Origin of the sequence: Streptomyces sp. NPDC052236 (assembly GCF_044548015.1) — a bacterium.
Lineage (GTDB): Bacteria > Actinomycetota > Actinomycetes > Streptomycetales > Streptomycetaceae > Streptomyces.
Genome location: NZ_JBIUBL010000006.1, coordinates 284,798 through 340,675, shown reverse-complemented (window position 1 = coordinate 340,675; position 55,878 = coordinate 284,798). Strand labels below are relative to the sequence as shown.

The following is a 55,878-nucleotide window of genomic DNA, read 5'->3' as shown; positions in this document are numbered from 1 at the left end:
GCGCGAAGGTCTCGGTCTTCGTGGAGCTGTACATGAAGAACTGCCAACTGCGGGAGCAGGCCGCGCTTCTCAGGCTTCAGCTGGAGGGCGGCGGCGGGCAGTCCCGGCCCGGCGACAAGGAGCCCGCGGGCCTTCTCGCCGAGCTGTCGGCGCGGCTCGCGGCGGTTGAGGAGCAGGCGGAAGCGCTGTCCAAGCAGCTCGACGACGACTCCGCGGACGCCGCGGCCGTCGCCACCGCGGCCCATCTCGAACGCAAACTGACCGGTTTGCGCCGGGCGCTCGACGCGCTGGAGCCGGGTGCGGGCGGCAATACGCCGACACTGCCCTCGCAGAGTTGACCAGAGGCTGAGCGGATCCGTACGTCTGTCCGTCGCTTGAGTGTCCGTCAGTCTTACGCCTCCGACAGGTGCGACACGTACGAGTGAAGCGGTAGGCACACGTGTCCACCGCCGTCGACACCGGTAACCTCACCACCATGGCCTCAAGTACGTCCGGCAAAGGTTCCCAGGGCGCGGCGGGCACCGCGAAACCGCGCGCCGGCCGTACGACCGGCGCCGCGAAGCAGGCGGTGCCCGTCAAGAAAGCCCCCGTCGGCAAGCCCGCCGCCAAACCCGGGGCGAAGAAGAGCGCGCCCGCGAAGAAGGCACCCGCCAAGAAGCCCGCGGGGAAGAAGAGCGCGGGGAAGAAGGCTGCCGGGCCGCCGCCCCCGAAGCCCGCGCCGTCCCCCACGGCGGGCGTGTACCGCGTCGTACGCGCCCTGTGGCTCGGCCTCGCGCACGCCGTGGGGGCGATGTTCCGCTCCATAGGGCGGGGCGCGAAGGGACTCGACCCAGCGCACCGCAAGGACGGCCTGGCCCTGCTCCTCATCGGTCTGGCGCTGATCATCGCCGCGGGCACCTGGTCCCAGCTGCGCGGCCCCGTCGGCGATCTGGTCGAGATGCTGGTGACCGGCGCCTTCGGCCGGCTCGATCTGCTGGTGCCGATACTGCTGGGCACGATCGCCGTACGCCTGATCCTCTATCCCGAGAAGCCCGAGGCCAACGGCCGGATCGTGATCGGTCTGTCCGCGCTCGTCATCGGGGTGCTGGGCCAGGTCCACATCGCCTGTGGCTCGCCGGGCCGCGGGGAGGGCACCGAGGCGATGCAGGACGCGGGCGGGCTGATCGGCTGGGGCGCCTCCAAGCCGCTGATCTTCACCATGGGCGAGGTCCTGGCCGTACCGCTGCTCGTCCTGCTCACCGTCTTCGGCCTGCTCGTCGTCACCGCGACGCCGGTCAACGCCATTCCGCAGCGGCTGTGGCTGCTCGGCTCCAAGCTCGGCCTCGTCCAACGGCCGTACGAGCCCGGGGCCGAGGGCGAGGCCACGGACGACGCCATGGACGACGACGAGCGGTACGACGACCAGTGGCGCGAGGCGCTGCCCGCCCGCGGGCGCCGCTCGTCCGCGCGCCGCGGCGCTGCGTCGGCGGAATTCGACCCGGACGATCCGGACGACGTGGAGCAGGTCGCGCGGGCCGAGCAGGAGGCTCTCGCCAAGCGGCGGCGGTCGCGCAGGGGCTCCGCGCTGCCCGCCATGGACAGGCCCATGGGCCGGCCGATGGATGCCGTGGACGTGGCCGCGGCCGCCGCCGCGGCGCTGGACGGGGCCGTACTGCACGGCATGCCGCCCTCGCCGCTGGTCGCCGGGCTCACCCGGGACCTCACCGAGGACCGGCAACGGGCGGTCAGCGCCGTACCGACAGCGCGCGAGCCCGAGCAGCCCGAGCCGAAACAGCGCGAGGCGGGGGCGCTCGTACCGGATCTCACCAAGCCCGCGCCCAGCGATGCGCAGTCCCAGTCGCAGTCCCAGCCCCTGCCGCCGCGCGCCGAACAGCTCCAGCTCGCCGGGGACATCACGTACTCCCTGCCCTCCCTCGACCTGCTGGAGCGCGGCGGCCCCGGCAAGACGCGCAGCGCCGCCAACGACGTGATCGTCGCCTCGCTCACCAATGTCTTCATGGAGTTCAAGGTCGACGCGGCCGTCACCGGCTTCACCCGCGGTCCGACCGTCACCCGGTACGAGGTCGAGCTCGGCCCGGCCGTGAAGGTCGAGCGGATCACCGCGCTCACCAAGAACATCGCGTACGCCGTCGCCAGCCCGGACGTACGGATCATCTCCCCCATCCCCGGCAAGTCCGCGGTCGGCATCGAGATCCCCAACACCGACCGCGAGATGGTCAACCTCGGCGATGTACTGCGCCTCGCCGACGCGGCCGAGGACGATCACCCCATGCTGGTCGCGCTCGGCAAGGACGTCGAGGGCGGCTATGTGATGGCCAACCTCGCGAAGATGCCCCACATGCTGGTCGCGGGCGCGACCGGATCCGGAAAGTCCTCCTGCATCAACTGCCTGATCACGTCGGTGATGGTGCGCGCGACACCGGAGGACGTACGGATGGTGCTGGTCGACCCCAAGCGGGTCGAACTCACCGCGTACGAAGGCATTCCGCACCTGATCACGCCGATCATCACCAACCCCAAGCGGGCAGCCGAGGCCCTGCAGTGGGTCGTGCGGGAGATGGATCTGCGCTACGACGATCTTGCCGCCTTCGGCTTCCGCCATATCGACGACTTCAACCAGGCCATCAGGAACGGCAAGGTCAAGCTGCCCGAAGGCAGCGAGCGCGAGCTCACCCCGTATCCGTATCTGCTGGTGATCGTGGACGAGCTCGCCGACCTGATGATGGTCGCGCCGCGCGACGTCGAGGACGCCATCGTCCGTATCACGCAACTGGCGCGTGCCGCGGGCATCCATCTGGTGCTGGCCACCCAGCGGCCCTCGGTCGATGTCGTCACCGGCCTGATCAAGGCGAACGTGCCCTCGCGGCTCGCCTTCGCGACCTCCTCGCTCGCCGACAGCCGGGTCATCCTCGACCAGGTGGGCGCCGAGAAGCTGATCGGCAAGGGAGACGGCCTGTTCCTGCCGATGGGCGCGAACAAACCGACGCGTATGCAGGGCGCGTTTGTGACCGAGGAAGAGGTCGCGGCGGTCGTCCAGCACTGCAAGGATCAGATGGCGCCCGTCTTCCGTGACGACGTGGTGGTCGGGACGAAGCAGAAAAAGGAGATCGACGAGGACATCGGCGACGATCTGGATCTGCTCTGCCAGGCCGCCGAGCTGGTGGTGTCCACTCAGTTCGGCTCCACATCGATGCTCCAGCGCAAGCTGCGCGTCGGCTTCGCCAAGGCCGGCCGGCTGATGGATCTGATGGAGTCACGCGGCATCGTCGGGCCGAGCGAGGGCTCCAAGGCACGCGATGTTCTGGTGAAACCGGATGAACTCGATGGAGTGCTGGCCGTGATCCGCGGGGAGTCTCACTCGTGAGGGATTCGAGAGCAACCGTTTCCCTTGGTCAGACGTCAAGTTGGTGGAAAGAGAGAATGTTGCCCCACCATCACGATGACAGCCTGTTTTCAGCCATTCCGCGCCATTCCGATGGCGTACAAAGCACCTCCGCCCAGTTGCCCCACCCTTTCGTACCACCCCTAGACTGAACCTCCAGCAGGTGGCTACACGCTTGAAAGGCACCCCCGTGTCCATCGGCAACTCCCCCGAAGACGACCGGCCTTCCCTCGAGGACGACCGGCCTTCGATCGGTCGCGCGCTCCAGCAGGCCCGTATCGACGCAGGCCTGACCGTCGACGAGGTCAGCTCCTCCACCAGGGTGCGCATCCCCATCGTGCACGCGATCGAGCAGGACGACTTCTCCCGCTGCGGCGGAGCCGTCTATGCCCGCGGACATATCCGCACTGTCGCGCGCGCCATCGGGCTCGACCCCGAACCGCTCGTCGAGCAGTACGACGCGGAACACGGCGGCCGGCCCGCGCCGACTCCTGCCGCGCCGCTCTTCGAGGCCGAGCGCATCCGTCCCGAACGCCGCCGCCCCAACTGGACCGCCGCCATGGTCGCCGCGATTGTCGCCGTGGTCGGTTTTGTCGGCTTCACGCTCGTCAATGGCGCCGACAGCGGCGATGACAGCAACGTCGCGGAGGGTCCGGGTGCCGGGCAGACGGCGACCCCGACGAAGACCGCCACCACCAAGCCCACCGAGGTCAAGCCCGACCCGACGGACGCCATCGCGGCGGTCCCGAAGGACAAGGTGACGGTGAAGCTCACCGTCGTGGGCGCCAAGAGCTGGATCTCCGCCAAGTCGCACAACGGCAAGCTGCTCTTCGACGGGACGCTGCGCAAGGGCGATTCCAAGACCTTCCAGGACGACGAGCGGGTCGACCTGATCCTCGGGAGCGCCGGAGCGATCGAGCTGTACGTGAACGGCAAGAAGATCGAGGACAAGTTCGAGAGCGGCCAGGTCGAGCGGCTTTCGTACACAAAGGGTGACCCCGAAGTCGGTTAACCGCCTCGTGATCACCTCGCGGCGGGGGCGTGGGCCGGGACAAAGTAGTCTTGAGCCCATGCCCGAACGCCGTACCGTCGCCCTTGTCACTCTTGGCTGCGCCCGTAACGAGGTGGACTCGGAGGAGCTCGCAGGCCGCTTGGCAGCGGACGGCTGGGAGCTCGTCGAGGAAGCCGCCGACGCGGATGTCGCAGTCGTCAACACCTGTGGATTCGTCGAAGCCGCCAAGAAGGACTCCGTCGACGCTCTGCTGGAAGCCAATGATCTGAAGGACCACGGCAAGACCCGCGCCGTGGTCGCCGTCGGCTGTATGGCCGAGCGGTACGGCAAGGAGCTCGCCCAGGCGCTGCCCGAGGCGGACGGTGTGCTCGGCTTCGACGACTACGCCGACATCTCCGAACGCCTGGGGACCATCCTCAACGGCGGCATCCACGCCTCCCACACCCCGCGCGACCGGCGCAAGCTGCTGCCGCTGAGCCCTGTCGAGCGGCAGGGGGCCACCGGTGTGGCGCTGCCCGGGCACGGCGATAACGCGGCGTCCGCAGTCGCGACGGCCCTGGACCCGGCGCTGGACCAGGCCCCGGCTCCGGAGGACCTGCCGGAAGGCGTCGCTCCGGTCTCCGGGCCGCGTGCGCCCCTGCGGCGCCGCCTGGGCACCAGCCCCGTCGCCTCGGTCAAGCTCGCCTCCGGCTGCGACCGGCGCTGCTCCTTCTGTGCCATTCCGTCCTTCCGCGGCTCCTTCATCTCGCGCCGGCCCAGCGATGTGCTGAACGAGACCCGCTGGCTCGCCGAGCAGGGCGTGAAGGAGGTCATGCTGGTCTCCGAGAACAACACCTCGTACGGCAAGGACCTCGGCGACATCCGTCTCCTGGAGACGCTGCTGCCGGAACTGGCCGAGGTGGACGGTATCGAGCGGGTGCGGGTCAGCTATCTGCAGCCCGCGGAGATGCGGCCGGGGCTGATCGAGGTCCTCACATCGACGCCGAAGGTCGCGCCGTACTTCGATCTCTCCTTCCAGCACTCCGCCCCGGGCGTGCTGCGCGCCATGAGGCGCTTCGGTGACACCGAGCGCTTCCTGGAGCTGCTGGCGACAATCCGCTCCAAGGCCCCGCTCGCGGGTGTGCGGTCCAACTTCATCGTCGGCTTCCCCGGCGAGAGCGAGGCCGACTTCGCCGAGCTGGAACGCTTCCTCACCGGGGCGCGGCTGGATGCCATCGGCATCTTCGGGTACTCCGACGAGGACGGCACCGAGGCCGTCACGTACGACGGGAAGCTGGACGCCGACGTCATCGCGGAGCGGCTGGAGCACCTCTCGCGGCTCGCGGAGGAGCTGACCGCGCAGCGCGCCGAGGAGCGGCTGGGCGAGAGCCTCACGGTGCTGGTGGAGTCCAGCGGCGGCGAGGATGGCGAAGAGCGCGCGGTGGGTCGGGCGGCGCACCAGGCGCCGGAGACGGACGGCCAGGTGATCTTCACCTCGGCCCGTGGGCTGGTTCCCGGCCGTATGGTCGAGGCGAAGGTCGTGGGCACGGAAGGCGTCGACCTGGTGGCCGAGTGTCTTGATGAGGAGGCGTGCGGATGACCGGAGTGCCTGCGTCCGCGGGCGGCGCCGGTAGGCCTGCGCCCGGTGGCAAGCTGGGCGCTGCGGCCGTCAATCAGGCCAGCGTGTGGAACATCGCCAATATCCTGACCATGGTGCGGCTGGTGCTGGTGCCGGGTTTCGTCATGCTGTTGCTGCACGACGGCGGGGAGGACCCCGTCTGGCGGGCGTGGGCGTGGGCGGCGTTCGCCGTCGCCATGATCACCGACATCTTCGACGGCCATCTGGCTCGTACGTACAACCTGGTCACGGACTTCGGCAAGATCGCCGACCCGATCGCCGACAAGGCGATCATGGCCGCCGGGCTGATCTGTCTGTCGTCGCTGGGCGATCTTCCGTGGTGGGTGACCGGCGTCATTCTCAGCCGTGAGCTGGGGATCACGCTGATGCGGTTCTGGGTGATCCGGCACGGGGTCATTCCGGCCAGTCGCGGCGGGAAGATCAAGACGCTCGCGCAGGGCACGGCGGTGGCGATGTACGTTCTCGCACTGACGGGTCCGCTGGCGACGCTGAGGTTCTGGGTGATGGCGCTCGCGGTCGTACTGACCGTGGTCTCCGGCCTGGACTATGTGCGGGAGGCGATCGTGCTGAGGCGGCGGGGGCTCGCGGAGGCGCGTGCGGCGACAGCGGGCGATGCGGTTACGGGCGATGCGACTGCGGGAGACGACGTACGGGAAGGGCCGGGCGCGCGGTGAAGAGCGCGGCTGAGGCGACTCCGGCTGCTGTGGGTGCTGTGGCGGCTCAGGTGCTGGCGCTGCTCGCGGAGCGTGGCGAGACGCTGGCCGTCGCCGAGTCGCTGACCGGCGGTCTGGTGGCCGCCGAGCTCACTGCCGTACCAGGCGCCTCGAAGTCTTTCCGCGGCTCCGTCACGGCGTACGCGACCACCCTGAAGAAGGAACTGCTGGGGGTCGACGGCACCCTCCTGGCGGAGCGTGGCGCGGTGGATCCCGAGGTCGCACGGCAGATGGCTGCGGGGGTGCGGGTGGCGCTGGGCGCCGACTGGGGACTCGCGACCACCGGTGTCGCCGGGCCCGAAGGGCAGGACGGGCAGCCGGTCGGGACGGTTTTTGTGGCTGTCGCGGGACCGGTCGGTAAAGGGAAAGTGGCCGCGTTGCGATTGAACGGGGGCCGGGAGGACATCCGTAGAGAGAGTGTACGGAGCGTGCTTGAGCTGCTCTCCGGCGAACTGCGCGGAAATGCGCGAACACAGGAAGACACCAGGATACGGAACAGAACGGGGGGACTTGATGTTTGCAGCCCTAAGTGAACACGACATCGCTCCCCGCACGGCCGCGGCGCGAGGCGGTACGGTGGGGCGTGAAGGATGCGGCTACGCGGTCCGAGGAGGGAGCCACCGATGATTCTGCTCCGTCGCCTACTGGGTGACGTGCTGCGTCGGCAGCGCCAGCGCCAGGGCCGTACTCTGCGCGAGGTCTCCTCGTCCGCCCGAGTATCGCTCGGCTATCTCTCCGAGGTTGAGCGGGGGCAGAAGGAGGCATCCTCCGAGTTGCTCTCTGCGATCTGCGTCGCACTCGACGTACGGATGTCCGAGCTCATGCGAGAAGTGAGCGACGAGCTGTCATTGGCCGAGCTGGCCGAGTCGGCAGCGGCGAGTGGGTCGGTACCTGCGCCAGTACGCCCGATGCTCAATTCCGTCTCCGTGACGTCGGTGGCGGGTGGGCCGACGGAGCGGGTGACCATCAAGGCGCCTGCGGAGGCGGTCGACGTCGTCGCTGCCTGATCCGTACGGTCAGCCCCGGTCGGGCCCTAGTGGCCGACCGGGGTTTTTCCTTGTCCGGACAACTGTCCGGACGACCGCGGCTCGGGGCTCGGACTGCGGATGCCGGGTCCTCGTCGCACCCTGGAAGAGGGCCGGAGGACCGGTGCCCCGCGCGCCGGGTGTGAACCGGTGCGCTCTCCCTGCGGGCGATCGCGCCGGTCTAGCGTGGGCCGGAGGAGGCAGCCATGGCACTTCGCGGGGTGGTCCTCGTGCCGGTGGCCGTCGCTCTCGGGCTTGTGGCCGGTGGGCTGTGGTGGTGGGCCGCGCTGCGGCTGGTGGTCGCGCCGGAGCGGGCGGGGCTGGTCGAGGGCGCGATGGTGGCGGGCGGGTGGGGGCTGAGTCTGCTGCCGGTGCATGTGACGGCTTCCCGTTCTCGCTGGGTCACCAGGGCATCGCGACGCCACCGTTGGGGCGCACGATCTGGCCCGTCGTGAACGAGGACGCGTCGGACGCCAGGTGAAGGACCGCGTGCGCGATGTCCTCGGGCTCGCCGACACGGCCGAGTGGCGATCGCCGGACCATCGCCGCCTCGATCTGCTGCTGGAGTGACTCGTCGTGGCGGTCGGTCATGGGGGTGCGGACCCAGCCGGGGGCGATGGCGTTGACCCGGATGGCGTGCGGCCCGAGCTCGGTCGCGAGGGTCTTGGTGAGCTGGACCACCGCTGCCTTGGCCGCGCTGTAGCAGAGCAGACCGGCTTGGGCGGAGTCGACGGCGCCCGAGGCCATGGTGACGATGGAGCCCGGGGTGCCCGCGGCGATCATCGCCCGGGCTGCCTCCTGGCAGGCGTAGAGGATTCCCTTGAAGTTGACGGCGAGGACGCGGTCGAGATCCTCGTCGCGCGTCTCCAGGACCGGGCTGTTGTGCATGATGCCCGCGATGGCGGCCAATACGTGGAGCTGGTCCACGCTCTCGATCGCCGCCTTGAGCGCGCCGCGGTCGGTGACGTCGAGGGTGTGGGTGCGGGCGGCGCCGCCCACGTTGGTGATCAGGGTCTGGGTCCCGTGGAGGCCCTTTTCGTCGAGGTCGGCGCAGTGGACGGTGGCTCCCGCCTCGGCGAGCAGGACGGCGGAGGCACGGCCGATGCCGCCGGCCGCGCCCGTGACGAACGCGGTGCGGCCGGTGAGGTCGTACGCCTTGAGGGGCATGCGGGGACCGTACGACCGCATCTGACGGTACGTCAACTAGTCAACTGCCGGCTGGTCAGCCGGTCGGCCGGTTGGCCCCGCTTGGCAGCGAGGGCACCAGTAGGTGGGGCGTTCGCGGCCGTCGCCCTTGTCGGACTGGTCGGCCTTGCGGATAGGTGTGCCGCAGCGCAGGCACGGCTGACCCTCGCGGCCGTACACATACAGGCGCTGGTCCGTGCGTGTGGCTGTGGTGCGGCGGGCGGGTCGGTCCTTGTTGGCTTCGAGGAGCCGGTGGGCGGTGCTGACCAGCCGCTCCGGGATACCGGAGGGCAACTCGCCGATCGGAAGCCATGGGGTCGCGCGGGCCATGAAGGCCAGCTCCGACTTGTAGATATTGCCGATGCCCGCGAGGTTGCGCTGATCGAGGAGTGCCTCGCCGAGGGGGCGGGCGGGGTCGGCGAGCAGATTGGCCAGGGCGGCGTCCGGATCCCAGCCGGGGCCGAGCAGGTCCGGGCCGAGGTGTCCCACGACCTGCTGCTCGTCGGCCGTGCGCAGCACTTCCAGGACGGGCAGGCGGTAGCCGACGGCGGTGTGGGCGGCGTTCGAGAGGACGGCACGAATCTGGTGCCCTGGCCCACCGCGCCAGCGCTCCCCGGAGCCGTACACCTGCCAGGAGCCGTCCATGCGGAGGTGGGAGTGGAGGGTGAGACCGCCTTCGACGCGGGTGAGGAGATGCTTGCCGCGCGGAGTGACGTCCAGGACGATCCGCCCGGTGAGATCGACGGTGGCGAACCGCGGGACGCGCAGGTCGAACCGGGTCAGGATCTGCCCGGCGAGGGCGTCGTGCAGCCGCCGGGCGGTCAGCCAGACGTTGTCTCCTTCGGGCATGACTCCATGATGCGGGACACGGTGATGCGGAACACGGTGATGCGCGGACGGGCCGGGACGTGCCGACTCGGCTGCTGGTTACGGCTCCGGCGGGTACGGGGCCGGGCTGCCGCGAAATGCGGCGAGTTACGGCTGCGGGCTCGGCCCGGACCCGCAGCCGGAGGCAGGACGCGGTCGGACTCCGGCTGCGAGGGCGGTCAGAAGCGCTACGCGGCTGACTGCCTGCGGGCGCGGGTGCGGGGCGGTGCCCCTCCCGTGCGGGACGCGACGGCGCGGGCTCCGTAGACCGCCCTGGTGCCCGCTCTGGTCGCCCCGGGGTGCGGCAGAGGGCCCGCAGGGCCGGCTCGGGCCCGGACCCCTGTGCGGGACGCGGCTGTGGTGGGCCGCACAGGGTACTCAGCAGCGCAGTAGTTGGCTTCAGGAGGCTCAGTGAGGCTGGGGCAGGGCCAGGGCGTAGCCCTGTGAGCCGCCTGTCGTTCTACCTGGCGTACCCGCCGCGTGCTTGAAATGCGCGCGGTCCCGTCACCGGTGCGACGGCTTCGCCGAGGTGGTCGGCCCAGCGTCCGCTGGGGCGGTAATCCCAGGGTGCTTCTGACCCGGAAGGCCAGGAGTGGTCCAGATACCGGCAATGCGTCACAACCAGTGACGCCGCATGCGGGCTCTGCCCAAGGATCGGCCCGGACTCGTCCGCGCTCGTTGGGCTTCCACCCGTCGGGGCCACGCGATAACCCAAAATCCTTAAGAGTTCCAGAGAGGCTCGGTCGCCTGCCCCTGGTCCCGGCGCGCTGCCGTTGAGGGCCGGCAGGCCTGACCCGGACCCGGTTCCGAGGGGGCAAGTACCGGGCCCGGGTGCGAGCCCGGCGCGGGGTCCGGGCAGGGCGCGGCCCACCCTTGTGGTCACCGCCCCGCGCGGCGTCAGGGGCGCAGGCGCAGGCCCCTCGGTGTGGCGTGGAAGCCCGCAGTTTCCAGGGCGCGGGACAGTGGGGAGGTCAGGGCCGACGTGCCGTTGGCGCGTTCCACCGTGACCGTGCCGAGCGCACCCGCCCTAGCGGCGTTGGCCAGGGCTTCCGCTGCCGCGTGGAGCGCGGGGGTCTCCGGGTCGGTCACCCAGGCGAGCAGGGTCTTGCCGCCGCGCTCCATGTACAGGGTCAGTTCGCCGTCGACCAGGACGACCAGCGAGCCCGCCTTCCGGCCCGGCTTGTGACCGGCGCCGGTCGGCGGCTCCGGCCAGGGCAGGGCCGCCCCGTACGCATTGGCCGGATCGGCGGCGGCCAGCACCACCGCGCGCGGCGCCGCGTGTTCGTCGGCGCGGTCCCTCGCCGTGGCCGCCGCGCGGAGGCGGTCGACCGCGCCCTCCATCGCGAACTGGGCCGCGCCCAACCCCTCCACCACATAGCCCCGGCGCGCCTGCCCGCTGTCCTCGAAGGCCGCCAGGATCCGGTACGTCGCGGAGAAGCCCCCCTCGACCCCTTCGGCCGCCACCGCGCCCCGGGTCACCACCCCATGGCGGTCGAGGAGCGTACGGGCCAGGGCGTGCGCCCGGTGGGTCGGGTCGGGCTCGGCGGCCGGGAGCAGCGACCAGCGGCCACTCACCGTCGGCGGGCCCGTACGGGACGCGGGCCGGGCGGCAGCGGCCGTGAGGCTGCCGTAGCGCCCGCGCGGCACGGTGCGCTTGGCGCGGTGAGCCGTGGAACCGGCCGTACGGCCCGAACCGAGCAGCGAACGCAGCGGAGCCAGGGTGTCGTTGGTGAGCCGGCCGGACCAGGCCAGGTCCCAGACGGCGTCGGCCAGTTGCGGATCGGTGGCGTCGGGATGGGTGGTGGCCCGGACCTGGTCGGTTATCTGACGGAAGAACAGCCCGTAGCCGGGGGCGAGGGCGTTGAGGACCGATTCGTGCAGTGCGGTGAGCTCCAGGGGATGGGGCGGCGGCAGGAGCAGTGGCGCGGCATCGGCGAGGTAGAGGGAGACCCAGCCGTCCTTGCCGGGCAGCGAACCGGCTCCGGCCCACAGGACCTCGCCCGTGGTGGTCAGTTCGTCGAGGAGCGCCGGGGTGTAGCCCTGCACGCGGGACGGGAGGATGAGCTTCTCCAGGGCGGAGGCGGGGACCGCGGCCCCCTGGAGCTGCTCGACCGCGCGCGCCAGACCGTCGATGCCGCGCAGGCTGTTGCTGCCCATGTGCTGCCACTGCGGCAGGAACGTGGCGAGCGCGGGCGGCGGGACCGGCTCCAGCTCCTGGCGCAGGGCGGCCAGCGAGCGGCGGCGCAGCCGGCGCAGCACGGTCGCGTCGCACCACTCCTGGCCGATGCCGGAGGGATGGAACTCGCCCTCCACCACCCGCCCATTGGCGGCGAGACGGCGCAGGGTGCCGTCCGTGACCGCCGTGCCCAGTCCGAAGCGGGCCGCAGCCTCGGTCGAGGTGAACGGGCCGTGCGTACGCGCGAACCGGGCCAGGAGGTCGCCCAGCGGGTCCTTGACCGGCTCGGTGAACGCCTCGGGCACACCCACCGGCAGCGCCGTGCCCAGCGCGTCGCGCAGCCGCCCGGCGTCCTCGATCGCCGCCCAGTGGTCGGCGCCCGCGAGCCGGACCTGGATCGCCCGGCGCGCGGCGGCCAGCTCCCGCGGCCACCGCGGATCGCCGCCGCGCTCGGCCAGCTCCGCGTCGGTGAGCGGGCCCAGCATCCGCAGCAGGTCCGCGACGCTCTCCGCGTCCTTGATCCGGCGGTCCTCGGTGAGCCACTGCAACTCCCGCTCCAGCTCGGCAAGGACCTCCGGGTCGAGCAGCTCGCGCAGCTCGGCCTGGCCGAGGAGCTCGGCCAGCAGCCGCGAGTCCAGGGAGAGCGCGGCGGCGCGCCGCTCGGCGAGGGGCGAGTCCCCCTCGTACAGGAACTGGGCCACATAGCCGAACAGGAGCGATCGCGCGAAGGGTGAGGGCTCGGTGGTGGTGACCTCGACCAGCCTGACCCGGCGGGACTCGATGTCGCCCATGAGTTCGGTGAGTCCGGGGACGTCGAACACGTCCTGGAGGCATTCTCGTACCGCTTCGAGGACGATCGGGAAGGACCCGAACTCGCTGGCCACCTGGAGCAGCTGGGACGCGCGCTGGCGCTGCTGCCAGAGTGGGGTGCGCTTGCCGGGGGAGCGCCGGGGGAGCAGCAGCGCACGCGCGGCGCACTCACGGAACCGGGAGGCGAAGAGCGCGGAGCCGCCCACCTGGTCGGTGACGATCTGCTGGATCTCGCCCTTGTCGAAGACGGCGTCGGCCGCGCCGATCGGGGCCTGCTCGCTGTCGAAGGTCGTGTCGAGGTGGACCGGGTCCTGGTCGAGGAGGTCCAGGCCCATCAGATCAGCGTCGGGCAGCCGCAGCACAATCCCGTCGTCGGCATGCATCACCTGCGCGTCCATGCCGTACCGCTCGGCCAGCCGGGCGCCGAGCGCGAGTGCCCACGGCGCGTGCACCTGCGCTCCGAAGGGAGAGTGGATCACGACCCGCCAGTCGCCCAGCTCGTCGCGGAAACGCTCGACGAGGATCGTCCGGTCGTCGGGCACATGGCCGCAGGCCCGGCGCTGCTCATCGACGTAGGACAGGAGGTTCTCGGCGGCCCAGGTGTCCAGACCGGCCGCCATCAGCCGCAGCCGGGCGTCCTCGGCGGCCAGCCCGCCGATCTCGCGCAGGAACGCGCCCACCGCGCGGCCCAGTTCGAGCGGGCGGCCCAGCTGGTCGCCCTTCCAGAAGGGCAGTCGGCCGGGCACCCCGGGCGCGGGGGAGACCAGCACCCGGTCGCGGGTGATGTCCTCGATCCGCCACGAGGTGGTGCCCAGGGTGAAGACATCGCCCACCCGCGACTCGTACACCATCTCCTCGTCGAGCTCGCCGACCCGGCCGCCGCCCTTCTTCGGGTCGGCCCCGGCGAGGAAGACGCCGAACAGGCCGCGGTCGGGGATGGTGCCGCCGGAGGTGACGGCGAGACGCTGCGCGCCCGGCCGCCCCGTGACCGTACCGGCGACGCGGTCCCAGACCACGCGCGGGCGCAGCTCGGCGAAGGCGTCGGACGGATAGCGCCCGGCGAGCATGTCCAGGACGGCGGTGAACGCCGACTCCGGGAGCGAGGCGAAGGGCGCGGCCCGGCGGGCCAGGGCCAGCAGGTCGTCGGCCTGCCAGGTGTCGAGGGCGACCATCGCGACCAGCTGCTGGGCCAGCACGTCCAGCGGGTTCGACGGGATGCGCAGGGCCTCGATGGAGCCGGTGCGCATCCGCTCGGTGACCACGGCCGCCTGCACCAGGTCGCCCCGGTACTTGGGGAAGACGACGCCGGTGGAGACCGCGCCCACCTGGTGTCCGGCGCGGCCGACCCGCTGCAGCCCGGAGGCGACGGACGGCGGCGACTCGACCTGGACCACCAGGTCGACCGCTCCCATGTCGATGCCCAGCTCCAGGCTGGAGGTGGCGACGACGGCGGGCAGCCGGCCCGCCTTCAGATCCTCCTCGACCAGCGCCCGCTGCTCCTTGGACACCGAGCCGTGGTGCGCGCGGGCGAGCAGGGCGGGCGCTCCCTTGGCCGCGCCCGACTCCGCCATGATCTCGGCGGGGGAGTGCGCCTCGGGCAGCGCCTCGCCGGTGGCACGCTCGTACGCGATCTCGTTGAGGCGATTGCACAGCCGCTCGGCCAGCCGCCGGGAGTTGGCGAAGACGATCGTGGAACGGTGCGCCTGGACGAGGTCGGCGATCCGCTCCTCGACATGCGGCCAGATCGACGGTTTCTCCCCGCTGTCCGACTCGGACACGGGCGAGCCGCCCAGCTCGGCCAGATCCTCCACCGGCACCACCACCGAGAGGTCGAACTCCTTGCCCGAGGGCGGCTGGACGATCTCGGCTTTGCGCTGCGGCGACAGATAGCGCGCCACCTCGTCCACCGGCCGCACCGTCGCCGAGAGGCCGATCCGCCGGGCCGGGCGGGGCAGCAGCGCGTCAAGACGCTCCAGCGATACGGCGAGGTGGGCGCCCCGCTTGGTGCCCGCGACGGCGTGCACCTCGTCCAGGATCACCGTCTCGACGCCCGACAGCGCTTCCCGCGCCTGGGAGGTGAGCATCAGGAACAGCGACTCGGGCGTGGTGATCAGGATGTCCGGCGGCTTGGTGACCAGCGACCGCCGCTCGGCGGGCGGGGTATCGCCCGAGCGGATGCCGACTCGCACCTCCGGCTCCGGCAGCCCCAGCCGCACGGACTCCTGCCGGATGCCCGTGAGCGGGCTGCGGAGATTGCGCTCTACATCGACCGCGAGGGCTTTGAGCGGGGAGATGTACAGCACACGGCAGCGCATTTTGGCGTCCGCGGGCGGGGGCGCGGACGCCAGCCGGTCCAGCGCGGCGAGGAACGCGGCCAGGGTCTTGCCGGAGCCGGTCGGGGCCACCACCAGCACGTCCGAGCCCTGTCCAATGGCCTGCCAGGCACCCTCCTGCGCTGCGGTGGGCGCGTTGAAGGCCCCCGTGAACCAGGATCGGGTCGCGGGGGAGAAAGAGTCGAGTGCAGTCCTGGCCATGTCCTCCATCGTGCACCGCGCCTCTGACAATCAGCGGTCCGGGTCATGGACGCGCAGGTCAGCGACCAGGTCAGCGACCAGGTCAGCGGCCGTCAGGCAGGCACAATGGGCTCATGGGGAGGCCGCGGCAGGAGTGGGCGAGGCACTGGCGGTACGAGGAGCTGCCCGGTCTCGATCTGCTCCGTGCCCGTTATGTCCAGCACACGTTCTCCCGCCACAGTCACGACGGCTTCACTTTCGGCGCGGTCACCAGCGGCGTGGAGGACGTGAGCCTGCCGGAGGGGATCGTGCGGGCACGCCCCGGTACCGTCGTCATGATCAACCCGGAAGTGCCGCACTCCGCCCGCGCCGGGGTTCCCGAAGGCTGGACGTACGCCACCCTCTACCCCTCGGTGGAGCTCGTCTCCGACATCGCCGGGGCCGTCACCACCATCCGCGGCACGCCCGGCTTCGCCGAGACGATCGTTGAGGACGCGCAGACCGCCCAGCTGATCGCCGGCGTGCACCGGGCCGCCGAGGAAGGCAACGCGCTGGCCGCCGACAGCCTGCTGCGTGTCGCCGTCGCCAGGCTGCTCGGCCGGCACGGCCACGCCCTGCCCTCCCGTACGCCCACCGCGTCGGGCGCCCGCTCGGCCGCCCTCGCCAGGCAGCTCCTCGATGAGCGCATGGCCGCGCCGCCGTCCCTGGAGCGGCTGGCACAGGAACTCTCCACCAGCCCCTTCGCGCTGCTGCGCGCCTTCAAGGCGGCGTACGGGATGCCGCCGCACGCCTGGCTCACCAACGCGCGCGTGCGTCGCGCCCGCGACCTCCTGGACGCGGGTACGGCGCCCGCCGAGGCGGCCGTCGCGGTCGGCTTCACCGATCAGCCGCACCTCAACCGGCACTTCACGCGGATCGTCGGCGTACCACCCGGGGCGTACCGCAAGGAGCGTGCAAGAACGTACAAGACTGATCGCGAGCGCCCCACGTAGCGTCCGCGCCGTGGCAGAACAGACAGCTCACCCAGAACATCAGGCACCGGCTCTCTCCGAGATACGCGGCAGGGCCGACCGCGCGCCTGCGTCCAAGCCGGATGCGGCAGTCGTACGCGACGCCCTCGGCGTAGGCATCGCCGTCGGCCTGTCCGGCTTCGCCTTCGGCGTGACGTCCGCGGGGTCCGGCCTCAGCCTCCTGCAGACCTGCGCGCTCAGCCTGCTCGTCTTCACCGGGGCCTCGCAGTTCGCCCTGGTGGGCGCGATCGCGGCCGGCGGCAACCCGCTCGCCGCGGCCGCGGGCGCCTTCTTCCTCGGCGTGCGCAACGCCTTCTACGGGCTCAGGCTGTCCCAGCTGCTCGCCCTGCCCCGCTTCGTACGTCCCTTCGCCGCGCACTGGGTGATCGACGAGACGACGGCTGTCGCCCTTGCCCAGCCCACCCGGCGGAGCGCGCGGCTGGGTTTTACGGTCACCGGGCTGACCCTGTATGCGCTGTGGAACCTCACCACGCTCCTGGGGGCGCTCGGCGCCGAAGCGCTGGGCGACACCGAGGCCTGGGGGCTGGACGCCGCCGGTCCGGCGGTCTTCCTGGCGCTCCTCGCGCCCATGCTGCGTACGAAGACGGAGCGGGGAGTCGCGGGGCTCGCGGTCGTACTCGGGCTCGGGTTCCTGCCCGTGCTGCCCGCCGGACTACCGGTGCTGGTCGCGGCACTGGCGGCGCCGGCCGTCGTCTGGTTCAAGGGCCGCGAGATCGCCGACAGCCCCAAGGGCGGCGAGCGCGAGAGCCGTGAGGGTGAGGAGCGTTGAGCGTCTGGATCGCGATCGCGGCGACCGCCGTCGGCTGCTACCTCGTGAAGCTGGTCGGCCTGCTCGTACCCGCGCACACGCTGGAGCGACCGCTGGTCCAGCGGATGGCGGCGCTGCTTCCCGTCGCCCTGCTGGCCGCGCTCACCGCGCAGCAGACCTTCAGCGTGAACACCTCCCTCGTCCTCGACGCGCGCGCCGCCGGGGTCGCGGCGGCAGCGCTCGCGCTGGTGCTGCGGGCCCCCTTCCTGGTGGTGGTCGGGGTCGCGGTGGCGGTCACCGCGGGCGTGCGCGCACTGGGCGGCTGATCCGGCGGAGAGGCGTACGGGAGCGGAGGCGTGCAGGAGCTGTTCGGCCGGTCGCGTCAGCCGGTCGTGTCAGTGTGTGGTCAGTGGGTGTGGTCAGTGGGTGTGGTCAGTGGATGGCGCGGCCGTGCGCCCGCAGGGTCCGCAGCGCCTCGATCGTCACGATCGGCCGCGCCTCCAGGGCCGCGCCGGGTGCCCACTGGCGCCAGTTGAGGGGCCAGCCACCGTCCTCGTCCTGCGCGGCCACGAGATGGTCGAGAGAACGCGCCATCTCCTCGTCCGTGAACCAGCGGCGGGCGAGCGACTGAGGCTTACGGGCGTAGTGGTACGGGAAGTGGTGCTCGCCCGGTGCGTAGCCGGGGGCGACGGGGTACTCGGCGACCCGTTCCGGATCCAGCACCACCAGGCGCTGCTCGCGCACGAGCCGGCCGAGCCGGTCGGCCGCGGCCTCGGCGCGCGAGCGGTCGGGGGCGCCGTCCAGGAAGGCGACGGCGGCCTCGATCTCGTACGGATGGGACTCCTCCAGCGCGTCGACGGCGGCCCAGCAGAAGTCCGTGGCTCGGAACAGCCAGGCGTGCCAGACCTGATTACGGTGCAGCAGGCCGACCACGGGACCCGTCGCGAGCAGCTCGCTCGGCGGGTCGTCGACGATCGGGATGAAGGGCGCGGCCGGATAGTCACGCTGGGAGGGGTGGATCGCGGGCAGCGCGCCGTCGGGCGTCGACACCTGCGTGAGGTAGCGGCACATCCGCTCCACGCGCAGACCGCCGCAGCGGTCGATGGAGTCGAGAACGCGCAGGGCGTGCGCGGTGTGCAGCGGCTGGCTGACCGGGCCGCGCAGATCGGGTTCGAGGGCGTGGCCGTAACCGCCGTCCTCGTTGAGGTACGCGGCCAGGGCGGTTTCCACGGCGTCCGAGGCGCCGTCCAGGAAGTGGTACGCGAACCGCCGCTGTTCCAGTACCCGGGCCGTCAGCCAGATGAAATGCTCCGCGCGGGCGAGGGACGACGCGGGTGAGGACGCGGGGGTTGCTCCAGTTCCAGCCATGATCCGACCGTAGGGTGGAAAGGGCTTTCGGCGACTGTGACCGACGGGACTGCCCACCCAGGGGCGGGATACTGGAGTCATGCGGTTGACGATTTTCTGGGAGCGGATGGCGGACCACTTCGGCCGGGAGTACGCCGACTCCTTCGCGCGTGACCATGTGATGGCCGAACTTGGAGGCCGTACGGTCCATGAGGCGCTGGCCGCGGGCTGGGAGGCGAAGGACGTATGGCGGGCGGTCTGCGCCGCTGTCGGCATCCCGGCCGAGAAGCGGTGAGACAAGCCGGTGAGACAAGCCGGTGAGGCGGGGCTGTGGCGGGGCTGAGGCAGGGCTCACACAGGGGCGGGCGGTTCCCCGTGGCAGCCGTGGGTGACACTGACCCCCGTGGCTGCGACTGACCAGACAGACCAGACCGAGCAGGCCGGGCAGACTGATCCGGCCGACAGGGCCGACAGGGCTGACCGGGACACGCCCGCTCAGCACACCACTCCACCGGTTCCGCCCCCTCTCGCACCGCAGGGCGACCCCGGCGGGCCCGTCCGTATGCCCCGCTGGCTGCCCCGCGCCATGGTGCTCGCACTGGCGCTCGTCGCCTGTTTCCAGCTCGGCAGCTGGGCCTTCCACCAGCTCATCGACCTGCTGATCAACATCCTGATCGCGTTCTTCCTGGCGCTGGCGATCGAGCCCGCGGTGGGCAGGATGGCGGCCCGCGGCATGCGCCGCGGCCTGGCCACCTTCCTGGTCTTCTTCGCAGTGCTGATCGCGAGCGTCGGCTTCGTCGTGCTCCTCGGCTCGATACTGGCGGGCCAGATCGTCGAGATGGTCGAGGACTTCCCCCAGTACCTTGACTCGGTGATCCACTGGATCAATGAGACCTTCCACACGGAGCTTTCCCGGGTGGAGGTCCAGGACAGTCTGCTGCGCTCGGACTGGCTGCGGAAGTACGTCCAGAACAGCGCGAGCGGAGTGCTCGACATCTCCGCCACCGTGCTCGGCGGACTCTTCAAGCTGCTGACGATCTTCCTGTTCTCGTTCTACTTCGCTGCCGACGGGCCCCGGCTGCGCCGCGCGCTCTGCTCCGTACTGCCGCCGGCCAGGCAGACCGAGGTGCTCCGCGCCTGGGAGATCGCGGTCGACAAGACCGGCGGCTATATCTACTCACGCGGCCTGATGGCGCTGATCTCCGGTGTGGCGCATTACATCCTGCTGCTGATCCTGGGGGTGCAGTACGCCCCGGCGCTCGCGGTCTGGGTCGGTGTGGTCTCGCAGTTCATCCCGACCATCGGTACGTATCTGGCGGGCGCGCTGCCGATGCTCATTGCCTTCACCGTCGCCCCCTGGTACGCCGTGTGGGTGCTCGGATTCGTCGTGATCTACCAGCAGTTCGAGAACTACATGCTCCAGCCCAAGCTCACCGCCAAGACGGTCGACATCCATCCGGCGGTGGCCTTCGGCTCGGTCGTCGCGGGCACCGCGCTGCTCGGGGCGGTCGGCGCGCTGATCGCGATCCCGGCGGTCGCCACGCTCCAGGCGTTCCTCGGTGCGTACGTGAAGCGGTACACCGTCACCGACGACCCGCGCGTGCACAGCCACAGTCGGCACCACCACGGCCGGGCGCTGGCGCGCATGGGGCGTGTGCTGCGCAACGGCCGTGGCACGACGGGCGCGGGGGAACGGAAGCCGGACGTCGGGGCGGAGACAGCCGGGGCGGAGACAGCCGACCGGCCCTGAGGCATGAACGCTCCTGTGGTGCGCTTGACACTGAAATCGAACACGCATTCTCATGGGAGCCTGGGCCCAGTCCTTGGGGGTTCCGGGGGGCTTCTCCGGGGTCCCACCGGCCGAGTTATCCACAGGCTGGGACGGACGGCGGGGCCCATTGTCAGTGGCAGGGGATAGCGTCGTTGACGTGAAGCGATCGACTCAAGTAAATCGGGTGGAACCCATGGCAGGAACCGACCGCGAGAAGGCGCTCGACGCCGCGCTCGCACAAATTGAACGGCAGTTTGGAAAGGGCGCGGTGATGCGCCTGGGCGAGCGTCCGAATGAGCCCATCGAGGTCATCCCCACCGGGTCGACCGCGCTCGACGTCGCGCTCGGCGTCGGCGGCCTGCCGCGCGGCCGTGTGGTGGAGGTGTACGGACCGGAGTCCTCCGGTAAGACGACCCTCACCCTGCACGCGGTGGCGAACGCGCAGAAGCTCGGCGGCACGGTGGCCTTCATCGACGCCGAGCACGCCCTCGACCCCGAGTACGCGAAGAAGCTCGGCGTCGACATCGACAACCTCATCCTGTCTCAGCCGGACAACGGCGAGCAGGCGCTCGAAATCGTCGACATGCTCATCCGCTCCGGCGCGCTCGACCTGATCGTCATCGACTCCGTCGCGGCCCTGGTGCCGCGCGCGGAGATCGAGGGCGAGATGGGCGACTCGCACGTCGGTCTGCAGGCGCGGCTGATGAGCCAGGCCCTCCGGAAGATCACCAGTGCGCTGAACCAGTCCAAGACCACCGCGATCTTCATCAACCAGCTCCGCGAGAAGATCGGCGTGATGTTCGGCTCGCCGGAGACCACGACCGGTGGCCGCGCCCTGAAGTTCTACGCTTCGGTGCGGCTCGACATCCGCCGTATCGAGACCCTGAAGGACGGCACCGACGCGGTCGGCAACCGCACCCGCGTCAAGGTCGTCAAGAACAAGTGCGCGCCGCCCTTCAAGCAGGCCGAGTTCGACATCCTCTACGGCCAGGGCATCAGCCGCGAGGGCGGCCTGATCGACATGGGCGTGGAGAACGGCTTCGTACGCAAGGCGGGCGCCTGGTACACGTACGAGGGCGACCAGCTGGGCCAGGGCAAGGAGAACGCCCGTAACTTCCTCAAGGACAACCCTGATCTCGCCAATGAGATCGAGAAGAAGATCCTGGAGAAGCTGGGTGTCGGCGTGAAGCCGAAGCCGAAGCCGGAAGCCCTGCCGGCCGAGCCGGGCGCGGACGCGGCCGGTCCGGCGGCGGCTCCGTCCCCTGACGCGGCGAAGGCGGCGCCCGCGCCCGCCGCCTCCAAGGCCAGGGCGACCAAGACGGCAGCGGCCAAGGGGTAGCGCCTACCGTGCCCTTTTCACAGAAGAGGCGAGCGCGTACCGAATGGCCGGGCGGAGACAGCGCCGACCGGTCGAGCGACGAGTCGCGGGGTGAGAAGAGGCCGCGGGGTGAGAGGGAGCCGACACCCCAGGATCCGGCCGAGCGGGCGCGGGCGATCTGCCTGCGCCTGCTCACCGGGACCCCACGCACCCGTAAGCAGCTCGCGGACGCGCTGCACAAGCGTGAGATCCCCTCGGACGTGGCCGAGGAGGTCCTCTCCCGCTTCGAGGACGTGGGGCTGATCAACGACGCGGCCTTCGCGGACGCATGGGTGGAGTCCCGGCACTACGGCCGGGGCCTCGCCCGGCGGGCCCTCGCCCGGGAACTGCGCACCAAGGGCGTGGACTCCGCCCTGATTGACGAGGCGGTCGGGCAGCTCGACTCCGAGCAGGAGGAGGAGACCGCCCGCGAGCTGGTCGCGCGCAAGCTCCGCTCCACCCGGGGCCTCGATCGCGACCGCCGCCTGCGCCGCCTTGCGGGCATGCTCGCCCGCAAGGGATACCCCGAGTCCGTAGCCCTTCGGGTGGTCAGACGCGCTCTGGAAGAAGAGGGCGAGGACACGGAAGACCTGGACGCGGACGCCTTTTAGCGCCCGTGCGCCCGCGCCCAGGGCTTGCGACGTGGGAACGGGGAGGGGGAAGGGGCGAACGCCGAAGTCGTCGCGGCTCGGTCTCGGAACGCAACCATGAGGCCGCGATGCTCAGGCTGCCTCAGGCCGACCGGAGCCCTCCGCCGCCAGGTGCTGCGCATGCTCGGCGTCGAGGCCCTGCTCTGTCCTGTCCGTCCTTGTGACAGCCGCGCCTCGCTGGGCACCGGCGCTGCGGGGCCCCGTCGGTGGAGGTGGCCGCTGCCAAGCGGTGACGGGCCGGGGCTATGCCTCTGCGGCCTGGACCGGCAGCCCCGCCGCCTTCCATGCCTGGAAGCCCCCGGCCAGGTCCGTCGCGCGGTGCAGTCCCAACTGGCGCAGGGACACCGCCGCCAGAGACGACGCGTACCCCTCGTTGCAGATCACGACGACCCGCAGATCGTGACTGACCGCCTCCGGCGCGCGGTGACTGCCCTGCGGGTCGAGACGCCACTCCAGCTCGTTGCGCTCCACGACCAGCGCCCCCGGAATCAGCCCGTCTCGCTCGCGCAGCGCCGCGTACCGGATGTCGACCAGCAGCGCTCCGTCCGCGGCTGCGTCGAAGGCCTCCTTCGGCCCGACCCGGTCCAGGCCCTCGCGTATCCGCTCCAGCAACTCGTCGATCCCGATCCGCTCCGTCACCCGGTCTGTCACTGCCAGTCCTCCGGACGCTCGACGTGCTCCAGGCGCAGTACCGCGCCGGATCGGCTGAAGCGCCGGATCAGTGGCAGCGGCGGATAGTACGCATGCACCGATACGGCGTGCTCGGCGGCCGACTCGTTCAGCACCTCGTGCACATGGTGCGTCCCGAAAGCCCGGCCCCGGCCCGCCGCCAGCCGCCGCTCGCGGTCAACCCCCTCGGTCAGCTCCAGGGTCTTCCATCCGCCCGCGGGCAGCCGCACGGCGAGCGAGTTCTCCGTCAGCTCGCCCGCGGCCGTCGCGAACGCCCCCAGGGAGTCGGCGTGGTCGTGCCAGCCCGTGCCGGTGCCCGGCGGCCAGCCGATCAGCCAGGCCTCACTGCCGCCCGGCCCTTCGAGCCGTACCCAGGTACGGCCTTCGGGATCGAGCGGGAGCGAGGCGATGAGGTCGGTGTCGGCGGCTGCGCGCCGGACGAAGTCGAGCAGTTCGGCGGCCGTCGGTGTTGCCGTCGGCGCCGCCGATTCCGTCCGCGGGGCGGCGGCCCCGGAGACAGGCGGATAGCTGTCAGGCAGGTAGGTATGAGGAGACATGGAAACCGTCCTGGAAGTTCGCGGGAGAGCGCGCCGCCACAGCAGGCCGCGGCGCGAGAGAGGCGAAGTCAGCAGGACGGTCGACACACGCAGCCCGCATAGCGGACGAGGTCCATATGGACCCTCCGCCACAGGTGCGTATGAGTGTCGGTCACGTTCCGGAGTAGACCATGAGCGCCCGGGTGGGTCAATTGATGTCCGCGGTACGGTCACTGCGCGCCGCCGCAGGCAGGCCCCCGCGTGCCGCGTCGGCCGCCGCGTACAGCTCGGCGGGCCGCACCCCCGCGAACGACGCGACCAGGTGCCCGTCCGGCCGCACCAGCAGTACGGTGTGCGCCGCGGCCCCCGGGTAGGTCTCCGTCACCAGCAGCTCGGCCCGTACGGGCAGCGCGGTGACCGCCGCCGCCAGCCGCGGCATCACCCCCGCGGTCATCCAGTGCCGCCTGTCCCACACCCCCGTGCCGGGCGCGACCAGCACCACCAGCAACTGCCCCCGCCCCAGCCGGTCCCGCAGCCGCGCGCTCGTCCCGTCCGGCGTGGTCACCCGCGCGTCCGCGACCGGCGCGCCCGCTTCCGTACCGACGAGCGTCTGCGAGGCGGCGTGTTCGGGTGCGAGGGGGGAGTGCGCGTAGACGGGAGGCGCGCCCAGCGGGCCGTGCCCCAAGTGAGCGTCGCTGAGCAGGGCGTCGTGCCCGCGCGCGGCGCCCGGGAGGTACGTGCGCAGTGCGCTGCCGCCCCGCAGTACCGGCAGCGACTGGTCGGCGGCGCGCAGCCGCGCGGCCACGGCGGTGCGCCGCTCCGCCTGGTAGCTGTCCAGCAGCGTCTCGGACGCGCCGTGGTGCCACGCCTGGGCGAGCTTCCACGCCAGGTTGTCGGCGTCCCGAAGCCCTTCGTCGAGCCCCTGGGTGCCGAGCGCCCCGAGCAGATGGGCCGCGTCCCCCGCGAGGAACGCCCGGTCCACGCGCCAGCTCAGCGCGAGCCGGTGGTGCAGCGTGTATACGCCGGTGTCGAGAAGCTCGTACGGCGGTGTCTCACCGCACCAGCCGGCCAGCGTGTTCCGCACCCGCGCCACCAGCGCGTCGGGGGTGACCAGTTCACCGCGGGGCGCGAGCAGCCAGTCCAGCCGCCAGACGCCGTCCGGCAGCGGGCGTGCCGTCACCTCGTCGCCGGCCGCGGGCCAGGGCGGCTGCCGGTGCAGCGACGCCTCGCCGGGCCAGGGCAGTTCGGTGCGCAGGGCGGCCACGGCATGCCGTTCCACGGCCGTACGCCCCGGGAAGCGGATGGCCAGGAGCTTGCGTACGGTCGACCTGGCGCCGTCGCAGCCGACCACATGACTTCCGCGCCACCAGGTCGCCCCGGGGCCCATGGTGTGCACGCTGACCCCGCTCGCGTCCTGCTCCAGCGCGTCGAGGCGACTGTCGGCCACGAGCCGGATCAGCCGCTGGTGGGCGACGGCGGTCCGCAGCCCGCGCGTCAGGGCGTGCTGGGGGATGTGCAGCGGCGAGGGGGTGCTGTCGCCGCCGAGGGAGAGCTGTCGTACGTCCTGTTTGCGGCGCATCGAGCGCCAGCCGCTCCAGCGGGCGCCTTCGTCACGGACAGTGGAGCAGCCGAGCCGTTCCACCATGGCAGCCGTGTCAGGCCGCAGCACGACGGTGCGGGCGGGGCGCGGCTGTTCCTTGCCGTCGCCTTCGTCGAGTACGACGGAGGGGACACCCTGCATGGCGAGTGCCAGGGAGAGCGTGAGTCCGACGGGCCCCGCACCGACGACGATCACGGGGTCCACGAGGTGACTCCCGGGGCCCGAAGGGTCGTGCGGGGAGGTGCGGTGGGAGCCCGGTACGCGATCACAGAACGTATGCAACCCACTGCGAGTGCCCCCGTCAAGCGACGGAGGCAGCGGCGCACGCGCCGCTGCCTCCGGGGTACCTCATATGCCGTCAGATTTTGCCGACAGGCCCTCCGGGCTCGTGATGCTCCACAGTCCCCGGAGTCGCGAGTTCCTCGACGGCGTCGACGCCCACCACGGCGCCCGTGCTCTTCTTTGCGCGCCGCAGCCTGCGCTCCAGCCAGCTCGCGAACGAGGTGAGCGAGAAGTTCACCGCGAGGTAGATCACCGCGATGACGGTGAAGGTCGCGATGGTGTTCGCGCCGTAGTTCGCGGCCAACGGACGGGCCGACGCCAGCAGCTCGGAGAAGGTCAGGACCGCGCCGCCGAGGGCGGTGTCCTTCAGGATGACCACCATCTGGCTGACGATGGCGGGGAGCATGGCGGTCACCGACTGCGGCAGCAGCACATGGCCCATGATCTGGCCCTTGCGCATGCCGATCGCCTTGGCGGCATCTGTCTGGCCCTGAGGAAGGGACAGAATGCCGGCCCGGACGATCTCGGCGAGCACCGAGGCGTTGTAGAGCACCAGGCCGGTCACCACGGCGTACAGCGGACGCGATTCGCTGCTGATGTTGGTGTACTCGGCGTACACCGCGTTCGAGGTGATCATCAGGATCAGTACCGGGATGGCGCGGAAGAACTCCACGACGATGCCGGACGGCATCCGCATCCACAGATGGTCCGAGAGTCGGCCGATACCGAACAGCGCTCCGAGCGGCAGCGCGATCACCAGGGCGAGGGCCGCAGCGATCAGCGTGTTCTCAAGGCCCGGCCAGAGGTACGTCTCCCAGGGCTGGGAGCTGGTGAAGAACGGTTTCCACTTGACCCAGTCGAGCTGGTTCTGGGCGTTGAGGGCGTCGTACACCCACCAGAGCGCAGCCGCGAGAGCGACCAGGAACACCACTGTGTAGAGGATGTTGCGCCGCTTGGCGCGCGGCCCCTGAGCGTCATAGAGAACGGATGTCATCGCTTCACCGCCACCTTCTTGCTCACCCAGCCGAGGATGAGCCCGGTCGGGAGGGTGAGGCAGAGGAACCCGAACGCGAAGACGGCGGAGATCAGCAAGAGTTGAGCCTCCGCATCGATCATGCCCTTCATCAGGTACGCCGCCTCGCCGACGCCGATCGCGGCGGCGACCGTGGTGTTCTTGGTCAGTGCGATCAGTACATTCGCCAACGGATTGACGACCGAGCGGAAGGCCTGCGGGAGGATGATCAGCCTCAGTACCTGGGTGAAACTCATCCCCAGGGCGCGCGCCGCTTCCGCCTGTCCGACCGGCACCGTGTTGATACCGGACCGCAGCGCCTCGCACACGAACGCGGCCGTATAGAGGCTCAGCGAGAGCACGGCGAGCCTGAAGTTGATGTCCGTGAAAACGTCGGCCCCGAGGGTGACCCTGAGCGTCTGGAAGAGGCCCAGCGACGAGAAGACCATGATGACGGTCAGGGGGATGTTGCGGACCACATTCACATAGGCAGTGCCAAAACCGCGCATCAGGGGGATCGGGCCGACCCGCATGCCGGCCAGCACCGTTCCCCAGATAAGGGAACCGATACTGGAGTAGACGGCGAGTTTCACCGTCACCCAGAAGGCCCCCAGTACGTCATAACCTTCAAGAAAGTCGAACACGATCTCCCGCGCTTCCGCATGTGGGAGGGCTGGGCGCGCCGCCCTCAGGGGCGGCGCGCCTCATGAGCCCTGCTTCACTTGACGATGTTGCCGATCTTCGGGGCGGGCTCGTTCTTGTAGTTGGCGGGGCCGAAGTTGTCCTTCACGGCCTTGTCCCAGGCGCCGTCGGAGAACATCTTGGTCAGCGCCGCGTTGATCTTGTCCTTGAGCTCGGTGTCGCCCTTCTTCAGGCCGATGCCGTAGTTCTCGTTGCTCATCTTGAAGCCGGCCAGCTTGAACTTGCCCTGGAACTCCTTCTGCGCGGCGAAGCCGGCGAGGATGGAGTCGTCGGTGGTCAGCGCGTCGATGACCTTGTTCTCCAGGCCGGTGAGGCACTCGGAGTAACCGCCGTACTCCTGCAGCTGCGCCTTCGGGGCGAGCTTCTCCTTGACGTTCTTCGCGGAGGTCGAGCCGACGACCGAGCACAGCTTCTTGTCGTTCAGGTCGTCCGGGGACTTGAACGAGGTGTCGTCGGCGCGGATCAGGATGTCCTGGTGCGCCAGCAGGTACGGACCGGCGAAGTCCACCTTCTTCATGCGCTCGTCGTTGATCGAGTAGGTGGCGGCGATGAACTTCACGTCACCGCGCTCGATCGCCGTCTCGCGGTCGGCGCTCTTGGTCTCCTTGAACGTGATGTCCCCGGGCTTGTAGCCGAGCTCCTTGGCGACGTACGTGGCGACGTCGACGTCGAAGCCGGTGTACTTGCCGTCGGGCGTCTTCAGGCCCAGGCCAGGCTGGTCGATCTTGATGCCGATTGTGATCTTGCCGCCGCCGGCCGAGCCCGAGCCCGAGTCGTCGCCTCCGTCATCGGAGCCACAGGCGGTGGCCGTCACGGCGAGCGCGAGCACAGCGGCCGAAGCGGCAGTGACCTTACGAAGCTTCATGGTGGATTTCCCTAGAGTTGACGCGACGTGGGTGATCAGCTGGTCCATGACTTAAAGACTGGACTGTGGACTCAGTGGGCTCAATGAACTCAGTGGTGCAGGATCTTCGAGAGGAAATCCTTGGCGCGGTCACTGCGTGGATTGCTGAAGAACTGGTCGGGCGTGGCCTCTTCGACGATCTTCCCGTCCGCCATGAAGACGACGCGGTTGGCCGCAGAACGGGCGAAGCCCATCTCATGGGTGACGACGACCATCGTCATGCCCTCACGGGCGAGCTGCTGCATGACCTCCAGCACCTCGTTGATCATCTCCGGGTCGAGCGCGGAGGTCGGCTCGTCGAAGAGCATGACCTTCGGGCCCATTGCCAGCGCCCGCGCGATGGCAACACGCTGCTGCTGACCACCGGAGAGCTGCGAGGGGTACTTGTCGGCCTGCGTGGCCACACCCACCCGGTCCAGCAGCGCGCGAGCCTTGTCCTCGGCGGCCTGTTTGTCCATCTTGCGAACCTTGAGCTGGCCCAGCATCACGTTCTCGAGCACCGTCTTGTGCGCGAAGAGGTTGAACGACTGGAAGACCATGCCCACATCGGCGCGCAGTCTGGCGAGCTCCTTGCCCTCGGCGGGCAGCGGCTTGCCGTCGATCGAGATCGAGCCCGAGTCGATCGTCTCCAGGCGGTTGATCGTGCGGCACAGCGTGGACTTGCCGGACCCGGAGGGCCCGATCACGACCACGACCTCGCCACGGGCGATGGTCAGGTCGATGTCCTGGAGCACATGCAGCGCGCCGAAGTGCTTGTTGACATTGCTCAGCACGACCAGATCGCCCGACGCGGGTGCAGCGTCCTCGACGCCCTTGGTCACTGAAACTCCGCTCATCGGCTTCTTGCTCCGTCCGCCTCGGTTGGGGAGGACCATAGTCACGGGCTGCGACCAGCGTCATTACATCTGAGGGGAAATTGAGCATAACGATCCGGCCTCAACCGGACACTATGCGTGAAGAGGGCACTGCGAGGCGTACCGGGTACGTAACGGAAACCCCCGTGTAACCGTGGGTCTCTTGACTGTCCGGGCGCTCATCGGCCTTTATGCCAAAGTACGCCGAAAGTTTGCCCGAAGTCCGCCGGACGATCTCCGGACGATCTCACGAGGGAAGGGGGGCCATGAGACTGCTGCTCGTCGAGGACGACAACCACGTCGCCGCCGCCCTCTCCGCTGTACTCGCCAAGCACGGCTTCGAGGTGGTGCACGCCCGCAACGGCGAGGAGGCGCTCCATGCCGTGCTGCCCGCGACACACCCGGACAAGCCGCCGTTCGGCGTCGTACTGCTGGATCTGGGCCTGCCCGACCAAGACGGCTACCAGGTGTGCGGCAAGCTCCGGAAGCTCACCTCGACCCCCGTGATCATGGTGACCGCGCGGGCCGACGTGCGCTCGCGGATCCACGGGCTCAACCTCGGGGCTGACGACTATGTCGTCAAGCCGTACGACACCATGGAACTGCTCGCTCGTATCCACGCCGTCGCCCGGCGTACGTCGAGCGGGGACGAGGCCGGTAAGGACGCCGGTACGAGCGGCGGCGGTACGGCCGGTGCCGGCGGCGCCCGTACGGCCGGCGGCGAGCGCGTCACGCGGCTCGGCCCGGTCACCATCGAGCTCTCCACCCGCCGCGTCAGCGTCGACGGCTCGCCGGTCCAGCTCACCCGCAAGGAGTTCGACCTGCTGGCGCTGCTCGCCCAGCGGCCCGGGGTCGTCTTCCGCCGCGAGCAGATCATCAGCGAGGTGTGGCGCACCAGCTGGGAGGGGACCGGGCGCACGCTGGAGGTGCATGTGGCCTCGCTGCGCTCCAAGCTCCGGATGCCCGCCCTGATCGAGACCGTGCGCGGCGTCGGCTACCGGCTTGTCGCCCCCGCCGGCACGTCAGGGCCGTAGCCCCGGTGCGTACCCGACTCCTTCCGCTGCTCATCGTCCTCATGGCGGGCGTGCTGCTCGCGCTCGGTTTCCCGCTCGCCGTGAGTGTCGCCTCCGCTCAGCAGCAGCGGGTCGTCGTCGACCGGATCGACGACACCGTGCGCTTCGCGGCGCTCGCCCAGTTCGTCACCGAGACCTCGGGACAGAAGGAGCGGAGCGCCACGCTTCAGGAGCAGCTCGACCGCTACCACGACACGTACGACATCAAGGCGGGCGTCTTCGACCGCAACGGCGGTCCCATGGCCAGCGCCCCCAAGAACTGGACCGTGCCGCCGCGCGGCGACACGGGGGAGGCCAGGGAGGCGTTCGAGGAAGCGCTGTCGGGGCGGCGCAGCCAGGACCCTGCGCAGGTGTGGCCGTGGCAGCAGGGCGGGCGGCTCGTGGTCGCCTCACCGGTCGTACGGGACGGGGACGTTGTCGCCGTCGTGTTCACCGACTCGCCGACCAGCCAGCTGCGGACCCGGGTCCTGCAGGGCTGGCTCGTGATCGCGGCCGGTGAGGCCGCGGCGATGCTGCTCGCCGTCGGCGCGGCGTTCCGGCTCACCGGCTGGGTGCTGCGGCCCGTACGAATCCTGGACGCGGCCACCCACGACATCGCGACCGGGCAGCTGAACTCCCGGGTCGCGGCGGCGAGCGGGCCCCCGGAACTCAGACGCCTGACCCGTTCGTTCAACGAGATGGCGGACAACGTCGAAGAAGTACTGGAACAGCAGCGGGCGTTCGTCGCCGACGCCTCCCACCAGTTGCGCAACCCGCTCGCCGCGCTGATGCTCCGTATCGAGCTCCTCGCCCTCGAGCTCCCCGAGGGCAATGAGGAGATCGCCTCGGTCCGTACCGAGGGCAAGCGCCTGGGGCAGGTTCTGGACGACCTGCTGGACCTGGCGCTGGCCGAGCATGCCGCCGCGGACCTCCGGCTCACCGACATCGGGGAGCTGGCCGCCGAAAGGGTCGCGGCCTGGCGGCCACTCGCCGAGGAGAAGGGCGTCCGGCTGACGGGGCCCGCGGGCGCGGTCACCGCCTGGGCCGATCCGATCGCGCTCTCCAGCGTCCTGGACGCGGTGATCGACAACGCCCTGAAGTTCACGCCGCCGGGCGAGGAGGTCAGGGTCTCGGCCGCGTCCAACGGTTCCGCCTCCACCGTCGTGATCGCCGACGGCGGACCGGGGCTGACGGATGAGGAGCTGGTCCGTATCGGCGACCGCTTCTGGCGCAGCAGCCGCCATCAGAACGTCAGGGGGTCGGGGCTCGGCCTGTCCATCTCGCGGGCGCTGCTGGCGGCGGGCGGGGGCTCGATCGCGTACGCGCACCATGAGCCGGGCGGACTGCGGGTGACGGTCACTGTCCCGCGTACGAGCCCTACGGCCTAAGGCTTGACCGAGCGGTAGTAGCGCCTGGCCCCTTCGTGCAGCAGCAGCGGGTCCGTGTAGACGGCGGTCCGCAGATCCACCAGCTGGGCGGGGTGCACAGACTTGCCGATGTGGTCCCGGCTTCTGATCACCGTACGGGTCACACCCTCGGTCAGCGCCGTGTCGATCCGGTCGGTGGTGACCAGCAGATTCGCGACCGCCACGGTCGGCACGGGCTGCGACGGCTGCGCGTTGAGATAGGCGTCGGCGGGGATCACGGCGGAGCGGTAGTAGCTGGTGGCCGCCGCGCCCGTGGCGTGCAGCTTGTCGATGAGTTGCTTCTCCAGCGGGACCAGCCGGATCGGGAAGCGCTTGGACAGCTTCTCGATCGCGTTGGTGGGCAGCCCGCCCGACCAGAAGAACGCGTCGATCTCGCGTTTCTCCAGCAGCCCCGGCACGGTGTTGATCCCCTGCTGGACCGCGTCGATGTCCTTCTCCGGATCCAGCCCGGCGGCGTCCAGCAGCCGCTCGGCGATGATCCGCACGCCCGACTCCGGCTGGCCGACGCCCACCTTCTTGCCGCGCAGATCGCCGAACGACGCGATGGGGGAGCCGTCCGGCACGATGAGCTGCGTGTAGTCGTCGTACAGCCGGGCGCAGCCGCGCAGCCGGCCGGCGTCCTGCTTGCCGTCCCGGATGTACTTGGCGACGGCGTCGGCGGTCGCGATGGTGAAGTCGGCCTCGCCGGTGGCCACGCGCTTGAGGTTCTCCTGCGAGCCCTGGCTGTTCCGCAGATCGATCTTCACATCCGGCAGGTCACGGGCCAGTGCCTGCTTCAGCAGTACGCCGTACCGCTCGTAGACGCCGCTCTGCGTGCCCGTACTGAACGTGATGGCCCCGCGCGGCGACTGCTCCCGGATCGGCAGCAGCCACCACAGCAGCAGCCCGAACACCGCCAGCGCGGCGGCCGCGCCCTGGAGGGCACGGCGGCGGCTGATGTGCGAGAGGGCCGGGAACATGGCGCGATCCTGCCAGTTCACGCGCCGTACTGGCCAGGGGCCACTGTGACGGCCAGGCCGGGCCGGGCCCTGCGGCGGGAGCGCGGGCGGGGTCGGCGGGTCGGGGGACACATGCGTACCGCCTACCCGGGTGGCATGACCGCGCAGGACGCCCCCAATCGAAGCTACGAGATCCGCACCTACGGGTCGTGACTTTCACAATTCAGATGCCCCGTTGATGCTGGTCAGCGGAGTTCCCTGCTGCTGGCCCCAGGAAGGGGTCTGTATGCCGTTCTGAGCCCCGATCTCGTCGATGAGCATCTCCCCCTTCCGCGGGTGCGACGACGTCGCACAGGTCGACCGCAGGCGGTGGAGGGCTCACCGCCAGCTACGGAATCCTGCGACGTCGCGGAGAGACCGGCCCAGAACTCCGGGTCCTCGGTCTGCGCTGCACCGTCCGAGCTGGGACCATCAATGATCCGGTGCGGGCCCATCCGGCCAGTCCTGGGAGGGGCAGCTGGACCCGTCCGCCGGAGCGGTGCTCACGATGCGCCGGTGTGGCCGTTGTGGAGCAGGTTGCCCCAGGCCCAGCACAGGGTGGGGAAGCCAAGTTCAGCCGCGGCGAGGCGGCGGTTCACCGGATGGCGAGGTCGGCCACGGGAACGACGCGCAGCGACAGGGCGGCCAGCAGCCCACGGCGCTGCGCCGTGGGCTGCTAGCGCACCCGTGTGTTTGGTACCCCGGCCGGGCTGGCGTCGACGACGAAAGGACTCAGCTGGCGAGGCGCTCGACAACCACGACGGCCACCGTGCCTACAGGGCGAATTCGGTGGGGGAAAGGCCGAGGGCTGCACAGGCCTCGTGCATGACCTGCTGCTCGGCCGGAGCCATATAGCCGTCGGCACCGGCGATCACGATGCCTGTCTGGATCACGGCCCTGCCTCGGTCGGCTTCTAACCGACCGAGCGACTGGCCCTGCCGCCTAACCTCGCGCTTTCGCGCGCCCAGCAGACTCGGAGGTCTTCGCGATGTAGCTGATCTTGAGTCGTAAGCTCGTTGTCGCCTGCCGGTGGAAGTCCGGTCCGGGTAGCTGCCAGGAGGCCCGGTAGCAGACTGGCGGCGTCGGGGGGAAACGCCCGGCGTCGAAGCCCAGTGTCGAAAGCCCTGCAAAGGGGGAGCAAAGCAGCGGTCCGTAGCATCACGCGAAGTCTGCGGCGTCGTTAGAGGCCCGCCTTTCGGGGCGGGGACAGGGAGTGCCGAGCCCCCGAAATCAGGGTGAAGGCCATGGAAGCGGCGAAGATCCTGGAGATGCAGCCGTGAGGGACTCCCCGGCGTATGGGGCATGGAACGTTGCGACGGTGACAGCGGGAACTGGGGAGGCCCTCCCCGGCCCGGCGGCCTGCGGACAGGTGCTGCCGGAAGCTGCGCGTCCTATAACCGGGTGATCCCCGGGAAGTGGGCGCGGGCCGGGTGGGCGTCGGAGGCGGCCGTAGTACCGCTATGAGCCGGCGGACAACACAACCGTCGGCCAGGGAAGGGTCGCTGCTTCGTCGATGTGCAGGTTGTCTGGAGGGGCTTGGTGAGTGCCGTTTCGGCTAGTTCCACCACGTCGGGATCCCTGAAGCTGGATCCGGTTCGAGCCTTGCAGCATGCGCTCTACCGGGCGGCCAAGGCCGATCCCGGACGACGGTTTCACGCGCTGGGGGACAAGGTCCACCGCAGGGACGTCCTGAGGCGCGCGTGGGTGATGGTGCGTCGTAACAATGGCGCGCCGGGCATTGACGCCACCACTCTGGCTGAAGTTGAGGAGTACGGCGTTGACCGTCTCCTCGGCGAGGTGGCCGCGGAACTGCGGGAAGGGGGCTGGCGGCCGTTGCCCGCGCGCCGGGTGTTCATTCCGAAGCCCGGCTCTGCGGAGCAGAGGCCGTTGTCGATTCCTTCGGTTCGCGACCGGATCGTGCAGGCCGCGTTGAAGATCGTGCTCGAGCCGGTCTTCGAGGCCGACATGCTCCCGTGCTCGTTCGGGTTTAGGCCCAGGCGCGGAGCACACGATGCCCTCCAGGTCCTCGTGGATGAGGCGTGGCGGGGCAGGCGTTGGGTGGTGGAGACGGATATCGCCAACTGCTTTGAGGCGATTCCGCATGAGAAGTTGATGCAGGCGGTCGAGGAACGTGTCGTGGATCGGTCGGTCCTCAAGTTCCTGCGCGCGATGTTGCGGGCCGGGGTCATGGAGGACGGTCAGGTCCGTCGGCCGGTGTCCGGCACTCCGCAGGGCGGGGTCATCTCCCCGCTGCTGGCCAATGTCTATCTGCACCGGCTGGACCGGGCGTGGTCGACACGGGATCACGGGGTGCTGGTGCGCTATGCCGACGATGCGGTGGTGATGTGCGCCAGCCGCGAGCAGGCCGAAGCCGCCCTGGAGCGGCTGAAGGGCCTGCTGGCCGAACTCGGCTTGGAGTCGAAGGCGGCCAAGACCAGGATCGTGCATCTGCAGGTGGGCGGCGAGGGGTTCGACTTCCTCGGCTTCCATCATCGGTGGGTCACGTCCCGGCCGCGCGGCAATCGGGGCCCGGTTGCCTTCCTTGCCCGCTGGCCCTCGGCAAGGGCGATGCAGCATGCCCGCGACCGGATCCGTGAACTCACGGACGGCGCAGGCTGTTGCGGCCGGTCAAGGTGATCGTGGAGGACGTGAACGCGTTCCTGCGCGGATGGGCTGCGTATTTCCGGTTCGGGAACTCGGCCCATGTCTTTGACCAGATCGGCTCGAACGCGCGGATGCGGATCGGCGGTTTCCTCGCCAAGAAGCACCGGCGCACCAGGAAGTTCGGCTGGGCGGTGGTTGCCTTCGCCGCCCAGGACTCCCTGGGACTGATCGCCCTGCACGGAACTGTTGTTGCACCCAGACCCTTCCGGGACTGGCGGGGCAGGCCGAATGCCGGCGGTGAACGGCGTCGGTGAGCCGTGTGCGGGAGAACCGCACGCACGGTTCGATGCGGCGGGGGCTGGAAACGGAGCGTACGTACTACGCCACCGCGCCAGCCCCCGACCCTACGTGAGCGTGCTCGTCCATCCCTTGATCAAATAAGCGGAGAGTGCTCCTGACCTGCAACGATGGGACTTGTCTAGGGTCCTGTTGGCTGCACGGAAAGAAGCACTCTCCAGGTGAGTAAGCGTATCGGGCTGTACCCGCGTGTCCGCGTCGAGGGCGGTGGCAGCGGGGCGGTCTCGCAGGCCGGGGCGGTACTGCTGGTCGAGACGGTCCGCAAGTCCGGCCTGGACACCGCGATATCGGCGGCAATGGCGCCGTGGCGCAAGCCGCGGGCAGTGCACGACCCGGGCAAGGTCCTGCTGGATATCGCGCTCGCGACGGCTCTGGGCGGGGACTGCCTGGCCGATGTCGCCATGCTGCGGGCCGAGCCCGACGTGTTCGGCCCGGTGGCGTCCGCCCCCACCGTCTCCCGTCTCATTGACGCCCTCGCCGCAGCCGGCCCGAAGGCCCTCACGCGATCCGGTCGGCGCGGGCCGAAGCACGGTCGCGGGTCTGGGAGCTGGCCGGGGCGACGGTCCGGCCGCCGACGGTCACGTGATCGTGGACATCGACGGCGTGCTGGTCCTCGCGCACTCCGAGAAGCAGGACGCCACCGCGACCTGGAAGAAGACCTTCGGCCATCATCCCCTCGTCGCGTTCGTCGACCACGGGCAGGGCGGGTCCGGGGAGCCGGTGGCCGCGCTGCTGCGGCCCGGCAACGCGGGCTCCAACACCGCCGTTGACCACATCACCACCACCCAACTTGCTCTGCCCGGCCTGCCCAGACACCTGCGGAGGGGACGGCAGACGCTGATCCGCACCGACTCCGCCGGCGGCACCCACGCCTTCCTCGACTGGCTCTCCCGACCGGGCCGGTGGCTGTCGTATTCCGTCGGAATGACCATCACCGACACCATCCACCAGGCCGTGCTGAAGATCCCGAAGAAGGCATGGACGCCGGCCTACGACGCGGGCGGCACCGAGCGGCCCGGGAGGACTACAAAGCTCGGCACGCGGTTGAGTGCGGCATCAATCGACTCAAAAGGCACCGAGCTGTGGGAACAAGGTACGACAAGCTCGCGGTCCGCTACGAGGCGACCGTCCTCGTAGCGGCGATCAACGAGTGGCTGTGAACAGGGATAGAGGCGTCCCTGGCTCAGGCCCGCGCGCCACCGTCGACCCGGAGGACCGTGCCGGTCACGTAGGAGGAGCGGTCGCTCAGCAGCCAGGCGGCGGCCTGCGCGATCTCCTGCGGGTCGGCCGCGCGGCCCAGCGGGGTGTGCGCCGTGAGCCGCTCTCGGAGACCGGGTGATCCCTTTTCCCAGGTGCTTATCATCTCGGTCGCCGTGTTGCCAGGGGCGATGGCGTTGACGCGGATGCCTTCCGGGCCGTAGGTGACGGCAGCCGACTCGGTGAGGCTGTTGACCGCCCGTTTCATCGCGCCGTAAACGGGCAGCTCGGGGTTGCCCATCAGGCTGCCGACAGATGAGTTGTTGACGATGGCGCCGGTCCCGGCGGTGGTTCGGATGGCGGCGATCTCGGCGACCATGGCCAGCCAGACGCCCTTGAGGTTCACGTCGTAGAGGCGGTCGAAGTCGGCCTCCGGCAGCTGGTGCATCGGGCCGGGCTGCTGGATCGTCGCGCCGTTGTTGAAGGCGATGTCGAGCCGGCCGTAGACGTTCACGGCGCGGTCCACAGCGGCGCGCACGCCGGCCGCGTCGGCCAGGTCGCACACCACGTACTCCGCGGTGCCGCCCGCCGCCCGGATCTCCGCGGTCACCGCCTGCAGCTGGTCCTCCGTCCGGGCCGCGAGAAGCACTCGGGCGCCCTCGCGGGCGAAGAGCCGAGCCGCGGCGGCTCCGATGCCGCGTCCGGCACCGGTGATGAAGGCGACCTTGTTGGCCAGCAGGCCCAGGGCGGCAGGCGTGGTGGATGTGCCGGTGACAGGTGTGTTGTCCATGGCGCCAAGCCTGCGCCCGTCCGCGAAGCGCAACCAGGCACCGGCGGTACCTGGATCCGCGGCCCGGTGCCCCCGCACACTGGAGAGGTGGACCGACGACAACTGGCCGACTTCCTGCGCAGCCGACGCGAGCGGATCACCCCTGCCGAGGTGGGGCTGCCCGCCGGACCGCGCCGCCGCACCCCGGGCCTGCGCCGTGAGGAGGTGGCGCAGCTGGCGTACATCTCGACCGAGTACTACACACGGCTGGAGCAGGCCCGGGCGCCGCACCCGTCGCACGAGGTGCTGGCCGGACTGGCTCGGGCCCTGCGCCTGACGGACACCGAACGCGACCATCTCCATCACCTGGCCGGCACACCGCCGCTCCCGTCGGCCGGGCCCTCGCGCCAGGTACGGCAGAGCATCCTCGACCTGCTGCACCGACTGCCGCAGGCCGCGGCGACCGTAACGTCCGCGACCTTCGAGGTACTGGCCTGGAACAATCTGGCGGCAGCCCTGATGGAGGACTTCTCCGCCCTGCCGCGACGCGACCGCAACCTCGTGCGCCGTGTCTTTCTTGGCCCGCACACGCAGGGGCAGCGGCTGTACGGAGTGTCGGACGCGGACGCCTTCGCCCGCATCTCGACGCAGCGGCTGCGCGCCGCCGCCGCCCGCTACCCCGACGATCCAGAGGTCGCCGAGCTGGTAGCCGAACTCCTCGACGGAAGCGAAGAGTTCACCCGCCTGTGGCAATCCCACGACGTGTCCGCCGAGCTCACCCTGTGCAAGACCTTCCAGCACCCGCTGGTCGGCCCCGTCACCGTCAACTGCGACGTCCTCGACATCACCGACCGCGACCAGCAGGTCGTGATCTACACCGCGGTCCCAGGCTCGCCCTCCGAAGAGGCGCTACGGCTGCTGTCGGTCATCGGCACACAGCGCATGGACGTCACGCGCTGAGCCACACCGGCCGCACTTCAACGTCCCCTGATGTGGACCGACGCCGGTCAGCATCGCCCGCGCGCTTCTGAGCCCTGCCCTGCACGGCACGGCCCCTGAGCAACCACTTTCGACACACGCCCTAGCCCCACCGCCCGGTGTGCCAGCGCCTCCACCTGGACAGTGGTCGTAGCCGGCCCGGCTCCCGCCTCGGATACCGTGTTCCTCTACGGGGTGCCATAACGGATGTGACGCCCCCCACCGGAGGTAGTCAGCGTATGAGTTCAAAGCGCAGCAAGAATCCAGCCCTGCCCGTACTTGACGACGCATTCCGACTCGCGTCGGTCAAGGACGCCGAAGAGTCCACCCGTGACTTGGCCGCGCGGCTGGCCACCACCGAGCTGCGCCGCGTTTCCCACCCGGGCCGGGTCACCTGGGAGCCCACCGATCAGGGCGAGCCCGTACCGGTCCCGCCGACTGTGGTCGACGGTGACGGGGACCTGTGGCTGCGGGACCGGGGCACTGGCACCTGGACCATGCCCGAGTTCAACCCGAAGGAGTTCCCGGCCCGCTGTGGCGAGGTTCTGACGTGGAACCAGCTTGCCCGCGAGTTCGGCCCGCTTACCGCACTGGCCGACGACCGCCGCATCGGCGGCGGCCGGCGCTGACCGCGCAGCCTTCTGGGATGACCGCGCCCCTGAAGCGCCCGTTACGGGTAGCTGGGAGCTCCAGCTCACCGCCGAGCTCGACGATGGCGGCGAGCAGGTGAGCGTGGTGGTCGGTCACGATGTCTCCATGTGGCAGCCGGATACGTCGTCGCTGTCGGTGGGGTCGAGGTGGAAGAAGCGGGTGTAGCGGAGTCCGGTCTCCGGAGTGGTGTTGAACACCGCGCATAGGTGCTGCGGGTCAGCGCCGGTGACGGCGGCCTCTTCGAGGATTCGGTCCTCGCGAAGTTGCTGGGCGGTGACCGGGAGGTCGCGCAGCAGAGGCTGCATCCAGCCGGTTGTGACCGGGGCCCGGGTGTGCGCGGTCTGCGAGCTGATGAACACGTGAGGGTTGCGGGTATGTGGCCAGCGCTGGTGCCGGAGGTGGATGTAGTCGACGGCGGCCTGCTGGGTGAAGGCGTCGAGGGGGTGATCGATGTCGCCGAGTGTGAGCCGGCCGCGGGTGAAGTCGATGGCGGTCAGGGGCAGCGCTCGGGCCTGGTGCGGGTAGAGCGCATGGATGCCGACGAGGGCGATCAGCAGCTTCAGGGCGGGGTTGGTCTCGGCGGCTGCGGTCAGACGCTGGATCGTTTCGGGGCTCAGCGGCATGGGCACCGAGCTGGGCCGGGATCCCAGGCTCACGCCTCGTGCGGGGTTGGCGAACAACAGCCGTTCGCTCTTGAGGGTCTTGAACATGTCGCGCAGCGCGACGGCTTCGGTGTGCGGTGCCGCGCATTGGGCGAGGTCCCGCGCCAGGATCTGGTGCCATCGCCAGCCGTTGACCGTGGTGACCGGCGTGATCGCGAACGTCACGGCGAGACTCAGCAACGCGGCGTTTCCGAGTATGTCGGCGGCGTTCTGCTTCAGCGTGGCCACGGCGCCGTCGTCGCCGGTGAGCGCAGCGGCCAGCAGCACGGTCACCAGGAGCACCGGGATCAATGGCAGCAGCCGCAGGATGATGAGGGTTGGGCGCGGGAGCCACCTGGGGACGCCGAGCGCCCGTGACCGGCGCGGAGGATCTACTGTCTGGTTGCCGGGTGCAATGCTGGTCATCTGGTCCTCCCCTGCTCATGAGCCGACGGTAGGTTCCATTTCTTAGGTATCCGTAAGAGCGCGGTCCCCAGCGACGCTCTAATCCTGGCCTCAGGTTGATCGGGGACAATGAGCGGCAAAAACATCGACTGGAAGGGGGCGGGCCGGCGTGCGGATCATGATCGCGGATGATGACGCGGCCATCCGTGAGTCGCTGGAGCGGGTGCTCCAGGTCGAGGGTTACGACACCAGCACCGTCGCCAACGGTCTCGCCGTGCTCGACGGGGTCGGTGGGGCCGGCGGTGACACGCTGGATCTGCTGCTCCTCGACGTGATGATGCCCCGCCTCGGCGGGTTGGAGACCTGCCGGCGGTTGCGGGCCGCGGGTCGGGATCTGCCGGTGCTGATGCTGACCGCCCGTGACCAGGTCTCCGACCGGGTCGCGGGGCTGGACGCGGGCGCCGACGACTACCTGCCCAAGCCGTTCGCCACCGAGGAGTTGCTGGCCCGGGTGCGGGCCCTGCTGCGCCGGCGCACGCCGACCGACGAGGAGTCGCAGATCCTGTCGTTCGCCGACGTCCGGCTCGATCCCGACAGGTTCGAGGCGTGGCGGGGCGGGCGGCCGCTGCGCCTGACCCGGACCGAGTTCTCCCTCCTGCAGGTCCTCGTGTGCAACGCGACCCGGGTCTTGACCCGCGACGCGCTGTTCGAGGCGATCTGGGGCTTCGGCATGAGCTCCACCGCCAACAACCTCCAGGTATACGTGAGCTACCTGCGCCGCAAGATGGAGGCCGAGGGTGAGCCGCGATTGATCTACACGCTGCGCGGCCTGGGATACATGTTGCGGGAGACTCCTCCGTGAGCAGGCCCGCCGGCCGGGAACCGCGCCGGCTGACCCGATGGTGGCGCCGGCGGTCCCTGCGGACCAGGCTGACGGTGATCGCGGCGACGGCCATCGCGGTCAGCGTGTTCGCGGCCTTCCAGGTGGCCAGCGAGCTACTGGACTGGGAACTGCAGGACACCGCCGAGAATCAGCTACGCGCCGACTCCCGCGTCCTGGCGACGAACGCGGAGCGCGCCGGTCTGGCGCAGGTCCAGCTACCGCCGTATCCCGGATCCGGTCGGCTGGTGCGGGTCATCCTGCCCGACGGCTCGATCCGGACGCCGGCCGGCCAACCCGCGCTGCCCCCGGTCAGCGAGCACGCCGGGCGCGTGGCGCAGGGCGCGTCGGCCGACCTACTGGAGTCGAACGACAGCGACGACGACGGCTACCTCATCTACACGCTGCGGGCGGGCGACGGCGCGGTCCAGGTGGCCCGCGTCGTCGACGACAGCCCGATCAACCGGTTCGGGTTGGGCATGCTGCTGATCGGGCTGCTCTGCGTGGTCGGCGGCGCCCTTGTCGGGCGGACCGTGGCGCGGACCGGGCTGGCACCGATCGACCGGCTGACCGCCGCCGCGGTACGTGTCGCGCACACCCGGGATCTCGACGCCGACATCCCGGATGAGGGCGGTGGGGAGATCCGGCGGCTGATCCAGTCGATCAACGACATGCTCGCCGCGCTCCGGGACTCCCGGCGGGCCCAGCGGCTGCTCGCCGAGGACGCCGCCCACGAGCTCAAGACCCCGCTCACCAGCCTGCGCCTCAACGTCGAGCTGCTGATCCGGCTCGATCGGCGCGGCACCCTGGACAGCGCACTGCCGGCGGAGAGCCGGACCCGGCTGCTCAACGATCTCGGCGCCCAGGTGGCCGAGTTGAGCACCCTTGCCGCCGAGCTGACCGACCTGGCGCGCGGTGACGTCAGCGACGAGAGCACCGAGGTGCTCGACCTCGCCGACGTGGTGGTGGCCGCCGCGACCCGGGCGCGTTCCCGCGTGCCCGACATCGAGGTCGCGCTCGACGTGACCTCCGTGTGGGTGAGCGGGCGTCCCGCTGCGCTCGAGCGGGCGGTGCTCAACCTCATCGACAACGCCGGCAAGTGGTCCCCCGCGGACCAGCCGGTCCAGGTCCGGCTCCGTGCCGAGGGCGCGTCGGCGGTGCTCGAGGTCGACGACGCCGGGCCGGGCATCGACGCCGCCGACGTACCGCGGGTGTTCGACCGGTTCTACCGTGCCGACAGCGCCCGGGCGTTGCCGGGATCCGGTCTGGGGCTGTCGATCGTGCAGCGGGTCGTCGACGCCCACGGCGGCCGGGCCACCGTCGCCCGCTCCGCACGCGGTGGCGCGCTGCTTCGGGTCGACCTTCCGGCCGCGGCCCCGCCCGCCCCGATCGCGCGGCTCACCGCCGGGGAGGACACCGCGGTGCGCTGACCCGCCCCGGCGGCGCGGCGCAGGACAAGGGACGGCGGCCCTCGGGCATGGCCCCGCGCGGCTCACCGTCGGGGCAGGACACCGCGATGCGCCGACCCCAGCCCCGGCGCGTGGCGCAGGACCAAAGGGCGGCGACCGTCGGGCCCATGAAAAAAATCCGGGACGGGCCTGGGTCCCCGTCCCGGATCTCGTCCGTGCCGCCGCGCTCACCGTTGCAGCGCGGGCTCCTCGTCGTCTGCGAGCGACTGTTGACCGTCCGGCAGCTCCGCCGCTGGACGGGACAGCCGGCTCGGCCACCACATCCGCCGGCCGATCAGCAAGGTGAGGGCGGGCACCAGGACCGACCGCACCAGCAGGGCGTCGAGCAGCACGCCGAAGGCGACCAGGAACCCGACCTCGATCAGCATCACCAGCGGAAGTGTGGCGAGGACCGCGAACGTGGCCGCCAGGACCAGGCCTGCCGAGGTGATGACGCCACCGGTGGCCGAGAGGGCTTTGAGCATGCCCTCTCTGGTGCCGAGACGCACGGTCTCCTCCCGGGCCCGGCTGGCCAGGAAGATGTTGTAGTCGACGCCGAGCGCCACCAGGAACAGGAATGCCAGCAGCGGCACCGAATAGTCGATACCCTTGAACCCGAGGATCGTGTCGAAGACGAACACGCTGCCGCCGAAGGCTGCGGCGAATGAGACGATCACGGTGGCCATCAGGACCAGCGGGGCCAGGATCGCGCGCAGCAGCAGCCCGAGGACGATCAGGACGACGGCGAGCACCAGCGGGATCACCAGCTTCTCGTCGCGCTTGGTGGTCACCTCGGTGTCGAGGTTCTCCGCACTCGGCCCGCCGACGATCGCCTCCGCCCCGCTCACCGCGTGCACGGCGGTGCGCACCCGCTTGATCGTGTCGTACTCTGCGACGGTGTCCGGCGCGTCCTTCGGGAACACGGAGATGTTGGCCCAGCCACCGCTGGTCTGCTCCGGGATGGCCAGGGCCACACCGCGAGTGTCCTTGACAATGTCGAGCACCCGCTCCTGGTGCGCCGGCCGCGTGAAGATCGTCATCGGCTGGCCGCCGAGCTCCGGGAAGTGCTGGCGGAGAACGGTGAAGCCGGTGACCGACTCCGGCGCGGACAGGAACTGGTCCTGCTCCCGCAGGGCGCCGGTGTTGCCCGCCAGCCCGAGGGCGAGCACGCCGAGGACTCCGAGCGAGCCGAGCGTCGCCACCCACCGGCGGCGGCTGATGGCGGTGCCGAGCCGTCCCCACAGCCCCGGCTTCTCCTCCACGGCCGTGCTGAACCGCGGGATGGCCGGCCAGAAGATCCGCCTGCCGAGCACCACGAGCACCGCCGGGAACAGCGTCAGCATGGCCACCAGCGCGCACAGGATGCCGGCCGCACCGATCGGGCCCAACCCGCTGGTGCTGTTCAGGTCCGCGACGAGCAGGCAGAGCAGGCCGGCGACCACGGTGGCCGCGGACGCGACGATGGCCGGCGCCGCGCCGCGTAGCGCGTGGACCATCGCGACCCGGACGTTCTCATGGTGGTGCAGTGCCTCCCGATATCGAGCGATGAGCAACAGCGCGTAGTCCGTGCCGACGCCGAATACCAGGATCGTCAGCAGCGCCGAGTTCTGGTCGTTGACCACGATGCCGAAGGCCTTGACGAGCAGGTAGACGGTCCCCATGGAGGTCAGTGCGGCCGCGCCAACGGCCACCAGCGGGATGATCCACAACACCGGGCTGCGGTAGGTGAGGATGAGCAGGAGCGTGACGACGACGATGGTGGTGAGGAGGACCTGCACGTCGATGCCGTCGAAGACGGCATCCATGTCGCCGTCGATCGCGCCCGGGCCGGTCACGTCGAGTTCCAGGCCGGAGGGGCGGTCCTTCGCGTCGTCACGCAACGGGCCGACGATGTCCTCCGGTGCGCCGTAGGCCGTGCTCACCTCGAGGGTGAACATCATCGCCTTGCGGTCGGTGGAGGGGCTCGTCGGTGAGCCCTCGTCGTCCTCGCCGGCCGCCGCCGTCGCCTTCGGCGGGTACCGCTTGGCAAGGGTGTTGTAGTGGCGCTCGACCGTCGCGCGGTCGGCGTCGGTCATGCCGTCGGCGCGGTGGTACACGAAGACGAACGTGTTGTTGTCACCGCCGGGGAGACTGTCGTCCAGCACCGCCACCTTGGTGGACTCGGCACTGGCCGGCAGGGTGTCTACGGCGCTGTCGGTGGTGACCGAGCTCAACTTTCCGCTCAGCGGCACCATGCCCGCCGCCAGCACCAGCCACAAGCCAATCACCAACCATGGCACCCACCGGCCTGCCAACCGACCGGCCGGCGCTTCCCCGGACGGCGCTGCGTTGACTGCCATCACTAGCCTCCTACATACGGGTTGCATCGCTTATCTGGATGCCTACTTCTTACCGAGCGAACCTGAGACGACTGTTAATACGGTGCTCAGGCCGGTTGGCCGAACCATGTGCCCAGCGCACGCACCAGCGTGGTGGCGTCGAGGTCCTGCCCGGTAGGCAAGGCCCAGGCGACACAGCCGTCGGGCCGGATGAGCAACGCGTCGACGTCCACCCGGTCCGTGCGGGCGGTGACGGTGTTGACCCGTCCGGTCCACGCGGCCGCGGCGTCGCGGGCCTCCGCGCGGTCGACGAGGTCGAGCAGGAGCCCACGACCCTCACGCAGCAGGTCCGCCGACCGGGTCACCGCGGTGACGACGTCCGGGTCCGGCCGCTCCAGCGTCAACTTCATGTCCGGGCACAGGGTGCCGACGAACCGGTGGTCGTCGCCCAGGTCGTACCGGACGTCCATGCCGGCGAGCATGTCGGCGACGTACCGGTGGGCGTCGTCGAGGTCCATCAGGTCGGAGAACATCTCCCACAGCGCCCTCGTCTGCGGGTCGGGGCGCATCAGGGCGATCTGGGCCCGGGTGTTCTGCAGCAGGCGCGCCGCGACCGGATGCCGTTCGGTGGTGTACGTGTCGGGGATGTCCTCGCCGACCCAGCCGCATACCACGGCCGCGAGCTTCCAGCCGAGGTTCGCCGCGTCGACGATACCGACGTTGAGGCCCTGGCCGCCGACCGGCGCGTACACGTGGGCCGCGTCCCCGGCCAGCAGGACCCGGCCGGTCCGGTACGTGGTCGCCTGCCGCGCGGTGTCGATCCAGCGGGTCCCGGACGACATCGTGGTGATCGTGACATCGGTGCTCGACGCCCAGAGCGTGCACGCGGCGGCCGGAGTGCCCGCTGAGTCGGCGGGGCGTGATGCGGCAAAAAAGTACCGGGCCGCAAGCGCGGCCTGGCCGTTGACGTTCTGGGGTTGGTGATCGCGGTAGTCGTGGCGGCCGCGTCGGCGCACGAGAACGCCGTCGGGATCGCGCTGCTGGACAAGGTCGCCGCCGACACCGACGCCGTGGAGAAGGCCCTGGTCGACCAGGGCTTCAAGAACGCCGTCGTCGCGCACGGGCAGAAGGTGGGCATCGCGGTGGAGGTAGTGGAGCGCAACCCCGCGCAGACCGGGTTCGTTCCCCAGGCCAAGCGGTGGGTCGTGGAACGCGCCTATGGGATCTTGATGCTGCACCGCAGGCTGGTGCGCGACTACGAGCATCGGCCCCGCAGTTCGGAGTCGCGGGTGTACTGGGCGATGACCGCGGTGATACTGCGTCGGCTGACCGGGGCGACCGTGCCCGCCTGGCGCACCGCATGACCGGCGGGGAGCTGACGCTCGGCGCGGTGCTGGCGCGGCTGGAGGAGCGGGAACGCGAGATCACCGCGCAGGCCGAGACGATGCGGGAACAGGTCGCGCAGCTGACCGCCGGATCATCCGGCCTACCAGCAGATCATGGCGGTGTTCACCGCGGCCGACCACCCGCTGCGGGCCCGGCAGGTGTGCGAGGCCATGGACCTGGCGGTCGCGCCCAACAACATCAACAACGTCCGCCTCAAGCTCAAGCGGCTGGCCGGCCGCGGGATCCTGACCGAGACCGAGCCAGGCTTGTTCACCCAGCCTCGGCCGTAGCCGACCGACGTCGCCACGACCTGCCCGCTCGTCCCGCACGAAACGAAGAATCGGGCATCAGGTCTCATACCGCCCTCTCAGAACGGGTCGATCAAGGCCCGCAATCCCGACACCGGGCAGGCATACGACACCGACACCCCCGCGCTGAAGGACTGGCTGCCGGCATGGGCGCACAACGTCATCCGGCCCCGCCTGGTGAAGACGCTCAGGGCACTTCACGACAAGGCGCCGAACGCGAAGATCGTGCTCATGGGCTACCCCAGGCTCCTGGAGAAGCGCGGCTCGTGCGTGCTCGGCATCGGTACCGAGGAGGCGCCGTGGCTGAACGAGATGGGTGACGTCGTCGCCACCGAGATGAAGGGAGCCGTCAGCGACGCCGGCTCGTATGCGGTGTTCGCCGACCCGCGGCCTGCGTTCGCCGGGCAGGCGATCTGCGGAGACCCAGAGACGATTCACGGCATCGTACTCACCGGGCACTCCAGGGCTGACACCAAGCCGAACTCGATGAAATCGTTCCACCCCAAGGTCTCCGGAACGGCGCACTACGCAAAGGCGTTCCAGGACGCCCTCGCGCGATAACAGCCGGCTACGAGTTCTGGGGCGCCGTAGGATGCGGCGCCCCAGAACACTTCGAGTTGAGTAGCTGTACGGATAGCAGTCCACCAGTCGACAGGCAGATGATCGTGCTCATGACGTATTTAGTGCGGGCTGCGAAAGTGGCTTCCATGGCTGCCGCGGCCACGCTCGTCGCATGGTGGCTGATACGCGGTATGTACACGCTAATCGACCACGCCACCGAAGCCGACAGCGCACGCAACCCCCTCGCGGGAATCCCTTACTACCTGGCCGCCAACGCGGCAGGCATTATCTGTCAGCCCTTGGCCCTGTGGGCCGGCGCCAGACTGGCCGGAGTCCGCGGCAACCATTTGGCGATCGTCATCAGCACCTTTGTGTGGGCCACAATGACCACAGGACACCTTGTGGACTCCACCCCGGGCCTGTGGGAGGCCGTCTTGTGGGTGGCCGTCCAGTCCGCCGCCGCGACTGGGGCCTCGCTCCTGCAAGCCAGGCTCATGCCGGCCAGCACACAGCCCAAGGAGCGGTCCTCCTGACCCGGCGCCCGATGAGGATTCTCGTTCTGCGTGCTGTGACGTGGCCGTTCCTCGCCATGTTCAATGTCGTGGCCCGTGTGTGGACGCTTGTTGGCTCGACCAGCCGCTACAGAGCCCACCGACTCGCGGACAGTGACACCGCGCAGCAGGCTCGGCAGGCTGCTGAGGCACGGCTGCGGGCCATCGTCCACGCCTACGCGGAGAGCACGCCCCTGGTGTTGCGTCTCGTGGTCGTGGAGGACCACTACACCCGCGGAATGGCCGGCTGGGACCTGTTCAACCCGGTGAAGCCTGCCTACCGGGTGTCCTGCTGGATGCGTCTGAAGGCTTACTACAGTTCCCCGCTGTCATCAGCTGAGGCCATCAACAGGATCCTTGCCGCAGGGGAGCAGGCCTTGTCCGGCATCCCCTTCGCCCACGACAACGCCCCCGAGGACAGACGAGGTGGAGTGACCCACGCAGGGCACACCCTTACCTGGGATCAACCAGGCTCGCAGGTTCCCGAGCCCGAACGACCAGCTAACGCCTACCGGTTCGTTTGCGAGCCCCCAGCGGCGAGCGTGGGCGGTATCCGTCGCCGGCACAGCACGGTGTTCGCGCTGACCCTGCCGCTGGAACACTACTACCAGATTCCCCGATGACAGAGTCCTGGCAGCGGTAGTAGTAGAGCCCGGGTAGGTGGAAGCCGGGCTCCGCCACGCGGCGAAGGTGTCCACGCACGGCTCGCCCGCGACCGGGCTGGGCAGCGCGGTGACCGGGACGACGATCCGCATCGCAACGCCCACGAGCAGCACGGGCATCAGGGGGTCGGCGTCGGCGAACTCGCGGGCGGCTTCAACGTCGCTGGCTTGGACGGCCCGGAGGTAGGTGAAGGCGCTGATGGCCGCGTCCGGGGTCATCGGGAGAGCGGTGCGGTGGCGGTGGTCTTGGGCATGACGGCTCCTCACGGACGGGCCGCTGCGCTGATTGCGGCAGCCTCGGAAGCGATCTTCGGAGCGCGGGCCTGTGGACAGTCCGCTGCCGGACGGGGCAGGAAATTTCCTTCCGCCTATCGCTGAGACGGTCGGCGATAGTTGGCAGATGGTCGCCGGTAGTTGGCGTGTGACGCTCTGTGCGTGACGGAAACGGAACTGGAAACTACGCTGGCACCCCTTCCGTCCGTCCAAGGAGCAGTGTGCCGCCGTCCTTCGTGCACCGGATTACCAAGTACGACCCCGCCGACCGCGACGAGCACGGCCACTACACCGGCGTCGAGGACACAGTCAGCGACCACGGACCTGTCGAAGCGGCGTACCTGGCGGCGATCGCCGCCTTTGCGGAGGCCTCGGACATCGACCGGTTGGAGATCCGTGAACCTGCGGTCACCGGCTTCGTCCACTTCGGTGTGGAGCCGCCGGTTGAGGGGCACGGCCTCGGCGGGCTTTTCCCGCCCGACCTCACCGGCTACCACGACGGGGCCGAGGTCTCCCTTCCGGTCGCCCTGGAGCTGGTCCGGGCCATGCTCCGCGACCAGGGCGCCTGGTGCCGACTGGAGGTGGGAGATGTGTTCACCGTGCATGTCGGGTGGGACCAGTATGTGTACGTGGGCAGCGATCGGCCCTGCGCGGACGCCGTGGCCCGTACACGGGAACTTGGACTTTTCCCAGAACCGCTGACGGCCTCGCCCTATGCGGCTGAGGTCGACGAAGCGGAAGTGATAGAGCCAGCCGACGAGGACTTCTGGACTCGCGTGCGCACCGCGCTTGCCTCGCGGCAGACGTTGCTCCTCGAGGAGACCTACGTCCGCAACGCCGCAAGCTGGCACCGCCTCACACCGGAGAATCTCGACACAGTGCGCGCCGGTCTCGGCCCGCGCGCCCTGCTGACCGTCTGGCCTGACCTGACCCCGGACGTCGGCGCGGTCCTTGCCGCGCTGCCCGAGGAGGGATCCGTGGAGTTCGTCTGGGAGGCGCAAGACGGGATGATCAGTTCCGCGATCGTCGACGACACCGAGTACCAGGAGCTCGCCACCCAAGTGACCGATGCGCGAGCGGCCTGCGTCTTGCCTTTGTCTCTCGACGAACGCCACCCGCTGCTCTGTGCTGTCCTGCCGGACAGCGACGGCGTGCTGCGCGCCCGATGGTGACCCGGCTCGCGCTCAGTCAAAGGTGGACGTGAGGAGCTCCCCGTCCGAGGTGGTTCCGGCGCCTGTCGCTAGGCTCCACCGCGGGGTGCCGGGCAGCGGGGGCCTGGATCGCCTCGCGTTCGACGTCCCGGTATCTCCGTTTGCGTGTCGTGCCGCGTCACCAAGTCGTGGGCCCGTGCCACGGCGGGCCGGGTGGCTTCTACTCCTCGATGATCGCGCGGGCTGCGCGGCTGGACCGCGGCGCGATCGTGACGTGGCCTGGCGGCGAGCGGGTGACGCGCTGTCGCGTCACACATCGGCGATGTCGCGGTCGGTGTAGTTCAGGTTGGCGCACGAGCTTCGGCAGAACGACTCGTCCGGTCCGCTGTTCGCGGCAGGCCCAGCGCGAGCTTCTCCTTGTGGCATACGGGCCGTCTCCGCAGGTGGAGGCAGGGTCATGTCAGCCGCTGCTGCCAGGCACCGATACAGGACGTTCCGGTGAACGCCTACCCTTGAGCCATGACCAACAGCAGCGACCGGAGCCCGGCAGCGGACGTTCAAAGATCTAAGAGTTATGAAATCCGGACCTACGGGTGCCAGATGAACGTGCATGACTCCGAGCGGCTGTCGGGGCTGCTGGAGGACGCCGGCTATGTCCGCGCGCCCGCGGGCGCCGACGGCGATGCCGATGTCGTCGTCTTCAACACCTGCGCGGTGCGCGAGAACGCCGACAACAAGCTGTACGGCAATCTCGGCCGGCTCGCGCCGATGAAGACCAAGCGGCCCGGGATGCAGATCGCCGTCGGCGGCTGCCTGGCCCAGAAGGACCGCGACACCATCGTGACTCGGGCGCCCTGGGTCGATGTCGTCTTCGGTACGCACAACATCGGCAAGCTGCCGGTGCTGCTGGAGCGCGCCCGTATCCAGGAAGAGGCGCAGGTCGAGATCGCGGAGTCGCTGGAGGCTTTCCCCTCGACGCTGCCGACCCGCCGTGAGTCCGCGTACGCCGCGTGGGTCTCCATCTCCGTCGGCTGCAACAACACCTGCACCTTCTGCATCGTCCCGGCACTGCGCGGCAAGGAGAAGGACCGCCGCCCCGGCGACATCCTGGCGGAGATCGAGGCGCTCGTCGCCGAGGGCGTCTGCGAGATCACCCTGCTCGGTCAGAACGTCAACGCGTACGGCTCCGACATCGGCGACCGTGAGGCGTTCTCCAAGCTGCTGCGCGCCTGCGGACGTATCGAGGGCCTGGAGCGCGTCCGCTTCACCTCGCCGCATCCGCGCGACTTCACGGACGATGTGATCGCGGCGATGGCCGAGACGCCGAACGTCATGCCGCAGCTCCATATGCCGCTGCAGTCCGGTTCGGACGCGGTGCTGAAGGCGATGCGCCGTTCGTACCGGCAGGAGCGTTTCCTCGGCATCATCGAGAAGGTGCGCGCCGCGATCCCGCACGCCGCCATCTCCACCGACATCATTGTGGGCTTCCCCGGCGAGACCGAGGAGGACTTCGTGCAGACCATGCACACGGTGCGCGAGGCACGCTTCGCGAACGCCTTCACCTTCCAGTACTCCAAGCGCCCCGGCACCCCGGCGGCGGAGATGGACGGGCAGATCCCCAAGGCGGTCGTCCAGGAGCGCTATATGCGCCTGGTCGCCCTGCAGGAGGAGATCTCCTGGGAGGAGAACAAGCGGCAGGTGGGCAGGACTCTGGAGGTCATGGTCGCCGAGGGCGAGGGCCGCAAGGACGGCGCGACCCACCGCCTGTCGGGGCGCGCCCCCGACAACCGCCTGGTGCACTTCGGGAAGCCGGAGGATGAGGTGCGCCCGGGTGATGTGGTGACCGTCGAGATCACCTACGCCGCCCCGCACCACCTGCTCGCCGAGGGTCCCGCGCGGTCGGTACGCCGTACGCGCGCGGGCGACGCGTGGGAGAAGCGCAACGCCGCGGCGGGCGCGAAGCCCGCCGGCGTGATGCTGGGACTGCCGAAGATCGGCGTACCGGAGCCGCTGCCGGCGGCCACCACGCCCGGGTGCGGGTGAGTGGGAACGCCGGCGAAGTGGAGCCTTCTGCTGGAGCAGTCGCACGGGGCCCCGGAGCTGAGCGTGGTTACCACGGTCGAAGGCACCCGGGAGGAGGCGGAGGCGCAGTGTGGCGAGGTGGTACGCGCGTACCAGCCGGTTCACCCTCGCCGCCCGCAGCGGAGGCGGGTCTTCCGGACCCAGGACGGCTGGCTGCTGATGGGTGACGGCGCGTCCGGTTACGCGTACACCTATCGCTTCACGATGTGCGAGCTGGTCTGGGACTCCGGGCCGCTCTGACCGTCGGCGACGTGAGCTGAGCTGAGCTGAGCGACGGCGGGGGCACCGGCGCGGGCGCGGTCCCGGCCCCGGGCACACATTAGGCTGGCGATCATGCTTGTCGCCGCTGCCGTCTGCCCCTGTCCGCCGCTGCTGGTACCGGAGGTCGCCGCCGGGGCCGCTCCGGAGCTCACTGCCGCGCGGGCAGCGTGCGCCGATGCGCTGGGGGTCCTGGCCGCAGCGCGGCCCGATCTGCTGGTCGTCGTCGGGCCTGCCGAGCAGCCCGCCGGGCGCGTCCCGTATCCCGCCGGGGCGACCGGATCGTTCCGGGGGTTCGGCGTGGACCTCGACGTACGGCTCGGAGGGCGCGAGGCCCAGGAGCTGTCGCCGCCCCCGCCCTCGCTGCCGCCCTCGCTCGCCGTCGCCGCCTGGCTGCTCACCCGTACGCAGTGGGCGGACGCTCCGCTGGAGGGGATCGGCGTCGGCGAATCGCTCACGCCGGAGCAGTGCGTGGCCCTCGGGCGGGAACTCGCCGCCCGGGCGGGGCGCGTCGCGCTGCTGGTGATGGGGGACGGCAGCGCCTGCCGCTCGCGCAAGGCTCCGGGGTATCTCGACGAGCGGGCCGCGGACTTCGACCGGGAGGCCGCCCGCGCGCTGGGGGCGGCGGATGTCGAGGCGCTGAAGGCGCTGGACGCGTCACTGTCGTACGAGCTCAAGGCGGCGGGGCGCGGGCCCTGGCAGGTGCTTGCGGGGGCGGCGGAGGGCGCGGGGCTGGCCGGGCAGCTGCTGTACGAGGACGCGCCTTACGGCGTCGGCTACTTCGTCGCGGCCTGGTCATAGCGCCTGGTCGTCGCGGCCTGGTCGTAGGGCCTGGCCGTAGCGGAGACAGAGCGGCGGGCGGCCACGGAACGAAAAATTCCGCGACCGCCCGCCGGTGAGGTCAGGCAGCTGGCGGCGTACTGCCGTCGTCCTTGTGGGCGATGCGGTCCACGGCCTTCTTGGCCTTGCCGGTGCCCGTCTCGATCTTCTTGCTGTACTTGCCTTTGGTCTTTTCGTCGACTGTCTTCGCGGCTTTTTCCAGACCGTGCTGAATCCTGCCCTCATGGCGCTGCGCGAGGTCGGAGACCTTGCCCTTGGCCGGGGCGAGCCTGGCCTTCAACGTGTCCTTGAGGCCCATGCGTCACCTTCCGTCATCGTCCCTCGGCCCCCTCGATGGGCCTTGGGCAGAGACCTACTTGCGGGCGCCCTCTCCGGCTTCGTTGTCCGCCGCCTCCCCGGCCGACTGCTGCTTCGGAATGTCCACGCCGTCGGCCTCGGTGGCTTCGGCCGCCTCGTTCTCCGGCGCCGCGACACCTGACTCGACCGGGGACTCGGCTGTCGGGGTGTTGACGGCCGCCTCCTCGGTTGACGCCTCAGCACTCGCCGCGGCAGTCGCCTTGGACTTACGACTGAACCGTGAAAAAACGCCCATATCAACTCCATAGCCTACTCGTGTGGGCGAAGTTCCGCGCCGCCCGGAGCCTGCTATTTGCGCCTCCCGCGGGCAACCGGCCCCAAGACCGGCCTTCGAAACCTCGCAACAGGCAACGACCCCGCCCGCGTACCGTCACCTCGCTCGTTCGGGGACAGTCCCGGGGTTTGCGAGACTGGGGCAGTGAGAACTGCAGCTCCCGCACCGCGGGTCATCGCCGTCGTTGGTCCCACCGCCGCCGGAAAGTCCGATCTGGCCGTCTTCCTGGCCCGGCGGCTGGGCGGCGAAGTCATCAACGCCGACTCCATGCAGCTCTACCGGGGTATGGACATCGGAACCGCCAAACTGACGCCCGAGGAGCGCGGTGGCATCCCGCACCAGCTCCTCGACATCTGGGACGTGACCGAGACCGCGAGCGTCGCCGAGTACCAGCGGCTCGCCCGGGCGGAGATCGACCGGCTGCTCGCCGAAGGCCGTGTGCCCGTCCTCGTCGGCGGCTCCGGGCTGTATGTGCGCGGCGCCATCGACGCCCTCGAATTTCCCGGCACCGACCCCGGGATCCGCGCCCGGCTCGAAGAGGAGCTGGAGCAGCACGGCTGCGGCGCCCTGCACGCCCGGCTCGCCGCCGCCGACCCGGGCGCGGGCACCGCGATCCTGCCCAGCAACGGCCGCCGCATCGTCCGGGCGCTCGAAGTCATCGAGATCACCGGCAAGCCCTTCACGGCCAACCTCCCCGGCCATGACGCCGTGTACGACACCGTCCAGATCGGTATCGACGTCGCCCGCCCCGAACTTGACGAGCGCATCGCTCTGCGCGTCGACCGGATGTGGGAGGCGGGCCTCGTCGACGAGGTGCGCGCGCTGGAGGCGCAGGGGCTGCGTAAGGGGCGTACGGCAGCACGCGCGCTCGGCTACCAGCAGGTGCTCACGGCGCTCGCGGGGGAGTGCACCGACCAGGAGGCGCGCGAGGAGACAGTGCGCGCCACAAAGCGCTTCGCGCGCCGTCAGGACTCCTGGTTCCGGCGGGACCCACGCGTGCACTGGCTGAGCGGCGCGGACGAGCACCGGGAGGAACTTCCGGATCGGGCCCTGACGTTGGTCGAACGAGCGGTTACAGCCTGATCACGTGATGGCATCGGGACGCTCTGCCCGCCATTTGCGGGCCCTGGACCGTGCCATCATCGAGCATCGATCGACGGGAAGTCCGAGTTGGGAGGGCGCGTGGCGATGGAAGCCGGCCCTCGTGACACAGAGCAGGAGAGACGGGACGCAGCAGATCGGGACGCAGCAGATCGGGACGCAGCGGATTACGCGCCCCGGCTGAGCCCGGACGGACCTGACGACCAGGACACGATCGCCGACGAGGTCGAGGTCGAGCTGCGCCCGCAGCGCAGGCTGCGGATCTGGCAGCTCGCGCCCATCGTGGCGCTGGCGGCGGTCGGTTCCCTGATGTTCGCCTTCCCCCTTGCCTTCGGCACCGGCGACGGCGGAGCGGTCGTCGCCATGCTGGGGCTGCTGATCAGCTGCTGCGCCGCGGGGTGGGGCGTGATGGCAGCCCGCCGCGTGGGCCACACCTGGCCCGGACTGCCGGCCCGCGGTTCCGGCGAGCGCCCGGACTGGCGTGTCATCGCTCTGTACGTCGGTGTGGGCGCGATGATCGTCGCGCTCGCCGTCTGGCGCGTGGCCCGGCTCCGCTAGACCGGTTGCCGGATGGATCGGTTGTCGGGCGGACCGGCTGTCCGCCCGGAGTTGTCACACCCCCCTCGTACGATGGACGGCGTGAGCACTCCTCAGACGTCGGTCTCCTTCCTCAAGGGTCACGGGACCGAGAACGACTTCGTAATCGTCCCCGACCCGGACAACGTCATCGACCTGCCCGCGGCCGCCGTCGCCAAGCTCTGCGACCGCCGGGCGGGCATCGGCGGCGACGGCCTGCTGCACGTCGTACGGTCCATGGCGCACCCCGAGGCGCGCGCCATGGCGGCCGAGGCCGAGTGGTTCATGGACTACCGCAACGCCGACGGGTCGATCGCCGAGATGTGCGGCAATGGCATACGCGTCTTCGCCCGCTACCTTGAGCGCGCGGGCCACACCGAGGCGGGCGACCTGGCGGTGGCGACCCGCGGCGGCGTCAAGAAGGTGCACCTGACCAAGGACGGCGAAGTCACCGTCTCCATGGGCCCCGCCCTGCTCCCCGCCGATGGCGTCACGGTCACCGTCGACGGCCGCAGCTGGCCCGCCCGGAACGTGAACATGGGCAATCCTCACGCGGTCGCCTTTGTCGAGGACCTGGATCACGCCGGGGACCTGCTCTCCGTGCCGCCCTACAGCCCGGCGTCCGTCTACCCGGACGGCGTGAACGTCGAATTCGTCGTCGACCGCGGCGAGCGCCATGTCGCCATGCGCGTACACGAACGCGGCTCCGGCGAGACACGCTCGTGCGGCACGGGCGCGTGCGCCGTCGCCGTCGCGGCGGCGCGCAGGGATGGCGTGGACCCCTCGGTCACGGGCGTTCCCGTGACGTACACCGTGGACCTCCCCGGCGGGCGCCTGCTGATCACGGAGCGGCCCGACGGCGAGATAGAGATGACCGGCCCCGTCGTGATCGTGGCCGAGGGCAGGATCGAACCGGCCTTCCTCGCCGCAACCGACGCCGGCGTGGGCACCCGAGCCGAAACCGGGGTCGCATAGAGCTTCGCTCGAATGGGTGATCCGTTTCACGCTGAGCGAGAGCGGGACTGCTCCA

The 55,878-nt window shown here is 70.2% G+C and carries 53 protein-coding genes and 3 pseudogenes (1 of these 56 running past the window's edge); 36 read left to right on the top strand and 20 right to left on the bottom strand.

What is annotated here, in order from left to right:
• From ACIHCQ_RS13755 to ACIHCQ_RS13720, 8 genes are all read left to right on the top strand, one after another.
• On the top strand, positions 1–338 hold the end of the coding sequence (locus ACIHCQ_RS13755; RefSeq protein ID WP_399661432.1) for a two-component system response regulator. 346 nt of this gene lie to the left of the window's left edge; only the last 338 of its 684 coding nucleotides appear in the window; its start codon lies beyond the left edge, outside the window; the stop codon is at positions 336–338.
• Between the two features lie 137 nt (positions 339–475).
• On the top strand, positions 476–3,364 hold the full coding sequence (locus tag ACIHCQ_RS13750) for a DNA translocase FtsK (protein ID WP_399661475.1): 2,889 nt from the start codon (positions 476–478) through the stop codon (positions 3,362–3,364).
• Positions 3,365–3,572: 208 nt separating this feature from the next.
• Positions 3,573–4,394 carry a helix-turn-helix domain-containing protein gene (locus ACIHCQ_RS13745; RefSeq protein WP_399661473.1) on the top strand — a complete coding sequence of 274 codons (822 nt, stop codon included), beginning with the start codon at positions 3,573–3,575 and terminating at the stop codon, positions 4,392–4,394.
• 58 nt (positions 4,395–4,452) lie between these two features.
• Positions 4,453–5,973 carry a 30S ribosomal protein S12 methylthiotransferase RimO gene (rimO, locus tag ACIHCQ_RS13740; protein WP_399661431.1) on the top strand — a complete coding sequence of 507 codons (1,521 nt, stop codon included), beginning with the start codon at positions 4,453–4,455 and terminating at the stop codon, positions 5,971–5,973.
• Positions 5,970–6,686 carry a CDP-diacylglycerol--glycerol-3-phosphate 3-phosphatidyltransferase gene (pgsA, locus tag ACIHCQ_RS13735; protein ID WP_399661428.1) on the top strand — a complete coding sequence of 239 codons (717 nt, stop codon included), beginning with the start codon at positions 5,970–5,972 and terminating at the stop codon, positions 6,684–6,686. Before rimO ends, pgsA begins: the two co-directional genes overlap by 4 nt.
• Before the next feature lie 38 nt (positions 6,687–6,724).
• A complete protein-coding gene (locus tag ACIHCQ_RS13730) occupies positions 6,725–7,258 on the top strand; it encodes a CinA family protein (protein WP_399661427.1) in 534 nt (177 codons plus the stop codon).
• A 90-nt stretch (positions 7,259–7,348) separates the two neighbouring features.
• Positions 7,349–7,732 (top strand): helix-turn-helix domain-containing protein, encoded by a 384-nt coding sequence (locus ACIHCQ_RS13725; RefSeq protein ID WP_399661425.1) that lies wholly within the window; start codon positions 7,349–7,351, stop codon positions 7,730–7,732.
• A gap of 224 nt (positions 7,733–7,956) precedes the next feature.
• Entirely contained in the window at positions 7,957–8,205 is a 249-nt protein-coding gene (locus ACIHCQ_RS13720) for a hypothetical protein (RefSeq protein ID WP_399661422.1), read from the top strand.
• Here the strand turns inward: ACIHCQ_RS13720 and ACIHCQ_RS13715 are convergent.
• The 3 genes from ACIHCQ_RS13715 to ACIHCQ_RS13705 all read right to left on the bottom strand — a co-directional run bounded on the left by ACIHCQ_RS13715 (position 8,153) and on the right by ACIHCQ_RS13705 (position 15,322).
• Complete coding sequence (locus tag ACIHCQ_RS13715; RefSeq protein WP_399661420.1) at positions 8,153–8,917, bottom strand: SDR family NAD(P)-dependent oxidoreductase; 765 nt, start codon at positions 8,915–8,917, stop codon at positions 8,153–8,155. The genes ACIHCQ_RS13720 and ACIHCQ_RS13715 overlap by 53 nt on opposite strands.
• A gap of 36 nt (positions 8,918–8,953) precedes the next feature.
• A complete protein-coding gene (locus tag ACIHCQ_RS13710; protein WP_399661418.1) occupies positions 8,954–9,784 on the bottom strand; it encodes an Fpg/Nei family DNA glycosylase in 831 nt (276 codons plus the stop codon).
• Between the two features lie 915 nt (positions 9,785–10,699).
• Complete coding sequence (locus ACIHCQ_RS13705) at positions 10,700–15,322, bottom strand: ATP-dependent helicase (protein WP_399661416.1); 4,623 nt, start codon at positions 15,320–15,322, stop codon at positions 10,700–10,702.
• A gap of 113 nt (positions 15,323–15,435) precedes the next feature.
• Here ACIHCQ_RS13705 and ACIHCQ_RS13700 point away from each other — a divergent pair, with 113 nt between their 5' ends.
• Genes ACIHCQ_RS13700 through ACIHCQ_RS13690 form a run of 3 tightly spaced genes read left to right on the top strand, consistent with a single transcriptional unit; the run spans position 15,436 to position 17,406 of the window.
• Positions 15,436–16,293, top strand: coding sequence for an AraC family ligand binding domain-containing protein (locus tag ACIHCQ_RS13700; RefSeq protein WP_399661414.1), 858 nt, complete (start codon positions 15,436–15,438; stop codon positions 16,291–16,293).
• A gap of 10 nt (positions 16,294–16,303) precedes the next feature.
• Positions 16,304–17,101, top strand: a complete 798-nt coding sequence (locus tag ACIHCQ_RS13695; protein WP_399661412.1) for an AzlC family ABC transporter permease — start codon at positions 16,304–16,306, stop codon at positions 17,099–17,101.
• Positions 17,098–17,406 carry an AzlD domain-containing protein gene (locus tag ACIHCQ_RS13690; protein WP_399661410.1) on the top strand — a complete coding sequence of 103 codons (309 nt, stop codon included), beginning with the start codon at positions 17,098–17,100 and terminating at the stop codon, positions 17,404–17,406. The genes ACIHCQ_RS13695 and ACIHCQ_RS13690 overlap by 4 nt, the downstream gene beginning before the upstream one ends.
• A 106-nt stretch (positions 17,407–17,512) precedes the next feature.
• Here ACIHCQ_RS13690 and ACIHCQ_RS13685 read toward each other — a convergent pair whose 3' ends face one another.
• Complete coding sequence (locus ACIHCQ_RS13685; RefSeq protein ID WP_399661408.1) at positions 17,513–18,448, bottom strand: hypothetical protein; 936 nt, start codon at positions 18,446–18,448, stop codon at positions 17,513–17,515.
• A gap of 79 nt (positions 18,449–18,527) precedes the next feature.
• Between ACIHCQ_RS13685 and ACIHCQ_RS13680 the strand changes: the two genes are divergently transcribed.
• From ACIHCQ_RS13680 to recX, 4 genes and pseudogenes are all read left to right on the top strand, one after another.
• The gene (locus ACIHCQ_RS13680) at positions 18,528–18,722 is read left to right on the top strand and encodes a DUF3046 domain-containing protein (RefSeq protein ID WP_399661406.1); all 195 of its coding nucleotides are present in this window, start codon (positions 18,528–18,530) and stop codon (positions 18,720–18,722) included.
• Between the two features lie 267 nt (positions 18,723–18,989).
• Positions 18,990–20,177: an AI-2E family transporter gene (locus ACIHCQ_RS13675; RefSeq protein WP_399661471.1), complete on the top strand. Its 1,188-nt coding sequence runs from the start codon at positions 18,990–18,992 to the stop codon at positions 20,175–20,177.
• Positions 20,178–20,391: 214 nt separating this feature from the next.
• Positions 20,392–21,537, top strand: coding sequence for a recombinase RecA (gene recA, locus ACIHCQ_RS13670; protein WP_399661404.1), 1,146 nt, complete (start codon positions 20,392–20,394; stop codon positions 21,535–21,537).
• A pseudogene (gene recX, locus ACIHCQ_RS13665) lies at positions 21,501–22,166 on the top strand (recombination regulator RecX); the annotation flags it as partial. The gene recA and the pseudogene recX, both read left to right, overlap by 37 nt.
• A 282-nt stretch (positions 22,167–22,448) precedes the next feature.
• On the opposite strand, the gene ACIHCQ_RS13660 reads toward recX, so the two are convergent.
• The 8 genes from ACIHCQ_RS13660 to ACIHCQ_RS13625 all read right to left on the bottom strand — a co-directional run bounded on the left by ACIHCQ_RS13660 (position 22,449) and on the right by ACIHCQ_RS13625 (position 28,746).
• Positions 22,449–22,856, bottom strand: coding sequence for a rhodanese-like domain-containing protein (locus ACIHCQ_RS13660; protein ID WP_399661402.1), 408 nt, complete (start codon positions 22,854–22,856; stop codon positions 22,449–22,451).
• Positions 22,853–23,431: a cysteine dioxygenase gene (locus tag ACIHCQ_RS13655; protein WP_399661400.1), complete on the bottom strand. Its 579-nt coding sequence runs from the start codon at positions 23,429–23,431 to the stop codon at positions 22,853–22,855. Before ACIHCQ_RS13655 ends, ACIHCQ_RS13660 begins: the two co-directional genes overlap by 4 nt.
• Before the next feature lie 68 nt (positions 23,432–23,499).
• The gene (locus ACIHCQ_RS13650) at positions 23,500–23,586 is read right to left on the bottom strand and encodes a putative leader peptide (protein WP_399661469.1); all 87 of its coding nucleotides are present in this window, start codon (positions 23,584–23,586) and stop codon (positions 23,500–23,502) included.
• A 32-nt stretch (positions 23,587–23,618) separates the two neighbouring features.
• Positions 23,619–25,214 carry an FAD-dependent monooxygenase gene (locus ACIHCQ_RS13645; protein ID WP_399661398.1) on the bottom strand — a complete coding sequence of 532 codons (1,596 nt, stop codon included), beginning with the start codon at positions 25,212–25,214 and terminating at the stop codon, positions 23,619–23,621.
• A 154-nt stretch (positions 25,215–25,368) separates the two neighbouring features.
• Positions 25,369–26,286, bottom strand: coding sequence for an amino acid ABC transporter permease (locus ACIHCQ_RS13640; RefSeq protein ID WP_399661396.1), 918 nt, complete (start codon positions 26,284–26,286; stop codon positions 25,369–25,371).
• Positions 26,283–26,948, bottom strand: a complete 666-nt coding sequence (locus ACIHCQ_RS13635; protein WP_399661394.1) for an amino acid ABC transporter permease — start codon at positions 26,946–26,948, stop codon at positions 26,283–26,285. Before ACIHCQ_RS13635 ends, ACIHCQ_RS13640 begins: the two co-directional genes overlap by 4 nt.
• A gap of 74 nt (positions 26,949–27,022) precedes the next feature.
• Positions 27,023–27,871, bottom strand: coding sequence for a glutamate ABC transporter substrate-binding protein (locus ACIHCQ_RS13630; RefSeq protein ID WP_399661392.1), 849 nt, complete (start codon positions 27,869–27,871; stop codon positions 27,023–27,025).
• Positions 27,872–27,960: 89 nt separating this feature from the next.
• On the bottom strand, positions 27,961–28,746 hold the full coding sequence (locus ACIHCQ_RS13625; RefSeq protein WP_399661390.1) for an amino acid ABC transporter ATP-binding protein: 786 nt from the start codon (positions 28,744–28,746) through the stop codon (positions 27,961–27,963).
• 284 nt (positions 28,747–29,030) lie between these two features.
• Between ACIHCQ_RS13625 and ACIHCQ_RS13620 the strand changes: the two genes are divergently transcribed.
• A complete protein-coding gene (locus ACIHCQ_RS13620) occupies positions 29,031–29,798 on the top strand; it encodes a response regulator transcription factor (protein WP_399661388.1) in 768 nt (255 codons plus the stop codon).
• Between the two features lie 5 nt (positions 29,799–29,803).
• A complete protein-coding gene (locus ACIHCQ_RS13615) occupies positions 29,804–31,204 on the top strand; it encodes an ATP-binding protein (RefSeq protein ID WP_399661385.1) in 1,401 nt (466 codons plus the stop codon).
• Here the strand turns inward: ACIHCQ_RS13615 and ACIHCQ_RS13610 are convergent.
• Positions 31,201–32,202, bottom strand: coding sequence for a TAXI family TRAP transporter solute-binding subunit (locus ACIHCQ_RS13610; protein WP_399661467.1), 1,002 nt, complete (start codon positions 32,200–32,202; stop codon positions 31,201–31,203). The two genes, ACIHCQ_RS13615 and ACIHCQ_RS13610, sit on opposite strands and share 4 nt — an antisense overlap.
• Before the next feature lie 791 nt (positions 32,203–32,993).
• Complete coding sequence (locus tag ACIHCQ_RS13605; RefSeq protein ID WP_399661383.1) at positions 32,994–33,524, bottom strand: TerB family tellurite resistance protein; 531 nt, start codon at positions 33,522–33,524, stop codon at positions 32,994–32,996.
• A 298-nt stretch (positions 33,525–33,822) separates the two neighbouring features.
• Here ACIHCQ_RS13605 and ltrA point away from each other — a divergent pair, with 298 nt between their 5' ends.
• From ltrA to ACIHCQ_RS13590, 3 genes and pseudogenes are all read left to right on the top strand, one after another.
• Entirely contained in the window at positions 33,823–34,857 is a 1,035-nt protein-coding gene (ltrA, locus tag ACIHCQ_RS13600; RefSeq protein WP_399661381.1) for a group II intron reverse transcriptase/maturase, read from the top strand.
• Between the two features lie 2 nt (positions 34,858–34,859).
• Positions 34,860–35,138, top strand: coding sequence for a group II intron maturase-specific domain-containing protein (locus ACIHCQ_RS13595; protein WP_399661379.1), 279 nt, complete (start codon positions 34,860–34,862; stop codon positions 35,136–35,138).
• A 204-nt stretch (positions 35,139–35,342) separates the two neighbouring features.
• Positions 35,343–36,201, top strand: a pseudogene (locus ACIHCQ_RS13590) (IS1380 family transposase); the annotation flags it as partial.
• 163 nt (positions 36,202–36,364) lie between these two features.
• Here ACIHCQ_RS13590 and ACIHCQ_RS13585 read toward each other — a convergent pair.
• Positions 36,365–37,168, bottom strand: coding sequence for an SDR family NAD(P)-dependent oxidoreductase (locus tag ACIHCQ_RS13585; RefSeq protein WP_030241602.1), 804 nt, complete (start codon positions 37,166–37,168; stop codon positions 36,365–36,367).
• Positions 37,169–37,255: 87 nt separating this feature from the next.
• Here ACIHCQ_RS13585 and ACIHCQ_RS13580 point away from each other — a divergent pair, with 87 nt between their 5' ends.
• A complete protein-coding gene (locus tag ACIHCQ_RS13580; RefSeq protein WP_399661377.1) occupies positions 37,256–38,107 on the top strand; it encodes a helix-turn-helix transcriptional regulator in 852 nt (283 codons plus the stop codon).
• Positions 38,108–38,364: 257 nt separating this feature from the next.
• Entirely contained in the window at positions 38,365–38,754 is a 390-nt protein-coding gene (locus ACIHCQ_RS13575) for a hypothetical protein (protein WP_399661375.1), read from the top strand.
• Positions 38,755–38,868: 114 nt separating this feature from the next.
• Here the strand turns inward: ACIHCQ_RS13575 and ACIHCQ_RS13570 are convergent, their stop codons facing one another.
• Positions 38,869–39,843 (bottom strand): hypothetical protein, encoded by a 975-nt coding sequence (locus ACIHCQ_RS13570; RefSeq protein ID WP_399661373.1) that lies wholly within the window; start codon positions 39,841–39,843, stop codon positions 38,869–38,871.
• A gap of 148 nt (positions 39,844–39,991) precedes the next feature.
• On the opposite strand from ACIHCQ_RS13570, the gene ACIHCQ_RS13565 reads away from it, so the two are divergent.
• Both ACIHCQ_RS13565 and ACIHCQ_RS13560 read left to right on the top strand, forming a co-directional pair.
• Positions 39,992–40,684, top strand: coding sequence for a response regulator transcription factor (locus tag ACIHCQ_RS13565; RefSeq protein ID WP_399661371.1), 693 nt, complete (start codon positions 39,992–39,994; stop codon positions 40,682–40,684).
• Positions 40,681–42,132, top strand: a complete 1,452-nt coding sequence (locus tag ACIHCQ_RS13560) for an ATP-binding protein (protein WP_399661369.1) — start codon at positions 40,681–40,683, stop codon at positions 42,130–42,132. Before ACIHCQ_RS13565 ends, ACIHCQ_RS13560 begins: the two co-directional genes overlap by 4 nt.
• Positions 42,133–42,338: 206 nt before the next feature.
• Here ACIHCQ_RS13560 and ACIHCQ_RS13555 read toward each other — a convergent pair whose 3' ends face one another.
• Entirely contained in the window at positions 42,339–44,489 is a 2,151-nt protein-coding gene (locus ACIHCQ_RS13555) for an MMPL family transporter (protein WP_399661367.1), read from the bottom strand.
• An 86-nt stretch (positions 44,490–44,575) separates the two neighbouring features.
• Positions 44,576–45,310, bottom strand: a complete 735-nt coding sequence (locus ACIHCQ_RS13550) for an FAD-dependent monooxygenase (protein ID WP_399661365.1) — start codon at positions 45,308–45,310, stop codon at positions 44,576–44,578.
• Positions 45,311–45,329: 19 nt separating this feature from the next.
• Between ACIHCQ_RS13550 and ACIHCQ_RS13545 the strand changes: the two are divergent.
• The 9 genes and pseudogenes from ACIHCQ_RS13545 to ACIHCQ_RS13505 all read left to right on the top strand — a co-directional run.
• Positions 45,330–45,832: pseudogene (locus tag ACIHCQ_RS13545) on the top strand (transposase); the annotation flags it as partial.
• A gap of 135 nt (positions 45,833–45,967) precedes the next feature.
• Positions 45,968–46,144, top strand: a complete 177-nt coding sequence (locus ACIHCQ_RS13540; protein ID WP_014182178.1) for a hypothetical protein — start codon at positions 45,968–45,970, stop codon at positions 46,142–46,144.
• A 195-nt stretch (positions 46,145–46,339) separates the two neighbouring features.
• The gene (locus ACIHCQ_RS13535) at positions 46,340–46,723 is read left to right on the top strand and encodes a hypothetical protein (RefSeq protein ID WP_399661362.1); all 384 of its coding nucleotides are present in this window, start codon (positions 46,340–46,342) and stop codon (positions 46,721–46,723) included.
• A 146-nt stretch (positions 46,724–46,869) separates the two neighbouring features.
• Positions 46,870–47,256, top strand: coding sequence for a hypothetical protein (locus ACIHCQ_RS13530; protein ID WP_399661360.1), 387 nt, complete (start codon positions 46,870–46,872; stop codon positions 47,254–47,256).
• Between the two features lie 56 nt (positions 47,257–47,312).
• The gene (locus ACIHCQ_RS13525) at positions 47,313–47,897 is read left to right on the top strand and encodes a hypothetical protein (RefSeq protein ID WP_399661358.1); all 585 of its coding nucleotides are present in this window, start codon (positions 47,313–47,315) and stop codon (positions 47,895–47,897) included.
• Between the two features lie 533 nt (positions 47,898–48,430).
• Positions 48,431–49,381, top strand: coding sequence for an RNA-binding protein (locus tag ACIHCQ_RS13520; RefSeq protein WP_399661356.1), 951 nt, complete (start codon positions 48,431–48,433; stop codon positions 49,379–49,381).
• Positions 49,382–49,879: 498 nt separating this feature from the next.
• Positions 49,880–51,403: a tRNA (N6-isopentenyl adenosine(37)-C2)-methylthiotransferase MiaB gene (miaB, locus tag ACIHCQ_RS13515; protein WP_399661354.1), complete on the top strand. Its 1,524-nt coding sequence runs from the start codon at positions 49,880–49,882 to the stop codon at positions 51,401–51,403.
• Positions 51,404–51,682 carry a hypothetical protein gene (locus ACIHCQ_RS13510; protein ID WP_399661352.1) on the top strand — a complete coding sequence of 93 codons (279 nt, stop codon included), beginning with the start codon at positions 51,404–51,406 and terminating at the stop codon, positions 51,680–51,682.
• Positions 51,683–51,775: 93 nt separating this feature from the next.
• On the top strand, positions 51,776–52,501 hold the full coding sequence (locus tag ACIHCQ_RS13505) for a class III extradiol dioxygenase subunit B-like domain-containing protein (RefSeq protein WP_399661350.1): 726 nt from the start codon (positions 51,776–51,778) through the stop codon (positions 52,499–52,501).
• A 100-nt stretch (positions 52,502–52,601) separates the two neighbouring features.
• Here the strand turns inward: ACIHCQ_RS13505 and ACIHCQ_RS13500 are convergent, their stop codons facing one another.
• Both ACIHCQ_RS13500 and ACIHCQ_RS13495 read right to left on the bottom strand, forming a co-directional pair.
• Positions 52,602–52,838 carry an antitoxin gene (locus ACIHCQ_RS13500; protein ID WP_399661348.1) on the bottom strand — a complete coding sequence of 79 codons (237 nt, stop codon included), beginning with the start codon at positions 52,836–52,838 and terminating at the stop codon, positions 52,602–52,604.
• Positions 52,839–52,892: 54 nt separating this feature from the next.
• The gene (locus tag ACIHCQ_RS13495; protein ID WP_399661346.1) at positions 52,893–53,132 is read right to left on the bottom strand and encodes a hypothetical protein; all 240 of its coding nucleotides are present in this window, start codon (positions 53,130–53,132) and stop codon (positions 52,893–52,895) included.
• 183 nt (positions 53,133–53,315) lie between these two features.
• Here ACIHCQ_RS13495 and miaA point away from each other — a divergent pair, with 183 nt between their 5' ends.
• From miaA to dapF, 3 genes are all read left to right on the top strand, one after another.
• Complete coding sequence (miaA, locus tag ACIHCQ_RS13490; protein WP_399661344.1) at positions 53,316–54,254, top strand: tRNA (adenosine(37)-N6)-dimethylallyltransferase MiaA; 939 nt, start codon at positions 53,316–53,318, stop codon at positions 54,252–54,254.
• A 105-nt stretch (positions 54,255–54,359) separates the two neighbouring features.
• Positions 54,360–54,830, top strand: a complete 471-nt coding sequence (locus tag ACIHCQ_RS13485; RefSeq protein WP_399661465.1) for a hypothetical protein — start codon at positions 54,360–54,362, stop codon at positions 54,828–54,830.
• Positions 54,831–54,902: 72 nt separating this feature from the next.
• Positions 54,903–55,823 carry a diaminopimelate epimerase gene (gene dapF / locus ACIHCQ_RS13480; RefSeq protein ID WP_399661342.1) on the top strand — a complete coding sequence of 307 codons (921 nt, stop codon included), beginning with the start codon at positions 54,903–54,905 and terminating at the stop codon, positions 55,821–55,823.
• Positions 55,824–55,878: the final 55 nt, after the last annotated feature.

Coding starts and splice junctions, on each gene's coding strand:
- ACIHCQ_RS13530 (WP_399661360.1), top strand. CDS start 46,870: ATGGCTGCCGCGGCCACGCTCGTCGCATGGTGGCTGATACGCGGTATG.
- pgsA (WP_399661428.1), top strand. CDS start 5,970: ATGACCGGAGTGCCTGCGTCCGCGGGCGGCGCCGGTAGGCCTGCGCCC.
- ACIHCQ_RS13500 (WP_399661348.1), bottom strand. CDS start 52,838: ATGGGCCTCAAGGACACGTTGAAGGCCAGGCTCGCCCCGGCCAAGGGC.
- ACIHCQ_RS13710 (WP_399661418.1), bottom strand. CDS start 9,784: ATGCCCGAAGGAGACAACGTCTGGCTGACCGCCCGGCGGCTGCACGAC.
- ACIHCQ_RS13505 (WP_399661350.1), top strand. CDS start 51,776: ATGCTTGTCGCCGCTGCCGTCTGCCCCTGTCCGCCGCTGCTGGTACCG.
- recA (WP_399661404.1), top strand. CDS start 20,392: ATGGCAGGAACCGACCGCGAGAAGGCGCTCGACGCCGCGCTCGCACAA.
- ACIHCQ_RS13625 (WP_399661390.1), bottom strand. CDS start 28,746: ATGAGCGGAGTTTCAGTGACCAAGGGCGTCGAGGACGCTGCACCCGCG.
- ACIHCQ_RS13495 (WP_399661346.1), bottom strand. CDS start 53,132: ATGGGCGTTTTTTCACGGTTCAGTCGTAAGTCCAAGGCGACTGCCGCG.
- miaB (WP_399661354.1), top strand. CDS start 49,880: ATGACCAACAGCAGCGACCGGAGCCCGGCAGCGGACGTTCAAAGATCT.
- ACIHCQ_RS13575 (WP_399661375.1), top strand. CDS start 38,365: ATGAGTTCAAAGCGCAGCAAGAATCCAGCCCTGCCCGTACTTGACGAC.
- ACIHCQ_RS13705 (WP_399661416.1), bottom strand. CDS start 15,322: ATGGCCAGGACTGCACTCGACTCTTTCTCCCCCGCGACCCGATCCTGG.
- ACIHCQ_RS13585 (WP_030241602.1), bottom strand. CDS start 37,168: ATGGACAACACACCTGTCACCGGCACATCCACCACGCCTGCCGCCCTG.
- ACIHCQ_RS13610 (WP_399661467.1), bottom strand. CDS start 32,202: ATGTTCCCGGCCCTCTCGCACATCAGCCGCCGCCGTGCCCTCCAGGGC.
- ACIHCQ_RS13680 (WP_399661406.1), top strand. CDS start 18,528: ATGCGGTTGACGATTTTCTGGGAGCGGATGGCGGACCACTTCGGCCGG.
- ACIHCQ_RS13640 (WP_399661396.1), bottom strand. CDS start 26,286: ATGACATCCGTTCTCTATGACGCTCAGGGGCCGCGCGCCAAGCGGCGC.
- dapF (WP_399661342.1), top strand. CDS start 54,903: ATGGACGGCGTGAGCACTCCTCAGACGTCGGTCTCCTTCCTCAAGGGT.
- ACIHCQ_RS13555 (WP_399661367.1), bottom strand. CDS start 44,489: ATGGCAGTCAACGCAGCGCCGTCCGGGGAAGCGCCGGCCGGTCGGTTG.
- ACIHCQ_RS13525 (WP_399661358.1), top strand. CDS start 47,313: ATGTTCAATGTCGTGGCCCGTGTGTGGACGCTTGTTGGCTCGACCAGC.
- ACIHCQ_RS13620 (WP_399661388.1), top strand. CDS start 29,031: ATGAGACTGCTGCTCGTCGAGGACGACAACCACGTCGCCGCCGCCCTC.
- ACIHCQ_RS13750 (WP_399661475.1), top strand. CDS start 476: ATGGCCTCAAGTACGTCCGGCAAAGGTTCCCAGGGCGCGGCGGGCACC.
- ACIHCQ_RS13700 (WP_399661414.1), top strand. CDS start 15,436: ATGGGGAGGCCGCGGCAGGAGTGGGCGAGGCACTGGCGGTACGAGGAG.
- ACIHCQ_RS13570 (WP_399661373.1), bottom strand. CDS start 39,843: ATGACCAGCATTGCACCCGGCAACCAGACAGTAGATCCTCCGCGCCGG.
- ACIHCQ_RS13550 (WP_399661365.1), bottom strand. CDS start 45,310: ATGTCGTCCGGGACCCGCTGGATCGACACCGCGCGGCAGGCGACCACG.
- rimO (WP_399661431.1), top strand. CDS start 4,453: ATGCCCGAACGCCGTACCGTCGCCCTTGTCACTCTTGGCTGCGCCCGT.
- ACIHCQ_RS13720 (WP_399661422.1), top strand. CDS start 7,957: ATGGCACTTCGCGGGGTGGTCCTCGTGCCGGTGGCCGTCGCTCTCGGG.
- ACIHCQ_RS13485 (WP_399661465.1), top strand. CDS start 54,360: ATGGAAGCCGGCCCTCGTGACACAGAGCAGGAGAGACGGGACGCAGCA.
- ACIHCQ_RS13715 (WP_399661420.1), bottom strand. CDS start 8,917: ATGCCCCTCAAGGCGTACGACCTCACCGGCCGCACCGCGTTCGTCACG.
- ACIHCQ_RS13725 (WP_399661425.1), top strand. CDS start 7,349: ATGATTCTGCTCCGTCGCCTACTGGGTGACGTGCTGCGTCGGCAGCGC.
- ACIHCQ_RS13655 (WP_399661400.1), bottom strand. CDS start 23,431: ATGTCTCCTCATACCTACCTGCCTGACAGCTATCCGCCTGTCTCCGGG.
- ACIHCQ_RS13605 (WP_399661383.1), bottom strand. CDS start 33,524: ATGCCCCATACGCCGGGGAGTCCCTCACGGCTGCATCTCCAGGATCTT.
- ACIHCQ_RS13630 (WP_399661392.1), bottom strand. CDS start 27,871: ATGAAGCTTCGTAAGGTCACTGCCGCTTCGGCCGCTGTGCTCGCGCTC.
- ACIHCQ_RS13540 (WP_014182178.1), top strand. CDS start 45,968: ATGGCGGTGTTCACCGCGGCCGACCACCCGCTGCGGGCCCGGCAGGTG.
- ACIHCQ_RS13675 (WP_399661471.1), top strand. CDS start 18,990: ATGCCCCGCTGGCTGCCCCGCGCCATGGTGCTCGCACTGGCGCTCGTC.
- ACIHCQ_RS13685 (WP_399661408.1), bottom strand. CDS start 18,448: ATGGCTGGAACTGGAGCAACCCCCGCGTCCTCACCCGCGTCGTCCCTC.